The organism is Roseateles sp. FW305-36, assembly GCF_058787015.1.
The window spans coordinates 115,016-172,686 of the sequence record NZ_JBYSZK010000011.1; the positions used below are offsets into that span (position 1 = coordinate 115,016).

47 protein-coding genes and 1 pseudogene (1 of these 48 cut by a window edge) are annotated in these 57,671 nt (G+C 67.1%); 17 read left to right on the forward strand and 31 right to left on the reverse strand.

Going from position 1 to position 57,671, the window contains the following annotated elements; genetic code table 11:
- The 3 genes from hutI to hutC form a co-directional block, all read right to left on the reverse strand.
- Positions 1–490: the start of an imidazolonepropionase gene (gene hutI, locus AC3WOE_RS20295; protein ID WP_492693006.1), read on the reverse strand. The gene continues 707 nt to the left of window position 1, outside the view; 490 of the gene's 1,197 nt are visible here — the first part of the coding sequence; its start codon is at positions 488–490; its stop codon lies off the left edge, out of view.
- Positions 487–1,023, reverse strand: coding sequence for a HutD/Ves family protein (locus AC3WOE_RS20300; RefSeq protein ID WP_492693008.1), 537 nt, complete (start codon positions 1,021–1,023; stop codon positions 487–489). The genes hutI and AC3WOE_RS20300 overlap by 4 nt, the downstream gene beginning before the upstream one ends.
- A gap of 70 nt (positions 1,024–1,093) precedes the next feature.
- On the reverse strand, positions 1,094–1,825 hold the full coding sequence (gene hutC / locus AC3WOE_RS20305; RefSeq protein WP_492693010.1) for a histidine utilization transcriptional repressor HutC: 732 nt from the start codon (positions 1,823–1,825) through the stop codon (positions 1,094–1,096).
- Positions 1,826–1,891: 66 nt separating this feature from the next.
- Here hutC and hutU point away from each other — a divergent pair, with 66 nt between their 5' ends.
- The 5 genes from hutU to AC3WOE_RS20330 all read left to right on the forward strand — a co-directional run bounded on the left by hutU (position 1,892) and on the right by AC3WOE_RS20330 (position 10,414).
- Positions 1,892–3,568: a urocanate hydratase gene (gene hutU / locus AC3WOE_RS20310; protein ID WP_492693012.1), complete on the forward strand. Its 1,677-nt coding sequence runs from the start codon at positions 1,892–1,894 to the stop codon at positions 3,566–3,568.
- Positions 3,569–3,576: 8 nt separating this feature from the next.
- Positions 3,577–5,082 carry a histidine ammonia-lyase gene (gene hutH / locus AC3WOE_RS20315; RefSeq protein WP_492693014.1) on the forward strand — a complete coding sequence of 502 codons (1,506 nt, stop codon included), beginning with the start codon at positions 3,577–3,579 and terminating at the stop codon, positions 5,080–5,082.
- 98 nt (positions 5,083–5,180) lie between these two features.
- Positions 5,181–5,705, forward strand: a complete 525-nt coding sequence (locus tag AC3WOE_RS20320) for an ECF-type sigma factor (RefSeq protein ID WP_492693015.1) — start codon at positions 5,181–5,183, stop codon at positions 5,703–5,705.
- Between the two features lie 8 nt (positions 5,706–5,713).
- A complete protein-coding gene (locus AC3WOE_RS20325; protein WP_492693016.1) occupies positions 5,714–8,557 on the forward strand; it encodes a serine/threonine-protein kinase in 2,844 nt (947 codons plus the stop codon).
- A 93-nt stretch (positions 8,558–8,650) separates the two neighbouring features.
- Positions 8,651–10,414: a PEP-CTERM sorting domain-containing protein gene (locus AC3WOE_RS20330; protein ID WP_492693018.1), complete on the forward strand. Its 1,764-nt coding sequence runs from the start codon at positions 8,651–8,653 to the stop codon at positions 10,412–10,414.
- A 12-nt stretch (positions 10,415–10,426) separates the two neighbouring features.
- On the opposite strand, the gene clsB is transcribed toward AC3WOE_RS20330, so the two are convergent.
- The 10 genes and pseudogenes from clsB to AC3WOE_RS20380 all read right to left on the reverse strand — a co-directional run bounded on the left by clsB (position 10,427) and on the right by AC3WOE_RS20380 (position 20,481).
- Positions 10,427–11,689, reverse strand: coding sequence for a cardiolipin synthase ClsB (clsB, locus tag AC3WOE_RS20335; RefSeq protein WP_492693020.1), 1,263 nt, complete (start codon positions 11,687–11,689; stop codon positions 10,427–10,429).
- Complete coding sequence (locus tag AC3WOE_RS20340) at positions 11,686–12,474, reverse strand: endonuclease/exonuclease/phosphatase family protein (RefSeq protein ID WP_492693021.1); 789 nt, start codon at positions 12,472–12,474, stop codon at positions 11,686–11,688. The genes clsB and AC3WOE_RS20340 overlap by 4 nt, the downstream gene beginning before the upstream one ends.
- Positions 12,471–12,944: a dihydroneopterin triphosphate diphosphatase gene (gene nudB, locus AC3WOE_RS20345; RefSeq protein WP_492693022.1), complete on the reverse strand. Its 474-nt coding sequence runs from the start codon at positions 12,942–12,944 to the stop codon at positions 12,471–12,473. The genes AC3WOE_RS20340 and nudB overlap by 4 nt, the downstream gene beginning before the upstream one ends.
- A gap of 18 nt (positions 12,945–12,962) precedes the next feature.
- Positions 12,963–13,763 (reverse strand): curli production assembly/transport component CsgG, encoded by an 801-nt coding sequence (locus tag AC3WOE_RS20350; protein ID WP_492693024.1) that lies wholly within the window; start codon positions 13,761–13,763, stop codon positions 12,963–12,965.
- Between the two features lie 138 nt (positions 13,764–13,901).
- Positions 13,902–15,695 (reverse strand): aspartate--tRNA ligase, encoded by a 1,794-nt coding sequence (gene aspS, locus AC3WOE_RS20355; protein WP_492693026.1) that lies wholly within the window; start codon positions 15,693–15,695, stop codon positions 13,902–13,904.
- A gap of 99 nt (positions 15,696–15,794) precedes the next feature.
- Complete coding sequence (locus AC3WOE_RS20360; protein ID WP_492693028.1) at positions 15,795–16,469, reverse strand: DUF502 domain-containing protein; 675 nt, start codon at positions 16,467–16,469, stop codon at positions 15,795–15,797.
- Between the two features lie 10 nt (positions 16,470–16,479).
- Positions 16,480–16,782, reverse strand: a complete 303-nt coding sequence (locus AC3WOE_RS20365) for an FmdB family zinc ribbon protein (RefSeq protein WP_492693029.1) — start codon at positions 16,780–16,782, stop codon at positions 16,480–16,482.
- A gap of 61 nt (positions 16,783–16,843) precedes the next feature.
- Positions 16,844–18,307 (reverse strand): high affinity choline transporter 1, encoded by a 1,464-nt coding sequence (locus tag AC3WOE_RS20370; RefSeq protein WP_492693030.1) that lies wholly within the window; start codon positions 18,305–18,307, stop codon positions 16,844–16,846.
- A gap of 183 nt (positions 18,308–18,490) precedes the next feature.
- Positions 18,491–19,948, reverse strand: a pseudogene (gene ubiB / locus AC3WOE_RS20375) (ubiquinone biosynthesis regulatory protein kinase UbiB); the annotation flags it as partial.
- Complete coding sequence (locus AC3WOE_RS20380) at positions 19,945–20,481, reverse strand: hypothetical protein (RefSeq protein ID WP_492693032.1); 537 nt, start codon at positions 20,479–20,481, stop codon at positions 19,945–19,947. The gene AC3WOE_RS20380 and the pseudogene ubiB, both read right to left, overlap by 4 nt.
- Positions 20,482–20,614: 133 nt before the next feature.
- Here AC3WOE_RS20380 and AC3WOE_RS20385 point away from each other — a divergent pair, with 133 nt between their 5' ends.
- From AC3WOE_RS20385 to rfbC, 8 genes are all read left to right on the forward strand, one after another.
- On the forward strand, positions 20,615–22,003 hold the full coding sequence (locus AC3WOE_RS20385) for an undecaprenyl-phosphate glucose phosphotransferase (RefSeq protein WP_492693034.1): 1,389 nt from the start codon (positions 20,615–20,617) through the stop codon (positions 22,001–22,003).
- On the forward strand, positions 21,993–23,243 hold the full coding sequence (locus AC3WOE_RS20390; protein WP_492693035.1) for a hypothetical protein: 1,251 nt from the start codon (positions 21,993–21,995) through the stop codon (positions 23,241–23,243). The genes AC3WOE_RS20385 and AC3WOE_RS20390 overlap by 11 nt, the downstream gene beginning before the upstream one ends.
- The gene (gene galE / locus AC3WOE_RS20395; RefSeq protein WP_492693138.1) at positions 23,240–24,262 is read left to right on the forward strand and encodes a UDP-glucose 4-epimerase GalE; all 1,023 of its coding nucleotides are present in this window, start codon (positions 23,240–23,242) and stop codon (positions 24,260–24,262) included. Before AC3WOE_RS20390 ends, galE begins: the two co-directional genes overlap by 4 nt.
- A 15-nt stretch (positions 24,263–24,277) precedes the next feature.
- Positions 24,278–25,711 carry a mannose-1-phosphate guanylyltransferase/mannose-6-phosphate isomerase gene (locus AC3WOE_RS20400; RefSeq protein ID WP_492693037.1) on the forward strand — a complete coding sequence of 478 codons (1,434 nt, stop codon included), beginning with the start codon at positions 24,278–24,280 and terminating at the stop codon, positions 25,709–25,711.
- 117 nt (positions 25,712–25,828) lie between these two features.
- Positions 25,829–26,887, forward strand: a complete 1,059-nt coding sequence (rfbB, locus tag AC3WOE_RS20405) for a dTDP-glucose 4,6-dehydratase (RefSeq protein ID WP_492693039.1) — start codon at positions 25,829–25,831, stop codon at positions 26,885–26,887.
- On the forward strand, positions 26,884–27,765 hold the full coding sequence (gene rfbD / locus AC3WOE_RS20410; RefSeq protein ID WP_492693041.1) for a dTDP-4-dehydrorhamnose reductase: 882 nt from the start codon (positions 26,884–26,886) through the stop codon (positions 27,763–27,765). Before rfbB ends, rfbD begins: the two co-directional genes overlap by 4 nt.
- 8 nt (positions 27,766–27,773) lie before the next feature.
- Positions 27,774–28,658 carry a glucose-1-phosphate thymidylyltransferase RfbA gene (gene rfbA / locus AC3WOE_RS20415; RefSeq protein WP_492693043.1) on the forward strand — a complete coding sequence of 295 codons (885 nt, stop codon included), beginning with the start codon at positions 27,774–27,776 and terminating at the stop codon, positions 28,656–28,658.
- Between the two features lie 2 nt (positions 28,659–28,660).
- A complete protein-coding gene (rfbC, locus tag AC3WOE_RS20420; protein WP_492693045.1) occupies positions 28,661–29,212 on the forward strand; it encodes a dTDP-4-dehydrorhamnose 3,5-epimerase in 552 nt (183 codons plus the stop codon).
- A gap of 72 nt (positions 29,213–29,284) precedes the next feature.
- Here the strand turns inward: rfbC and AC3WOE_RS20425 are convergent, their stop codons facing one another.
- Together AC3WOE_RS20425 and AC3WOE_RS20430 are read right to left on the reverse strand one after the other, a co-directional pair.
- Entirely contained in the window at positions 29,285–30,610 is a 1,326-nt protein-coding gene (locus AC3WOE_RS20425) for a UDP-glucose dehydrogenase family protein (protein ID WP_492693047.1), read from the reverse strand.
- A gap of 63 nt (positions 30,611–30,673) precedes the next feature.
- A complete protein-coding gene (locus AC3WOE_RS20430) occupies positions 30,674–31,681 on the reverse strand; it encodes an NAD-dependent epimerase (RefSeq protein ID WP_492693049.1) in 1,008 nt (335 codons plus the stop codon).
- A gap of 308 nt (positions 31,682–31,989) precedes the next feature.
- Here AC3WOE_RS20430 and AC3WOE_RS20435 point away from each other — a divergent pair, with 308 nt between their 5' ends.
- The 4 genes from AC3WOE_RS20435 to AC3WOE_RS20450 all read left to right on the forward strand — a co-directional run bounded on the left by AC3WOE_RS20435 (position 31,990) and on the right by AC3WOE_RS20450 (position 38,504).
- Entirely contained in the window at positions 31,990–34,365 is a 2,376-nt protein-coding gene (locus AC3WOE_RS20435; protein ID WP_492693051.1) for a DUF1800 family protein, read from the forward strand.
- Between the two features lie 31 nt (positions 34,366–34,396).
- The gene (locus AC3WOE_RS20440) at positions 34,397–35,815 is read left to right on the forward strand and encodes a DUF1501 domain-containing protein (protein ID WP_492693053.1); all 1,419 of its coding nucleotides are present in this window, start codon (positions 34,397–34,399) and stop codon (positions 35,813–35,815) included.
- A gap of 136 nt (positions 35,816–35,951) precedes the next feature.
- Positions 35,952–36,554 carry a PEP-CTERM sorting domain-containing protein gene (locus AC3WOE_RS20445; RefSeq protein WP_492693055.1) on the forward strand — a complete coding sequence of 201 codons (603 nt, stop codon included), beginning with the start codon at positions 35,952–35,954 and terminating at the stop codon, positions 36,552–36,554.
- Positions 36,555–36,710: 156 nt separating this feature from the next.
- Complete coding sequence (locus tag AC3WOE_RS20450; protein ID WP_492693057.1) at positions 36,711–38,504, forward strand: glycoside hydrolase family 99-like domain-containing protein; 1,794 nt, start codon at positions 36,711–36,713, stop codon at positions 38,502–38,504.
- A 121-nt stretch (positions 38,505–38,625) separates the two neighbouring features.
- On the opposite strand, the gene AC3WOE_RS20455 is transcribed toward AC3WOE_RS20450, so the two are convergent.
- The 16 genes from AC3WOE_RS20455 to AC3WOE_RS20530 form a co-directional block, all read right to left on the reverse strand.
- Positions 38,626–40,647 (reverse strand): acyltransferase family protein, encoded by a 2,022-nt coding sequence (locus tag AC3WOE_RS20455; RefSeq protein WP_492693058.1) that lies wholly within the window; start codon positions 40,645–40,647, stop codon positions 38,626–38,628.
- Between the two features lie 44 nt (positions 40,648–40,691).
- Positions 40,692–41,801 (reverse strand): DUF1972 domain-containing protein, encoded by a 1,110-nt coding sequence (locus AC3WOE_RS20460; RefSeq protein ID WP_492693059.1) that lies wholly within the window; start codon positions 41,799–41,801, stop codon positions 40,692–40,694.
- A 2-nt stretch (positions 41,802–41,803) separates the two neighbouring features.
- Positions 41,804–42,934, reverse strand: a complete 1,131-nt coding sequence (locus AC3WOE_RS20465) for a glycosyltransferase family 4 protein (RefSeq protein WP_492693061.1) — start codon at positions 42,932–42,934, stop codon at positions 41,804–41,806.
- Positions 42,931–44,145 (reverse strand): glycosyltransferase, encoded by a 1,215-nt coding sequence (locus tag AC3WOE_RS20470; protein ID WP_492693063.1) that lies wholly within the window; start codon positions 44,143–44,145, stop codon positions 42,931–42,933. Before AC3WOE_RS20470 ends, AC3WOE_RS20465 begins: the two co-directional genes overlap by 4 nt.
- Before the next feature lie 63 nt (positions 44,146–44,208).
- Positions 44,209–45,207: a glycosyltransferase family 2 protein gene (locus AC3WOE_RS20475; RefSeq protein WP_492693065.1), complete on the reverse strand. Its 999-nt coding sequence runs from the start codon at positions 45,205–45,207 to the stop codon at positions 44,209–44,211.
- The gene (locus AC3WOE_RS20480) at positions 45,204–46,730 is read right to left on the reverse strand and encodes an O-antigen ligase family protein (protein WP_492693066.1); all 1,527 of its coding nucleotides are present in this window, start codon (positions 46,728–46,730) and stop codon (positions 45,204–45,206) included. The genes AC3WOE_RS20475 and AC3WOE_RS20480 overlap by 4 nt, the downstream gene beginning before the upstream one ends.
- An 18-nt stretch (positions 46,731–46,748) precedes the next feature.
- Complete coding sequence (locus AC3WOE_RS20485) at positions 46,749–48,035, reverse strand: lipopolysaccharide biosynthesis protein (RefSeq protein WP_492693067.1); 1,287 nt, start codon at positions 48,033–48,035, stop codon at positions 46,749–46,751.
- A complete protein-coding gene (locus tag AC3WOE_RS20490) occupies positions 48,013–49,242 on the reverse strand; it encodes a polysaccharide pyruvyl transferase family protein (RefSeq protein ID WP_492693068.1) in 1,230 nt (409 codons plus the stop codon). The genes AC3WOE_RS20485 and AC3WOE_RS20490 overlap by 23 nt, the downstream gene beginning before the upstream one ends.
- A complete protein-coding gene (locus AC3WOE_RS20495) occupies positions 49,239–50,468 on the reverse strand; it encodes a Coenzyme F420 hydrogenase/dehydrogenase, beta subunit C-terminal domain (RefSeq protein WP_492693069.1) in 1,230 nt (409 codons plus the stop codon). Before AC3WOE_RS20495 ends, AC3WOE_RS20490 begins: the two co-directional genes overlap by 4 nt.
- A 30-nt stretch (positions 50,469–50,498) precedes the next feature.
- Positions 50,499–51,785, reverse strand: a complete 1,287-nt coding sequence (locus tag AC3WOE_RS20500; protein WP_492693070.1) for an oligosaccharide flippase family protein — start codon at positions 51,783–51,785, stop codon at positions 50,499–50,501.
- Positions 51,786–51,848: 63 nt separating this feature from the next.
- The gene (gene epsI / locus AC3WOE_RS20505) at positions 51,849–52,574 is read right to left on the reverse strand and encodes an exosortase-associated protein EpsI, B-type (protein ID WP_492693072.1); all 726 of its coding nucleotides are present in this window, start codon (positions 52,572–52,574) and stop codon (positions 51,849–51,851) included.
- The gene (xrtB, locus tag AC3WOE_RS20510; RefSeq protein WP_492693074.1) at positions 52,571–53,380 is read right to left on the reverse strand and encodes an exosortase B; all 810 of its coding nucleotides are present in this window, start codon (positions 53,378–53,380) and stop codon (positions 52,571–52,573) included. Before xrtB ends, epsI begins: the two co-directional genes overlap by 4 nt.
- Positions 53,381–53,462: 82 nt before the next feature.
- Positions 53,463–54,338, reverse strand: a complete 876-nt coding sequence (locus tag AC3WOE_RS20515; RefSeq protein WP_492693076.1) for a polysaccharide biosynthesis tyrosine autokinase — start codon at positions 54,336–54,338, stop codon at positions 53,463–53,465.
- 22 nt (positions 54,339–54,360) lie between these two features.
- A complete protein-coding gene (gene epsF, locus AC3WOE_RS20520; RefSeq protein ID WP_492693077.1) occupies positions 54,361–55,785 on the reverse strand; it encodes a chain length determinant protein EpsF in 1,425 nt (474 codons plus the stop codon).
- Between the two features lie 13 nt (positions 55,786–55,798).
- Positions 55,799–56,635 carry a polysaccharide export protein EpsE gene (epsE, locus tag AC3WOE_RS20525; protein ID WP_492693079.1) on the reverse strand — a complete coding sequence of 279 codons (837 nt, stop codon included), beginning with the start codon at positions 56,633–56,635 and terminating at the stop codon, positions 55,799–55,801.
- A gap of 2 nt (positions 56,636–56,637) precedes the next feature.
- A complete protein-coding gene (locus tag AC3WOE_RS20530) occupies positions 56,638–57,624 on the reverse strand; it encodes an EpsD family peptidyl-prolyl cis-trans isomerase (protein ID WP_492693081.1) in 987 nt (328 codons plus the stop codon).
- Positions 57,625–57,671 lie beyond the last annotated feature (47 nt).

Genomic DNA, 57,671 nt, shown 5'->3' on the forward strand with positions numbered 1-57,671 from the left:
GCACGTCGACACCCAGGCTGGCCAGTTGGCGCGCCACGCGCAGCATGCGGGCCTCGGTGCCAGCGTCCAGGCCGTAACCGGACTTGATCTCCAGCGTCGTCACGCCCTCGCGGATGAGGGCCTGGGCGCGCTTGCGGGCGCTGGCCAGCAGCTCGACCTCGCTGGCGGCACGCGTGGCGGCGACCGTCGACTTGATGCCGCCGCCGGCCTTGGCGATGTCGGCATAGCTGGCGCCATGCAGGCGCTGCTCGAACTCGTGGGCGCGGCTGCCGCCGTAGACGAGATGGGTGTGGCAGTCCACCAGGCCCGGCGTGACCAGGGCGCCATGCAGCTCGACGACATCGTCAGCCGCCGGCGCCTCGGCGCTGGGCCCGACCCAGCGCAGCAGCCCGTCCTCGACCAGCAGGGCGCCGTCGTCGATGAGGCCCCAACCGCTCTCGCCCGCCAGCGTCGCGAGCAGCCCGCCGCGCCACAGCCGCGATCGCGTCACTCGCCGCTCCAGGTCAGCCACCAGGCATTGCCCTCGCCGGTGAAGACGCAGCTCTGGGGCACGGGATCCTCGCACCAGGCCAGCGTCAGCGGCGCCATCGGCATGGCGCGGTGGCCATGCTCGAGAAGGCCGCCGCTGACGGTGAACAGGCCGACCCAGGGCGTCTTGGGCAGCAGCACATGATGGGCCGACTCGACCTCCAGGTTGCCGCGCCTCTCCATCACGTTGAAGACGTCGGTGTCGCCCTTGATCAGCTCGGCCTCGGGGGCGAGGCCGCCGTCGAAGCGCAAAGGCTCGTCGCCCACGCTCTGCGGCCAGTCGAACAGGCGCAGGCCCGAGCCGCGGATGACGGCCAGCCAACGGTGCACGCCCGGGAAGGCCGAAAAGGGCCCGTCGCGCTCCACGCGCGCGACGCTGATGCGCAAGGCCCAGTCATGGGCATGCGGCCAGGCCAGCAACTCCCGCGTCGTGCCGCCTGCGTTCTTCCAGGCCTGCGGCTGCACATCGGCCGCGCTGACCCTGCTCCAACTCATGTTCTTTTCCTCGCGCTCAACCCCTGCTTGGGGGCAATCGCGCATTCTCCGCAGCTCTGTGCGGCCCGGCTCATGCCGAGAAGCTCCCTTGCAATTGGTAACGTACACCGGGGTGGGTCAGTTTCACGCTGGTTACGGCCACGCCGCGGCTGTAGGTGATGCGCTTGACGACCAGACAGGGGTCGCGGCGGTTGATGCCGAGCAGCTTGGCCTCGACCTCGCCGGGCAGGGCCGCCTCGATCATGTAGCGCGCCTCCGACAGCGGCGCCACATCCAGCAGATAGTGCGTCGGCGTGATGCGCGTGAAATCCTGCGAAAGATAGTCGGGCGCACTGGCCGGGTTGACGGCGCGCTCCTCGCACTGGATGGCCACGCCGTTCTCCAGATGCACGATGAGGCTGAGGAAGACCGGCGCGCCGCGCTTGATGCCGAGCTCGGCGGCCTGCTGGGGCGTGGCCTTGCCGCGCGTCAATGCATGCACGCGGGCCTCGTGCATCCCGCCACGCTCATTGATTTCCTCGTGCACGTCGCGCACGTTCAGCGTCGACGAGATGCGGTGCAGCTGGGCCACGAAGCTGCCCACGCCCTGCACACGCTCGATCAAGCCCTCCTGCACCAGCTCGCGCAGGGCCCGGTTCACCGTCATGCGGCTGACTTCGAACTGGGCGACAAGGGCGCCTTCGCTGGGCAGCAGATCGCCGGCCACCCAGTGGCTGCTGGCGATGCCTTCGCGCAGATGGTTCTTGACCTTGAGGTATTGGGGTTCGGGACCCGTAGCTGACGTTCGGGGGCTTTTGGGCATGGCGGCATCCTAGTTGACTTGACTTGTATATACAACTAGAGTCCGCCCCACTTTCAGGAGTACCCCATGCCCGCCCTGCCCCGCCCCGTCAAAGCGCCCACCGGCACCCAGCTCAGCTGCAAGAGCTGGCTGACCGAAGCGGCCTACCGCATGCTGCAGAACAACCTCGACCCCGCCGTGGCCGAGAACCCGGACGCCCTGGTCGTCTATGGCGGCATCGGCAAGGCCGCGCGCAACTGGGATGCCTTCGATGCCATCCTCAAGTCGCTGCGCGAGCTGAACGACGACGAGACGCTGTTGATCCAGTCGGGCAAGCCGGTCGGCGTGTTCCGCACGCATGTGGACGCGCCCAGAGTCCTGTTGGCGAATTCCAATCTCGTCCCTGCTTGGGCCAATTGGGAGCACTTTCACGAGCTGGATCGCAAGGGCCTGATGATGTACGGCCAAATGACTGCTGGCAGCTGGATCTACATCGGCAGCCAGGGCATCGTGCAGGGCACCTACGAGACCTTTGCCGAAGCCGCGCGCCAGCACTACGGTGGCGTGGCCAAGGGTCGCTGGGTACTGACCGCCGGCCTCGGCGGAATGGGCGGTGCCCAGCCCCTGGCCGCCACCTTCGCGGGCTTCTGCTCGCTGAACATCGAGTGCCAGCAGTCGCGCATCGACTTCCGCCTCAAGACCCGCTATGTGGACGAGCAGGCCTTCGACCTCGACGACGCGCTGGACCGCATCGCCAAGTACACCGCGGCCGGCGAGGCCAAGTCCATCGCCCTGCTGGGAAATGCGGCCCGCCTGATCCCGCAACTGGCCGAGCGCTGCAGGCAGGGCACGGCCATCAAGCCCGATCTCGTCACCGACCAGACCTCGGCCCACGACCTGATCCACGGCTATCTGCCGGCCGGCTGGAGCGTGGAGCAGTGGAAGGCCGCCGCAAGCGACCCGGCCCAGCATGCCGAGCTGAAGGCTGCCGCCGCCAAGAGCGCGGCCGAGCATGTCAAGGGCATGCTGGCCTTTCAGCAAATGGGCATCCCGACGGTGGACTATGGCAACAACATCCGCCAGGTCGCCAAGGACCAGGGCGTGGCCAATGCCTTCGACTTCCCCGGCTTCGTGCCCGCCTATGTGCGGCCGCTGTTCTGCGAGGGCAAGGGCCCGTTCCGCTGGGTGGCGCTGTCTGGCGACCCCGAAGACATCCGCAAGACCGACGCCAAGCTCAAGGAACTGTTCCCCAAGCATGAGGCCCTGCACCGCTGGCTGGACATGGCCGCCGAGCGCATCGCCTTCCAGGGCCTGCCGGCGCGCATCTGCTGGCTGGGCCTGGGCGAGCGCCACATCGCCGGCCTGGCCTTCAACGAGATGGTCAGGAACGGCGAGCTGAAGGCCCCCATCGTCATCGGCCGCGACCACCTAGACAGCGGCTCGGTCGCCAGCCCGAACCGCGAGACCGAAGGCATGAAGGACGGTTCGGACGCCGTCTCCGACTGGCCGCTGCTGAACGCGCTGCTCAACACCGCCGGCGGCGCCACCTGGGTGTCGCTGCACCACGGCGGCGGCGTCGGCATGGGCTACTCGCAGCACTCGGGCGTCGTCATCGTCTGCGATGGCACGGACGCCGCTGCCCAGCGCATCTCGCGCGTGCTGTGGAACGACCCGGCCACGGGCGTCATGCGCCATGCCGATGCCGGCTACGAGTCGGCCGCCGCCTGCGCCCGCACCCACGAACTGAACCTGCCTTCCCTGTGAAGTCCGCTATGAAACTCATCCCCGGACAACTGACGCTGGACCAACTCGCCGACATCGCCGCCGGCCGCGCCGCGCTGCAGCTCGAAGACTGGAGCGCCGTCGACAAGAGCGCCGCCCTGGTGGCCGCCGCCGCCGCGGGCGATGCCCCGGTCTACGGCGTCAACACCGGCTTCGGCAAGCTGGCCAGCACCCGCATCGCCAAGGACCAGCTCGCCCAGTTGCAGCTCAACCTGATCCGCAGCCACGCCGTGGGCGTCGGCGCGCCGATGTCGCCCGAGGTGATGCGGCTGATGCTGGCCACCAAGGCAGGCAGCCTGGCACGCGGTTTCAGCGGCGTGCGCCGCGAGGTCGTGCAGTCGCTGCTGGATGCGCTGAACGCCGGCTTCATTCCCTACGTGCCCTGCCAGGGCTCGGTCGGTGCCAGTGGTGACCTGGCGCCGCTGGCCCACATGACGCTGGCCCTGATGGGCGAAGGCGAAGCCCTGGTCGCGGGTCAACGCGTGTCGGCCCGCGACGAACTCGCCCGCCTGGAGCTGCAGCCGCTGACCCTGGCCGCCAAGGAAGGCCTGGCCCTCATCAATGGCACCCAGGCCAGCACCGCCCTCGCCCTGCACGCGCTGCTGCGCTTCGAAGGCCTGTTCGCCACGGCCCTGGCCAGCGGTGCGATGACGCTGGATGCTGCCAGAGGTTCCGACGGTCCCTTCGATGCCCGCATCCACGCGGTGCGCGGCCAGCCCGGCCAGATCGAGGTGGCCGGCATCTACCGCGAACTGCTCGCCGGCAGCGCCATCCGCCAGTCACACCGCGAAGGCGACGAACGCGTGCAGGACCCCTACTGCCTGCGCTGCCAGCCCCAGGTCATGGGCGCCTGCCTGGACCAGGCCCGCCATGCCGCCCAGGTGCTGGTACGCGAGGCCAATGCGGTGACCGACAACCCGCTGGTGTTCGAGGACGTGATGGTGTCGGGCGGCAATTTCCACGCCGAGCCGGTGGCCTTCGCAGCCGACAACCTGGCCCTGGCCATCGCCGAGGTCGGCGCCATCGCCGAGCGCCGCATCGCCATGCTGATCGATCCGGGCATCTCGCGCCTGCCGCCCTTCCTGACGGCCGACGCCGGCCTGCACAGCGGCTTCATGATCGCCCACGTGACGGCCGCGGCCCTGGCCAGCGAGAACAAGAGCCTGGCCCACCCGGCCAGCGTCGACAGCCTGCCGACCAGCGCCAACCAGGAAGACCATGTCTCCATGGCCACCTTCGCCGCGCGCCGCCTGCACGCCATGATCGACAACACGGCCCACATCGTCGCCATCGAGATGCTGGCCGCCGCCCAGGGCATCGACTTCCTGCGCCCGCTGCAGAGCTCGACGCCGGTGGAAGCCCTGCACACGCGCCTGCGCGCGGACTGCGCCAGCAGCCCGGCCGACCACTATCTGGCGCCGGACATCGAACGGGCTGCGGCCCTGGTGCAGGCCGGAGAGCTGAAGGCGGCCCACGCGCCGCGCTTCACCCCCTGAGCGATCCGTCCGCCTGAGGACGCCGTGCCGCCCGGCGGGGCGGCTCTGGACGGCGGCCAGCATAGGATGGCCGCCACCGTCCCGCCCGCCCCGCCCGCATGAACGAGAGCCCCGGCCGCATGCAGAGCGACGCCGTCTTCGGCGTCCTCTACCCGCAGTTGCGCCGCATCGCGCGAGGTCAGCTGCGGCGCAACGAGCCCATCACCCTGCTGGACACCACCGGCCTGGTCCACGAGGCCTGGCTGAGGCTGGCAGCCAACCGGGGCCTGCCCCTGGATGACCACGGGCGGTTCCTGGGCTATGCAGCAAGGGTGATGCGCTTCGTCGTGATCGACTTCGTGCGCCAGCGCCATGCGCAGCGACGCGGCGGAGAGCTGGTGCACCTGACGCTGGACACCGGCGTCCAGGCGTCGGCCACCGTCCAGGACGAGCGACTGCTGCAGCTCAACGAGGCCCTGTCGGCGCTGCAGGGCGTGGACGAACAGCTGGTGCAGGTGGTGGAGATGCGCTGCTTCGGCGGCCTCGGCGAAGCCGAGATCGCCCACGCCCTCGGCGTCAGCGACCGCACGGTGCGCCGGCACTGGCAGCGTGCGCGCGCCTTGCTGCACGCCGCGCTGAGCTGAGGCCCGGCATGCCGGTCAAGGCCGATCAACTGCCCCGGCTGGCCGGCCTGCTCGACCGCCTGATGGCCCTCCCTGCGGCGGAGCGCGCCGCCTGGGTCGACGGCCTGCAGGGCGACGACGCGGCCCTCGCACCCGCCTTGCGCGACATGCTGGCTCACCCCGAGCTGCTGGACGAGGATGCCGGCGCATCGCGGGCCGCGTGGAGCCAGCCGCTGCGCGACGCCGCCGCCGCGCTGGCGGGAAGCCTGCACCCGCCCTGGCAGGCAGGCGCCACGCTGGGCCCCTGGCAGTTGCTCAGCCCGCTGGGCGAAGGCGGCATGGGCGTGGTGTGGCTGGCGGAGCGCCGCGACGGCACGCTCAAGCGCCAGGTGGCCCTGAAGCTGCCTCGCCCAGGCTTGCAGCGCTGGCGCGTGGGAGAGCGCTTCGAGCGCGAACGCGACATCCTTGCCCAGCTCAACCACCCGCACATCGCCCGCCTCTTCGATGCCGGCATCAGCGCCGACGGCCAGGCCTGGCTGGCCATGGAGTTGGTTCAGGGGCAGCCCATCACCCAGCATGCCCAGAGCGCCGGGCTCGACGTCGCCGCGAGGCTGGCGCTGTTCGGCCAGGTGCTGTCGGCGGTGCAGCACGCCCACCAGCGTCTGGTGGTGCACCGCGACCTGAAGCCGTCGAACATCCTCGTCGACGCCGCCGGCCAGGTGCGCCTGCTGGATTTCGGCATTGCGCTGCTGCAGGACGAGACCCGCCCCCAGGCCGCGCTGACCGAGCTGGGGCAGCCGCTGCTGACGCCGCAGTACGCTGCCCCCGAGCAGCTGGCGCAGCTGGACGTGAGCACGGCCTGCGACCTGTACTCACTGGGCGTCGTGCTGTGCGAGCTGCTGAGCGGGCACACGCCCTACAAGCCCACCCGGCCGGGCCGCGCGGCCCTGGAGGAGGCGGTGCTGAACGGCGAGCTGCAACGCCTCAGCAGCCTGGCGCCGGCAGCAGACCGCCGCGCGCTGCGCGGTGACCTGGACAACATCGTTTTCAAGGCCATGGCGCGCGACCCCGCGCAGCGCTACGCCAGCGCCGACGCCTTCGCGCAGGACATCCAGCGCCACCTGCATGGCCTGCCCGTGCAGGCCATGCCGCCGAGCTGGCGCTACCGCGGCGGCAAGTTCATCGCCCGCAACCGTGTGGTGGTGGCAGCGGGCGGAGTGGTGGCCCTGGCCTTGCTGACGGGCGCGGGCGCAGCGCTGTGGCAGGCCCGCGCGGCGCGCGAGCAGACCGCCGTCGCTGTCCGCGAGGCGCAACGCGCACAGGCCGTGCAGGGCTTCCTGATCGGCCTCTTCAACGAGGCCGACCCGGCGCGTGCGCAGGGCCGCGAGCTCACCGCCCGCGACCTGATGGCGCGCGCCGAGCACGAGCTCCAGGCCCAGCTGGCCGGCGAGCCCGATTCCATCGCCGCCGTGCGCGCGGCCATGGTCGACATCTACCTCAAGCTGGGCGACGAAAAGAATGCCCTGCCCCTGGCGCAGGCCCAGCTCGACCAGGCGCGGCAGCGCCACGGCGCCGGGAGTGCCGACGCCGGCGCCGCCGGGCTGGTGCTGGGGCGCACGCTCAACCGCTACGGCAGACACGAAGCCGCCCTGGCGACGCTGACCGAGACGCTGGCCGCACTGGCACCACTGACCGCCTCCCCCGGGCCGGCCACGGACACCTGGCTGGCGGCCGGCGTGGAGCGCGCCTCCAGCCTGATCAGCCTGCGCCGCATGGCCGAAAGCCGCGAAGCCCTGCGCCCCCTGTTGCCGCGCCTGGCCCGGCGCTGGGGCGAGCGCAGCTGGGAGCTCATCCAGGCCAAGTCCGAACTGGCGCTCGGCCTGGTGCTCGATGGCCAGGTCGCCGAGGCCGCGCCGCTCTACGCCGAGATCGAGCCGCTGCTGGATCCCCTGCCCGCCGGCCATGAGATCGACGCCACCACGCTGCGTGCCGACATGGGCTACGCCTGGCAGCTGTCCGGGCGCTGGGACGACAGCCGGCGTGCCCTGGAACGTGCCCTGGCCGACTTCGACCGGCTGGAAGGTCGGCGCAATTCCAACTCCATCCGCGTGCAGCGCAGCCTGGCGGTGCTGCTGCAGGACGGTGGCAACGCACCGCTGGCCGCCCGCGTGACCGACGACAACGCCAGGCGTTCGGCCGATCTGTACGGCGCGGACGACGGTGAAGCCGCGCTCGACCAGTCGTTTCGCGTCATTCCGCTGTGCCTGACGGGCCGCGTGGCCGAAGGCCTGGCCGCGGCGCGCGAATCGGTCCGCATCGTCGAAGGCAAGCAGGACTATTCCGCCGCCGACCGGCGCGGCCTGGAGCGCCGGCTCGGCCTGGCCCTGCTCTTCGACGGCCGCTTCGCCGAGGGCCTGAGCCTGCTGCAGCGCCTGGCGCTGGCCGACGAGCGCGACGGCTTCAACGACGGCCGCAAGGCCGCCACCCTCGTCTATCTGGCCGCCGCGCTGCGCCTGCAGGCCCAGCCACAGGCCAGCGCAGAGCGCGCCGCCGAAGCCGCGGCCATCTGGCGCAAGCGCGAGACCCTGACCAGCCAGATCCTGGCGGCGCGTGCCCTGCTGGCCCAGGCGCTGGCGCTGGCGCAAGCCCGGCAGCCGGACGCCGCGCAAGCCAAGCTCGACGAAGGCCTGGCGCTGCTCAAGCCCAGGTTGCCCGCCGGCCACGTGCTGATGCGCTCGGCCGACCTGGTGCGCGCCGCCGTGCTGCAGGCCCAGGGCCAGGCCGCGGCGGCGCAGGCACTGGAGCGCAGCACCCAGGCCAGCCTGCGCGAGGCCGGCTTCGTGCTGCCCGCCACGCTGCCCTGGCTCCCCTAACTTGAAGCCCGGCGCGCTGTCCGCTGGCGGGTCATTCCTGCGAATTCCCCCGTGAGCCCCGCCCTTTGGCGGATTCACCCCCTTGGAGTACGCATGAACCCCCTCTCAGCGATCTGCCTGGCCGCCACCCTGTCGCTCAGCCCGGCGGCCTTTGCCTTCAACCCGCAACCCGACCCGCCGGCCAAGCTGGCCTACGTCTCCTTCGACCTCTACAACTCGGTCGAGACCTTTGCCCATGGCATCAACAACGCGGGCGTGATCACGGGCTACTCCGACGACGGCATCACGCTGGCCCATGGCTACAAACTCGCGGCCGGCGTGTTGACGCAGAACGATGCACCGGGCGCCATCAGGATCACGGAAAACTACGCCATCAACAGCCTCGGCGCGGTCAGCGGCGCCTACTACGACGGGGCCAATCTGCTCGGCTTTCTGCAAAGCGGCAGCACCTTCACGCCGCTCAACCCGGGCGGCCCGCGCAGCGTGGCCTGGGGCATGAACGACACCGGCAAGGTGGTCGGCTCCTACGAGCCCGGCGGCAGCACCGATCGCGGCTTTCTGTGGAGCGGCGGCGGCTTCACCGACCTGATGGTGCCTGGCAGCCTGAGCACCCAGGCACGAGACGTCGACAGCAGCGGACGCGTCGTCGGCTGGTCGGTCGACGCGGCTCGCTTCCAGCACGGTTTTCAGCTCGTGGGCGGCAGCTACACCGCCTTCGACGTGCCCGGCGACGCGTCCTACGGCACGCGCGTCTTCGGCACCAACGACCACGGCTGGCTGGTGGGCGCCTATGGCGATGCCAGCAGCGCGCGAAACGGCTTCGTGTTCAACGGCGCGACCACCTACCGCATCGACATTCCCGGCGCGCTCTGGACCGAGGTCTACGGCATCAACGACCAGCTGACGATGGTGGGCGCCTGGGGCGATGCCAACGGCGTGAACGTGCATGCCTTCACGGCCACGATGAGCACGGTGGCTGCCGTGCCCGAGCCCGATACCTGGGCCCTGATGGCCAGCGGTGGACTGCTGCTCGGCTTGCTGCGCAGGCGCAGGCTCGCGGCCAGCCTGGCGCTGACCGGCGCCCTGGCCGCGTCCACCGCACAGGCCGCTTCCGACCACTGGGTGCGGGCCTGGGTGGACGCACGCGGCAACGGCGTGACGCAGCAGCAGGACACGGGCGCCATCGACGGCCCGGTGGCCAGCGCGGGGCCGGTCGGCTTCGGCGTCGTCGACGCCTTCGGCAGCTTCAGCAGCAACATCACCGGCAACGCCGCCTACGGTCATCTGTGGGGCAGCGCCAATGCAGCCCAGCACAGCCCGAACTTCGTCCGCCAGTCCGACGCCAACGCCGACTACGTCGCCTTCCAGGACCGCCTGACACTGACCTCGGCGACGCTGGCACCCGGCAGCCTGGTCTCGTTCACCGTCACCGAGGTGCTGACCGACAAGCTCAGCTCGGGGCCCACCACCTGCTGCGCGAACGTGGCCGTCAACGGTCACTACGACTTCGGCGTGTCGAACTTCAATTTCGGTGACCAGGCCCAGGCCGGTCAGACGATCGACCACTCGGTGACCCGCCAGGTCCAGCTGCAGTGGGCCATCGGCGCGCCGCACGACGTGGGCGCCATCCTGTTCTACGACGCGGCCTCGTCGCCGGGCATCAACAGCGTGGACGGCAGCAGCCGCGTCGACCAGGCCGACGTGGTGTTCTACCTGAGCCTGCCCGTGGGCGTGTCGGTCAGCTCGGCCAGCGGCGCCGGCTACGCGCAGCCCGTGCCAGAACCGGCCTCGGCCGCGCTGATGGCCCTGGGCGTGGCGCTGCTGCTGGGCCGGCGGCGCCTGGGACGTCAGGCATGACGCCTGGGCGGCTCAGTACCGCCCCGCCGCCCCCGCCACGCGCAGGAAAACGTAGGCGAACCAAGCCACGACGGCCCGATGCAGCATGGCGCGCAGGCCCGTGCCGCCGTGCTCGCCGACGCGCTTGGACACATCGATGGCGGTCTCGATCTCCGCCGCCAACCGCGCCGCGAAGCCGGCATCCTCCACGACGACATTGGCCTCCAGGTTGACCAGCAGCGACAGCGGATCGATGTTGGAACTGCCCACCGTTGCCCACTGGCCGTCGACGACGGCGACCTTGGCGTGCAGGAAGGCCGGCGTGTACTCGTAGATCTCGACGCCATGGCCAAGCAGGTCGGCGTACAGCGCCTCGGCGGCCCAGCCGGCCAGCCGGTAGTCCAGCTTGCCCTGCAGCAGCAGGCGCACCCGCACGCCGCGGTCAGCGGCCCGGCGCAGCGCGTGGCGGATGCGCTGGCCGGGGTAGAAGTAGGGGCAGATGATGTCGACGCTGGCCCGCGCCTCGCGGATGGCGTCGGCATAGGCATGCTCGATGGTGCGGCGGCGGCGCAGGTTGTCGCGCAGCACGAAGGCGGCACTGACGGGCAGCAGCCGCGACGGCGGCTCGGCCAGGCGCTGCGGGCCGCGCCAGAGCTGGGTCAGCCACAGGCCGAAGCGGCGACGCAGCGGCACATAGTCCAGCAGCGCGTCGTCGAACTCCCGGCCCAGCCAGGCGCGCGACCAGATCGAGCGCACGCTTTGCGCGACGAGATCCACCAGGCCGCCCCTGACACCGACGGCGAAGTCAAGCCGCGGCAGCTCGCTGACGCCATGGTGGATGTCGATGCGGTCGTCGATGACGTTGATGCCGCCTACGAAGGCCAGCTCGCCGTCGGCGACGAACAGCTTCTGATGCAGGCGGCGCAGTTGGCCGGGCTGGAACCAGCGCCACCAGCGGTCCATGGGACGGAACACGGCAAAGGCCACGCCGCTGCCCGTGAAGCGCTCGCGCAGCGTGCGGATGCTGGCGTTGCTGCCGAAGCCATCCACGACGACGCGCACGCGCACGCCGCGGCGATCCGCCGCGATCAACGCGTCGGCCAGGGCGAGCGAGGTCTCGTCGTGGTGAAAGATATAGGTCGCCAGCCAGATCTCGCTGCTGGCATGGCGGATGGCGGCGAGCATGCGCGGAAAAAGCTCGTCGCCGCCGCGCAGCAGCTCGACCTCGTTGCCGCCGACGAAGCCGGGGTCGACGGCATGGTGACGCCGGCGCCGCCGCGACCCAAGACGTCTCATTCGAGGGTCAGCTCGACGAGCAGCGGCAGGTGGTCGGACATGCGCGCCCAGCTGGGGCCGCGCGGCACCTGCACGCCCGTACAGCGCAGGCCACGCATGTAGACGCGGTCCAGCGCGAAGACGGGCAGCCGCGACGGGAAGGTGGGCGCTCGCGCTCGGCCATGCGGCGGCGTGGCCCGATGCAGGCCATGGGTGCGCATCAGCGGATCCAGGCGCTCGCCCCAGTCGTTGTAGTCGCCGGCCACGAGAACGGGCTCGCCGGCGGGAACATGGTCGCGCACGAAGGTGGCCAGGCGATCGACCTGGCGCACGCGGCTGGAATGGATCAGCCCAAAGTGGGCGACGACGACGTGGACGCGGGTGCCTTGCCAGTGGATGGGCACATGCAGCAGGCCACGCTGCTCGAGGGCGTGGTCGGACACGTCGTGATGGCCGATGTCGCCCATCGGCCAGCGCGACAGCAGTGCATTGCCATGCTCGCCGAATTTGGTCGTCGCGTTGGTGCGGTAGGCCACTTCATAGCCTTCGGGCGCCAAGAACTCGGCCTGGCCCTTCTCCGGCCAGCCGAACCAGGTGCGATCGAAATAGGCCGCCTCGCGGTGGTGGAAGAGGCGCACTTCCTGCAGGCAGACGAGGTCGGCATCCATGGCCGCGACGCCCATCTGCAGGTTGTGGATCTCCAGGCGCTTGGCCGGCCCCAGGCCGCGCACGCCCTTGTGGATGTTGTAGGTCGCCACCCGCAGCACGGCGCCGGGCGGATGGGGTGTGGGGCGGACGGGGCTCATGTCGTCGTGGCTGGACTGAAGCGCGGCAACTGCAACACGGCTTCGGCGTTGGACGGCGAGAAGCAGCGGTCGGCCGCTTCATGCCAGGGCAACCAGACCCAAGATAAATGCTCGCGCGGCGCCAGCGTCGGCGTCATTGCCGACGGGATTTGTAGGCCGAAGACGTGTTCGGTGTTGCGCGTCACGCCGGGTGCGTAGCGATGCCGCCAGTGCGGGTAGATCTCGTAAACGTTGGCGAGATGCCAGTCGCGCAATTCCCCACCCAGCGCCTGGATGTCGAAGCCGGTTTCCTCCAGCACCTCGCGGCGCGCCGTCTCGGCCGGCGCCTCGTCGGGGCTGTCCTTGGAGCCGGTCACGCTCTGCCAGTAGCCGGGATGGTCGGCGCGCTCGATCAGCAGCACCTGCAGATCGGGCGTATGGATGACGACGAGGACCGACTCGGGGATCTTGAAGGGCTTGGCCAACTGCATGGCCAAAGCATAGCGAGGTCAGCCGCCTTGCTGCTTGCGTTTGGCCACCTCGGGCGGCAGCTCCTTGGCCTGCAGTTCGCGCACCTGGGCGACGAGCTGGTTGTGGGCATCCAGGAAGGCCGCGGCGATGACCTTGCCTTCGTTGGAATTGCTCCAGCCCGCGCCCGCGGCACCGCCCAGCTTGCCCAGCACGGCACCGCCCACGCCGAGGTCGGCCACCTCGACCGAACCGGTGGACGCGGCGACCTGCTCGGTGGTCTCGTTGTCGGTCAGCAGCAGGGCCGCCTGGGCCTGCTTGAGCTTGACCTGCTCGGCCGCGCCGACCAGCTTGTTCAGATAGGGAATGGCCTGCAGGATGCCGCCGATCTGGCGGCCGGCGTCCTGCTCGCTGAAGGTGAGGCTCGGAGTCAGGCTGTACTGGGCCTCGTAGCCCTTGCCCTTGCTGACCGTGTTGCCCTGCTGGCGCAGGATGCCGGCTTCCTTCAGCTCCTGCTCGCGCACGGTGGCCTTGAGGCCGGCGGCGCGGTCGACGACGCGAAAGCAGCCGCTCTGCTGCGCCAGCAGGCGCACCAGGGGCACAGGGCTGGAGGGCAGCTGGTAGCTGCTGGAATAGGCATAGCCGTTGGGGTTCTCGACCAGGGCGAGCGTCGCCACCGGCGCATCGCATTTGACGAGCTCGCGGCTGGCGTGATGGGCGCCCGCGGGACCGGCCGAGCCGCTGATGACGGAGCCGCCCTCTCCCAGCGTCGTGGACGACTTGCCGCAGGCGGCCAGCAGCAGCACGACCGTGGTGGACAGAAGGGAGCGGACGGGGTTCATGCGGGTCACCTCAATGGACAGACGCGAGAGTCTGCCCCCGCCAACGCGCCCTCATGCCCCAGGGACGGGGGACATTCCCCCTGAGCAGGGGCGTAAAAAAGCCCCGCCGCAGCGGGGCTGGTCTGCCGGGCAGGACGCTTACTGAGCCGCCGGCGTGGCGTTGCGCAGGCGGATGTGCAGTTCGCGCAGCTGCTTCTCGTCGACCAGCGACGGCGCGCCGGTCAGCAGGCACTGGGCGCGCTGGGTCTTGGGGAAGGCGATGACGTCGCGGATGGACTCGGCCTTGGTCATCATCGTGACGATGCGGTCCAGGCCGAAGGCCAGGCCCCCGTGCGGGGGCGCGCCATATTGCAGGGCGTCCAGCAGGAAGCCGAACTTGATGCGCTGGTCTTCCTCGCTGATGTTCAGCGCGGCGAAGACCTTGGCCTGCACTTCGGCGCGATGGATACGCACCGAGCCGCCGCCCAGTTCCCAGCCGTTGAGCACCATGTCGTAGGCCTTGGCAATGCACTTGCCCGGGTCCGACGTCATCAGGTCCTCATGGCCGTCCTTGGGCGCCGTGAAGGGATGGTGAACAGCCGCCCAGCGGTTGTTCTCCTCGTCGTGCTCGAACATCGGGAAGTCGACCACCCACAGCGGGGCCCACTTGTCCTCGAACAGGCCATTGGTCTTGCCGAACTCGCTGTGGCCGACCTTCAGGCGCAGCGCGCCGATGGCATCGTTGACGACCTTGGCCTTGTCGGCGCCGAAGAAGATCAGGTCACCGTCCTGGGCGCCGGTGCGCTTGAGGACTTCGGCAACGGCTTCGTCGTGCAGGTTCTTGACGATGGGCGACTGCAGGCCTTCGCGGCCCTTGGCCACTTCATTGACCTTGATCCAGGCCAGGCCCTTGGCACCGTAGATCTTGACGAACTCGGTGTAGGCGTCGATCTCGCCACGGCTCATGGCGGCACCGCCCGGCACGCGCAGTGCGACGACGCGACCGCCCGGCGTGGTGGCGGGGCCGGAGAAGACCTTGAAGTCCACCGTCGTCATGGCGTCGGTCAGCTCGGTGAACTCGAGCTTGACGCGCAGGTCGGGCTTGTCGGAGCCGTAGCGGTGCATGGCGTCCGCGTACTTCATGACCGGGTAGTCGCCGAGTTCCACATTCAGGTTCTTGCGGAAGACGTGGCGGATCATGCCCTCGAACATCGAGCGGATCTCTTCCTCGGTCAGGAAGCTGGTCTCGATATCGATCTGCGTGAACTCGGGCTGGCGGTCAGCGCGCAGGTCCTCGTCACGGAAGCACTTGGTGATCTGGTAGTAGCGGTCGAAGCCCGACACCATCAGCAGCTGCTTGAACAGCTGGGGCGACTGCGGCAGCGCGAAGAAGTGGCCATCATGCACCCGGCTGGGGACGAGGTAGTCGCGCGCGCCTTCCGGCGTGCTCTTGGTGAGCATCGGGGTCTCGATGTCGACGAAGCCATGCTCGTCCAGGAACTTGCGGACTTCCATCGCGACGCGGTAGCGCAGCATCAGGTTGTTCTGCATGTACGGGCGGCGCAGGTCCAGCACGCGGTGCGTGAGGCGGGTCGTCTCGCTGAGGTTTTCCTCGTCGATCTGGAAGGGGATGGGCACCGACGGGTTCAGCACCTCGATCTCGTGGCAGAGCACTTCGATCTTGCCGCTGACGAGGTTGGCGTTCTCGGTGCCGGCCGGGCGCGCACGCACCTTGCCGACGATCTTGAGGCAGAACTCGCTGCGAACGTCTTCCGCAATCTTGAAGCTGTCGGCGCGGTCGGGGTCGCAGACGACCTGGACCAGGCCTTCGCGGTCACGCAGGTCGATGAAGATGACGCCGCCGTGGTCGCGGCGACGATGGGCCCAGCCCATCAGGGTCACGGTCTGGTCGAGCAGCTTTTCGCTGACTTGGCCGGCATAGCAGGTACGCATGGAATTTCTCCGGGATTCTTTTTCAGGGTGTTCTTGAGGAGGCGCTGATGAGCTCGCTTGGCTCTCAGGATTGAACGCCGGCCGGGGCGTCCAACCCGGCTAATTTCGGCCCGGCTGATTCAGGACGTCGGCCGCGGGAGCATCCGGGTGCGGCAGCGGCGCCACCGTGCCCATCGAGATGATGTATTTCAGCGCCTCGTCCACCGTCATGTGCAGCGGCTTGATGTCGGCGCGCGGCATGATGAGGAAGAAGCCCGACGTGGGATTGGGCGTTGTCGGCACATAGAGGCTGACGTGCTCCTGCTCCAGGTGGCAGGCCACCTCGCCGCTGGGCGTGCCGGTGACGAAGGCGATGGTCCAGGAGCCGGCGCGCGGGTATTGCACCAGCACGGCCTCGCGGAAGGCGTTGCCGCTGCTGGAGAACAGCGTGTCCGAGACCTGCTTGACCGAGCTGTAGATGCTCTTGACGATGGGGATGTGGGACATCAGCCGGTCCCACTGCGTCAGCAGCCACTGGCCGAAGATGTTGGCGACCAGGACGCCCGTGGTCAGCAGGCCGCCGGCCAGGATGACGAGGCCCAGGCCGGGCACATGACGCAGCTCCAGCACCGCTTCCTTCAGCGAGGCTGGCAGCACCAGGGCCAGGGCGGCCAGCATGGAGCCGAAGACGCCATTGACGACGTCCAGCACCTGGGCCAGCACCCAGATGGTGATGGCCAGCGGCAGCCAGACCAGCAGGCCGGCGACCAGGTATTTGCGGAGTGAGGCGCCCACGATGTCCCGTTCAGTGGCAGGCGCAGGAGCCGCCGCAGGGGGTGGAGGACGACGAGGCGCCGGACGCTTCGGTCTTGGGCGACTCGGACTTGGCCGGCTCGGCGGCCGGCGTCGCCGGTGCGGCGGTGGAGCCGCCACGGAAGTCGGTCTGGTACCAGCCCGAGCCCTTCAGCTGGAAGCCGGCGGCAGTGATCTGCTTGGAAAAGCTCTCTGCCGCGCAGGCCGGGCAGGTGGTCAGCGGCGCGTCGGACAGCTTTTGCAGCACGTCCTTGGCGTGGCCACAGGCGCTGCAGCGGTAGGCGTAGATGGGCATGGCGGGCTCTCGTGAGTCTCGGGAGGCGAAAAGCCTGCCATTTTAGCGGAGCGGCTCGAACTCAGCCGTGGGGCGGCAGATGGTGGCTGACATGCTCGCGGCGGTCGGTCAGCAACTGCGGCATCAGCGAGCCGACCACCATGCCCACCAGGGCCGCCAGCAGACCGGCCAGCTGGCCCGGGAAAACCTCGCCCCAGGTCGTCACCTGCGGGAAGAAGGCGACCCAGACGGCGATGCCGGCAAAGATGGAGAACACGGCGCCCTGGGTGGTCGAGCGGCTCCAGTACAGGCCGAAGACCAGGGGCACGAAGGCGGCCACCAGGGTCACCTGGTAGGCGGCGCTGACGAGGTCGTAGATGGAGGTGCCCTGCAGCGCGATGGCATAGGCCAGCACGGCGAAGGCGAAGATGACCAGGGTCACGCGCATGGCGACGAGAGACTGCTTGTCGCTCATGCCAGGGCGGATCTGCTTCAGGATGTTCTCGACGAAGCTGGTCGTCGGCGCCAGCAGCGTGGCCGACGAGGTGCTCTTGATGGCCGACAGCAGCGCGCCGAAGAACAGGATCTGCATCAGCAGCGGCATATGGCCCATGACGAAGCTGGGCAGCACGCGCTGGTAGTCGTTCTGGGCCAGCTCCAGCGCCTTGTCGCCCATCACGCTGACGGCGGCCAGCACGATGAACATGGGCACGAAGGCAAAGGCGATGTAGCTGAAGCCACCGATCATGGCGCCGCGCTGGGCCGTCTTGGAATCCTTGGCCGACATGACGCGCTGGAACACGTCCTGCTGGGGGATGGAGCCCAGCATCATGGTCAGGCCCGAGCCGAGGAACATAGCCATCTGGGTGAAGCTGGGTTCCGGCAGGAAGCGGCCCAGGTCACGGGTCTTGGCCAGGTCCAGGACCTTGCCGACACCGCCAGCGAGGTCGGAGGCGAACACCGCGATGACGCTCAGGCCGATGACCAGCACGATCATCTGGATGAAGTCGGTCCAGGCCACGGCCAGGAAGCCGCCGATGACGACATAGACCAGCACGGCCAGCAGGCCGACGATCATGCCGGTCTGCGGGCTCATGGCGCCGTCGGTCAGGATGTTGAAGACCAGGCCCAGGGCCGTGACTTGCGCCGCCACCCAGCCCAGATAGCTAAGGATGATGGCCAGCGAGCAGAACACCTCGACGCCCTTGCCGAAGCGCTGGCGGTAGAAGTCGCCGATGGTCAGCAGGTTCATGCGGTACAGGCGCGCGGCGAAGAAGGCACCCACCAGCACCAGGCAGAAGCCGGCGCCGAAGGGGTCTTCGACGACGGCACCCAGGCCGCCCTGCACGAACTTGGCGGGCAGGCCCATCACCGTCTCGGCGCCGAACCAGGTCGCGAAGGTCGTCGTGACCACCATGATCAGCGGCAGGCTGCGGCCGGCGACGGCGAAGTCCGAGGTGTTCTTGACCCGCGTACCCGCCCAGACGCCGATGCCCAGGGTGCCGAGCAGATAGAGCACGACGAAGACGATGAGCGTGGTGTTCATGAACGTGGGGCGCGGAAGGACGGAAAAGCGGCGCGGATTATGAAGGCGGCGCCGCGCTTCCGCCCTAGGGAAAGGAACTTAGAACGGCGGGGCCAGAAAGCGCACCGTCAGCCAGGCCACCGCCACGCCGATGGCAAAGCCGGCCGCACCCCAGAGCAGGCCGGACAGCAGCCGGTTGGTGCGGCGCAGTTCGCGCACCAGGGCATGCAGGTCGGCGGCCTCGCTCTTCTGGGCCTGGTTCTTCAGGGCGTCGTGCAGCAGGCGCGGCAGCTCGGGGACGAGCTGGGCGAAGCGCGGCGCCTCCTTCTGCAACTGCTTGGCGAGGGCCGGCCAGCCGACCTGCTCGTTCATCCAGCGCTCCAGGAAGGGCTTGGCCGTGGCCCAGAGGTCGAGCTCGGGGTCGAGCTGGCGGCCCAGGCCTTCGACGTTGAGCAGGGTCTTCTGCAGCAGCACCAGCTGGGGCTGGATCTCGACGTTGAAGCGGCGCGAGGTCTGGAACAGCCTCAACAGCACCTGGCCCAGCGAAATGTCCTTCAGCGGCCGGTCGAAATGAGGCTCGCAGACGGCGCGAACGGCGCTCTCCAGCGCATCGACGCGGGTCTCGGGCGGCACCCAGCCGGAAGCGATATGCAGCTCGGCGACGCGCTTGTAGTCGCGCTGGAAGAAGGCGATGAAGTTCTGCGCGAGGTAGTCCTTGTCCACCTCGGTCAGCGTGCCCATGATGCCGAAGTCCAGGGCCACATAGCGGCCGAAGGTCTCGGGCGCCAGGCTCACCTGGATATTGCCCGGGTGCATGTCGGCGTGGAAGAAGCCGTCGCGGAACACCTGGGTGAAGAAGATGGTGACGCCGTCGCGGGCCAGCTTGGGGATGTCGATGCCCGCGGCTTCCAGCGCCGGGCGGTGCGAGATCGGCACGCCCTTCATGCGCTCCATGACGATGACTTCGGAGCGGCACAGGTCCCAGTGCATCTCGGGCACCAGGATGAGGTCCAGCCCTTCCATGTTGCGGCGCAGTTGCGCGGCATTGGCGGCCTCGCGCACCAGGTCCAGCTCGTCGTGCAGATAGGTGTCGAACTCGGCGACGACCTCGCGCGGCTTCAGGCGCCGGCCGTCCGCGGAGACACGCTCGATCCACGCGGCCAGTTGGCGCATCAGCGACAGGTCGTCGTCGATGATGTCCAGCATGCCCGGGCGCAGCACCTTGACGGCGACCTCGCGGCCGTCCTTCAGCGTGGCGAAATGGACCTGGGCGATGCTGGCGCTGGCGACCGGCTCGGCATCGAAGCTGGCGAACAGTTCCTCCAGCGGCCGGCCAAAGGCGCGCTCCACCATCTCGCGCGACAGGGCCGCCGGGAAGGGCGGCACGCGGTCCTGCAGCTTGGCCAGCTCCAGTGCCACGTCCTCGGGCAACAGGTCGCGCCGCGTGGACAGCACCTGGCCCAGCTTGACGAAGATCGGCCCCAGATGCTCCAGGGCCAGGCGCAGGCGCACGCCGCGCGGCTCCTGCCAGCTGCGACCCAGGCGGGTCAGCCGGCGCAGCAGCTGGAAGCGCCGCCGGCGCAGGCCCGACAAGGCCAGGTCATCGAGACCGAAGCGCCAGACCGTCCACAGGATGACCAGCAGCCGGGAAACAAACCTCATGCGCCGCCCGCGGGAGCCATGCGCGCGGCCACGCCCGACAAGGTGCGCCGCAGCGTGCGGCCGAACTGGGCGAGCTGGCGGGCGGGCAGCGGCCCGACGACACCGGCCAGGTCATCCTCGATGTCCCAGCGCAGGTTGTCCATCAGCCAATGCATCTCGCCGGCAAAGGCGGCGTCGCCCTGCACGCTGACGGTGGGCGACTCGCCGGTCAGGGCGCCCAGGGCCAGCCTGGCGGGGTTGGAGGCATCGATCTCGATGCGCAGGCCACCCGCGCCCTGGGGCGGTGCATCCAGCCGCTCGAAAAGACCCGCCGGTGTGACACCAAGTATCAAGTCAGGCGCCGCCGGCAACAGGCCGGGCCAGCCCGCCAGGTGGACGACGAGGCCTCTGCCGGCCAGCGGCTTGAGGCGCTGGGCCGCGATGGGCTCCCGGGACACCACATGGTTGATCAACAAAACGAGGCGGTCCTGCAGGGCCGGCATCAGCAAAGGCGTGAGCGACGGCAGGGGCGGCATGGGCCAGGAAGCAGACATACACAAGATTGTAGGCAGCGGACCATGAACAAGGGACGCAGGCGGTTCGACTGTCAAATTTGTTGATAGAGAATCCCTGATCGTTTTCCAGCCCCGGGCAAACCCGCACCCGAGGATCACCGCACCCGCCACGATGTTTGAGGACCGCAGCTACAAAAGGACGTTCTACAGCGCACCGCAGTCGGTCGAATCCCTGATCGCCGCCTTCCTCGAGCCCGGCCTCATCGTTCTGACCTTCCTGGTCGTGAACGGCCATTTCGACGAGCCGGTGCTGCGTCCGACCCTCACGCTGTGCCTGCTCGTCTTCGCCCTCACCTTCCCGGGCCGCAACCGCTTCAGCGACCACCCGGCCAGCGCCCTGGTGGACGTGCTGTCCTCCTGGCTGGTGCTGCTCGGCATCCTGCTGCTGTGCGGTTATGCGACCAACAGCCTGCACTATTTCGAGGACGAGGTGCTGCTGTGGTGGGCCGTCATCACCCCCATCGCCCAGATCGCCGCCATCGAGACCGGCCGCCGCATCCAGCAGTGGCGGGCGCGGGACCCGGGTGCGCGACGCACGGCCGTGGTCGTCGGCGCCGGCCCGCTGGGCCACAAGGTGGCACGGGCGCTGCGCGACTCCCAGGGCGTCATCTGCCTGGGCTATTTCGACGACCGCGCCCCCGAGCGCCTCCACCCCGAGGCCGGCGCCGCCATCCTCGGCACCCTGCCCCAGCTCAGCGAGTTCGTGCGCGACAAGGGTGTGCGCGAGGTCTACATCACCCTGCCCCTGGGCTCGCAGCCACGCATCGTCGAGCTGCTGGAGCAGGTGCAGGGCACGACGGCCTCGCTCTTCTTCGTGCCCGACGTCTTCGGCATCAGCATCATCCAGGGCCGGCTGCAGGACATCTCCGGCGTGCCGGTCGTCGGCATCTGCGAGACGCCCTTCACCGGCACCAACCAGCTGATCAAGCGCGTCAGCGACATCGTGCTGGCGACGCTGATCCTGATCCTGATCTCGCCCATCCTGCTGGCGATCGCCATCGGCGTGAAGCTGAGCTCGCCAGGGCCCGTCATCTTCAAGCAGAAGCGCAACGGCCTGGATGGCGAGGAGATCGTCGTCTACAAGTTCCGCTCGATGCGGGCGCTGGACAACGGCGCCGTGGTCAAGCAGGCCACCAAGGGCGATCCGCGCATCACGCGCTTCGGCGCCTTCATCCGCCGCACCTCGCTGGACGAGCTGCCGCAATTCATCAACGTGCTGCAGGGCCGCATGAGCATCGTGGGACCGCGCCCGCACGCCGTCGCCCACAACGAGGAATACCGCAAGCTCATCAAAGCGTACATGGTTCGCCACAAGGTCAAGCCGGGCATCACCGGCTGGGCCCAGGTCAACGGCCTGCGGGGCGAAACCGACACCATCGACAAGATGGTGGCACGCGTCGAATACGATCTGGAATATCTGCGCAACTGGTCGCTGGCCCTCGATCTGCAGATCATCCTGCGCACCGTGAGGCTGGTGGTGTTTGATCGACATGCCTATTAAGCCTGCTCGCCACTACCGCCGCTGCACGCGTCTGGCGCCCCTGGTCCTCGGCCTGCTGATGGTGCAGGCCGCGCAAGCCCAGACCGACGACACGACGCCTTTTTACGTGGGCGGGTCGCTGGGCATGTCCCGCGTCTCCAACGTCTACCGGCAATCCAGCGCCACCAACGACGACACGGTCATCAGCGCCGGGCTGCTGGGCGGCATCGACACCAAGCTCGGCCGCCAGCATCTGACGCTGGACGGCTCGCTGCAGAACAACCGCTATTCGACCAACAGCGAACTCAACAACCGGTCCTATTCACTCAAGAGCGCCCTCAACTGGCAGACGGTGGGCGACCTGTCGGGCGTGCTGAGCGCCAAGTCGGACCGCTCCCTGGCCGACTTCAACATCGGCAGCGGCGTCGATCCCATCCTGAAGAAGAACATCCAGCGGGAAGATGAGTACCAAGCGACCGTGCGCCTGGGCGTTGCGACGCGCTACACCCTGGAAGCGGGTTGGTCTCACCACAGCCGGGACTTCAGCGCCGCGGAATACGACCGCTTCGACTTCAAACAGGACACCAGCTCACTTGGCATCTATGCCACGCCGGCCGGCAACGTCAAGCTGGGCCTTGTTGGACGCCACACCAAGGGCCAGAACCCACGCTATCCCATCGGCTTGGCCTTTGACCCCGAGACCGCAACCATCGTGGTCGTGTCTGCGCCCAACGACTACAGCCGCAACGACATCGACTTCACGACGAACTGGGACACGGGCGGCCGCAGCACGCTGAACACACGCGTCAGCCGCAGCAAGACCAAGAACAGCCTCGACGACCGCCTGCGCGACTTCAGCGGCACGACTGGCGCCGTCGGCTGGAACTGGCAGCCGACGGCCAAGCTGCAGCTCAACCTGCAGTACGCCCGCGACACGGGACAGGAAAGCGTGATTCGCACCGCCGACCTGAACCGGGTCTACACCACCTGGCAGCTGGGCAGCAGCTATGCCCTGACCAGCAAGATCAGCCTGAATGCCAAGGCCAGCAGGAATCGGGCGACGCGCGCCAGCACGGCAGGCGCCGCCGTGGCAGACGCCCTCGATGATTTCAAGACCTACGGCCTGGGCATGCGCTGGGCGATTTCGCGCGGCTTCAGCCTGGGCTGCCAGTACGACCACGCCAGCCGCAACAGCAGCATCGCGCAATACGTCTACAGCGCCAGCAGCTACGGCTGCACCGGCCAAGCCATCCTCTACTGATGACCACCGTTCTGCTCACCGGCGCGACCGGCTACATCGCCTCACACACCTGGCTGGCCCTGCAGCAGGCGGGCTACCGGGTTGTCGGCGTCGACAATTTCTCCAACAGCTCGCCCGTCGTCTTGGAACGGCTGGCTGAACTTGCCAGCGCCCCCATCGAGTTCGAACGCGGCGACGTCTGCGATTCGGCCGCCATGGACGAGATCTTCAGCAATTACAGGCCTGCCGCGGTCGTGCATTTCGCTGCCTACAAGGCCGTGGGCGAATCAGTCAGCCAGCCGCTGGCCTACTACCGCAACAACCTCGGCGGCCTCGTCAACACCTGCGAGGTCATGAAGCGCCACGGCTGCACCCGCATGGTGTTCAGCTCCAGCGCCACGGTCTACGGCGCACCGGAAAAGCTGCCGCTGCGTGAGGACGCCCCGACCTCGTCGACCAATCCGTATGGCGCCACCAAGCTGATGGGCGAGCAGATCCTGCGCGACCTCGGCGTGGCGGATCCGGCCTGGCAGACCGCCTGCCTGCGCTACTTCAATCCGGTCGGCGCCCACGAGAGCGGTCGCATCGGCGAGGACCCGCGCGGCACGCCCAACAACCTGATGCCCTATGTCGCCCAGGTCGCCGTCGGCCGGCGCGACAAGCTGTCGGTGTTCGGCAACGACTATGCGACCCCTGATGGCACCGGGGTGCGCGACTACATCCATGTCACCGACCTCGCCGAGGGCCACGTCGCCGCGCTGCGCTGGCTGATGGCCAACCCAGGCTCACTGACCGTCAATCTCGGCACCGGCCAGGGCTACAGCGTGCTCGATCTGGTGCGCGCCTACGAGGCCGCCAGCGGCCGCAGCGTGCCCTACGAAATCGTGCCGCGCCGCCCCGGCGACGTGGCGGCCTGCTGGGCCGATCCAGAGCTGGCACGGAACACGCTTGGCTGGGAGGCCAGACTCGACCTCGCCCGCATGTGTGAAGACAGTTGGCGCTGGCAACACCACAACCCCCACGGATTCAAAACCGCCTGACACGGCCACACAACAATGATCCAGGTCCAACCCGTCATCATGGCCGGCGGCTCCGGCACCCGGCTTTGGCCGCTGTCGCGCGCCGGCTACCCCAAGCAATTCCTCGTGCTGTCGGGCAATGAGAGCCTGTTCCAGCTGGCCGCGCGCCGGCTGGCCGCGCTGGCCTCGCCCGAGTTCCAACTGGCGGGGCCCTGCATCGTCGGCAACGAGGAACACCGCTTCCTGGTGCTGGACCAGCTGCGCGAAACCAGGCTGGAACCCAGCAGCGTGCTCCTCGAACCGCTGGGCCGCAACACGGCCCCGGCCCTGACGCTGGCCGCCCTGGCCGCCCTCGAAGGCGGAGCCGACCCCGTCCTCGTCGTGACGCCGGCCGACCAGACCGTCACCAACCCCGCCGCCTTCACGGCCGCGCTCCAGGATGCCGTGCGCATCGCTGCCGAGGGCGCCATCGCCATCCTCGGCATCACGCCGGACCGCCCCGAGACGGGCTACGGCTATATCCGCACGGCAGCCGATTCAACCGGCCTCGCGGTCGCGCAGTTCGTCGAGAAACCGAATCTCGAGACGGCCCAGCGCTATCTGGCCGAAGGTGACTACTACTGGAACAGCGGCATGTTCGTGCTGCGCGCCAGCGTCTGGATGAAGGCCCTGGAGCGCTTCCGCCCCGACATCGCCGCCGCCACGCGCGCCGCCTGGAACGTGCGCAAGACCGACGCCAAGTTCGTGCGTCCGGGCAAGGCCGAGTTCGCCACCGTGCCCAGCGAATCCGTCGACTACGCCGTCATGGAACGCTGCCCCGGCACCGACATCCCCCTGCGCATGGTCGCCCTGGATGCCGGCTGGAACGACCTGGGCGCCTGGGAAGCGGTCTGGCAGGTGGCCGACAAGGATGCCGACGGCAATGCCTTCGTCGGTGACGCCTTGATCGCCGACAGCAAGAACACCCTGGTGCACGCCACCAGCCGCCTCGTCGGCGTCGTCGGCCTGACCGACATCGTCGTCGTCGAGACGGCCGATGCCGTGCTGGTGAGCGACCGTGCGCGCAGCCAGGAGGTCAAGCAGATCGTGAACCGCCTGGGTGCCGAGCAGCGCGGCGAGCATGCCCTGCACCGCAAGGTGCACCGCCCCTGGGGCTGGTACGACAGCATCGACTCGGGCGAGCGCTTCCAGGTCAAGCGCATCATGGTCAAGCCGGGCGCGTCCTTGAGCCTGCAGATGCACCACCACCGCGCGGAGCACTGGATCGTCGTCAGCGGCACGGCCGAGATCGTCAACGGCGACAAGACCATCCTGCTGACCGAGAACCAGTCCACCTACATCCCGCTGGGCCAGACCCACCGCCTGGCCAATCCCGGCAAGGTGCCGCTGGAAATCATCGAGGTGCAGTCCGGCTCCTACCTGGGCGAAGACGACATCGTCCGTTTCGAAGACACCTACGGAAGGACATGAGACCACCCCCTACCGGCTTCGCCGGCCCCCTCAAAGGGGGCGCACCCGATGGCCTGGCAAAGCCAGTTCCATGGGTGCAGCTTGGCAAGACACTAGCCCGCCATCACAGGAATTGAGATGACCATCCTTGTTACCGGCGGCGCCGGCTTCATCGGCAGCAACTTCGTGCTCGACTGGCTGCGCCAATCCGACGAACCCGTCGTCAATCTTGATGCCTTGACCTACGCCGGCAACCTCGAGAACCTGGCCTCGCTGGACGGGGACGCCCGGCACATCTTCGTCAAGGGCGACATCTGCGACCGTACCCTGGTCGATCAACTGCTGGCCACGCACCAGCCCCGCGCCGTCGTCCACTTCGCCGCCGAGAGCCATGTGGACCGCTCCATCCACGGTCCCGGCGCCTTCATGAAGACCAATGTCGAAGGCAGCTTCACGCTGCTGGAAGCCGCGCGTGCCTACTGGGGCGGGCTGGAAGGCGAGACCAAGGCCGCCTTCCGCTTCCACCATGTGTCGACCGACGAGGTCTACGGCTCGCTCAAGCCCAGCGACCCGCCCTTCGCCGAAACCAATCCCTACGAGCCCAACAGCCCCTACTCGGCCAGCAAGGCCGCCAGCGACCACCTCGTGCGCGCCTGGCACCACACCTATGGCCTCCCGGTCGTCACGACCAACTGCTCGAACAACTACGGGCCCTATCACTTCCCGGAGAAGCTGATCCCGCTGATGATCGTCAACGCCTTGGCGGGCAAGCCCCTGCCCGTCTATGGCGACGGCCAGCAGATCCGCGACTGGCTCTATGTGACCGACCACTGCAGCGGCATCCGCGCCGTGCTGGCCGGCGGCAAGCTCGGCGAGACCTACAACATCGGCGGCTGGAACGAGAAGGCCAACATCGACATCGTCAAGACGGTGTGTGCCCTGCTCGACGAACTCAAGCCCTCGGCGGACGGCCCCTACGCGCGCCTCATCACCTATGTGAAGGACCGCCCCGGCCACGACCGCCGCTACGCCATCGACGCCCGCAAGATCGAGCGCGAGCTGGGCTGGCGCCCGGCCGAAACCTTCGAGACCGGCATCCGCAAGACGGTGCAGTGGTACCTCGATCATCCGGATTGGGTGGCACGCGTGCAGAGCGGTGCCTACAAGGACTGGGTGTCCAAGCAGTACACGGCATGAAGATCCTGCTCCTCGGCAAAGGCGGCCAGGTCGGCTGGGAACTGCAGCGCTCGCTCGCCGTGGCCGGCGAAGTGGTGGCGATGGACCACGACGACGGCGCCGACTTCACCCAGCCTGAAGCCCTGCTGGCCCAGGTGCGCACCATCGCCCCCCAGGTCATCGTCAATGCCGCGGCCCATACCGCCGTCGACAAGGCCGAGAGCGAACCCGAACTGGCCCGCCAGATCAACGCCGCTACGCCGGCTCTGCTGGCCATCGAGGCCAAGCGCATGGGCGCCCTGCTGGTGCACTACTCGACCGACTATGTCTTCGACGGCAGCGGCAGCCATGCCCGTGACGAGGAAGCCTCCATCGGCCCGCTGAGCGTCTACGGCACGACCAAGGCCGAGGGCGAGGACGCCATCCGCGCCAGCGGCTGCCAGCACCTCATCCTGCGCACCAGCTGGGTCTATGGCGCCCGCGGTGGCAACTTCGCCAAGACCATGCTGCGCCTGGCAGCCGAGCGCGAGCAGCTCAAGGTCATCGCCGACCAGATCGGCGCGCCTACCGGGGCCGACCTGCTGGCCGACCTGACCGTGCACATGATGCGAGCCGCGCGGGTCAACCCGGCGTTGACCGGCACCTATCACGCGGTGGCCGGCGGCGAGACCAGTTGGCATGACTACGCGCGCTTCGTCATCGAATTCGCACGTCGCCACGGTAGCCTCATCAAGGTCGGGTCGGATCAGGTGCTGGCCATTCCGACCAGTGACTATCCGACGCCCGCCAGGCGCCCGCTGAACTCGCGCCTGGCCACCGCCAAGCTGCAGCAGCGCTTCGGTTTGCGCCTGCCGCACTGGCAGCAGGGCGTCGAACGCATGCTGAACGAAATTCTCTGAGGTCTTCCATGAAAAACCGCAAGGGCATCATCCTCGCCGGAGGCTCCGGCACGCGGCTGCACCCGGCGACGCTGGCCGTCAGCAAGCAGTTGCTGCCGGTCTACGACAAGCCGATGGTCTATTACCCGCTGAGCACGCTGATGCTGGCGGGCATCCGCGACATCCTGCTGATCAGCACGCCCCAGGACACGCCCCGCTTCGAGGCGCTGCTGGGCGACGGCTCGCGCTGGGGCCTGAACATCAGCTATTGCGTCCAGCCCAGCCCCGACGGCCTGGCCCAGGCCTTCATCCTCGGCCGCGACTTCGTCGGCGGTGCGCCCAGCGCGCTGGTGCTGGGCGACAACATCTTCTACGGCCACGACTTCGCCGGCCTGCTCAGCAACGCCACCCACCGCGATGCCGGCGCCAGCGTCTTCGCGTATCACGTGACCGACCCCGAACGCTACGGCGTCGTCGAGTTCGACCGCGACCTGCGGGCCCTGTCCATCGAAGAGAAGCCCAAGGTGCCCAAGAGCAATTACGCGGTCACGGGCCTGTACTTCTATGACGAACAGGTCTGCGACATCGCTGCGAGCATCAAGCCCAGCGCACGAGGCGAGCTCGAGATCACCGACGTCAACGCCCACTACCTGAACCGCGGCCAGCTCAGCGTCGAGATCATGGGCCGCGGCTATGCCTGGCTCGACACCGGCACCCACGACAGCCTGATGGAAGCGGGCCAGTTCATCGCCACGCTGGAAAAGCGCCAGGGCCTGAAGGTCGCCTGCCCCGAGGAAATCGCCTTTCGCTCGGGCTGGATCACCGCATCGGAACTCGAGGCCCTGGCCCGACCGCTGGCCAAGAACGGCTATGGGCAGTACATGCTCAAGCTGTTGTCCGACCTGACCGCCTGACCATGCAAGTGACACCCACCGCCCTCCCCGAGGTCCTGCTCATCGAGCCCAAGGTCTTCGGCGACGCCCGCGGCTTCTTCATGGAAAGCTGGAACGAAGAGCGCTTCAACAAGGCCCTGGGCCATGAAGTGCGTTTCGTGCAGGACAACCACTCCCGCTCCTCGCGCGGCGTGCTGCGCGGCCTGCATTACCAACTCGACCCCCACGCCCAGGGCAAGCTGGTGCGCTGCGTGTCAGGCGCCGTGTTCGACGTGGCCGTCGACATGCGCCGCTCCAGCCCCAATTTCGGTCGCTGGGTGGGCTACGAACTGTCCGCGGAGAACCAGCGCCAGGTCTGGATCCCGCCTGGCTTCGCCCATGGCTTTCTCGTCGTCAGCGAGACCGCGGACTTCCTCTACAAGACCAGTGGCCGCTACGCGCCCGAGCACGAGGGCGCCGTGCGCTGGAACGATCCGACCATCGGTGTTGCGTGGCCCTTGCAAGGCATCACACCCCAGCTGTCGGCCAAGGATGTGGACGCGCCGCTGCTGGCGCAGGCCAAGGCCTTCGACTGAAGGCTGGGCCGCCACCTCGTCAATAAAGAAAGCCCTCCGACGGAGGGCTTTCCTGCTTCAGGTGCGCCGAGATCAGCCGCGACCGATGCCGCGATAGTCGATGCCCAGCGTCTTCATCAGCTTGGGGTCGTAGAGATTGCGGCCGTCCAGAATGACCGGCGCCTTCAGCGCCGACTTGATGGCGTCGAAGTCCGGCGTGCGGAACTCCTTCCACTCCGTCACGATCAGCAGCGCATCCGCTCCCTGCAAGGCGGCTTCGGCGCGCTCCACCAGCGTCACGTCGTCGCGCGGACCGATCACGCGCGCCGTCTCCGGCATCGACACGGGGTCGTACGCCGCCACGGTTGCACCACGCCTGGTCAGCTCGTCGATGATGACCAGGGACGGTGCCTCGCGCATGTCATCGGTGTTGGGCTTGAAGGCCAGGCCCCAGATGGCGAAGCGGCGGCCCTTGAGGTCGTTGCCGAAGCGGGCGACGACCTTGTCGACCAGCACGCGCTTCTGGCGCTCGTTGGCCTCTTCCACGGCCGTCAGCACCTTCAGCGGGAGCCCCAAGTCCGCGGCGGTCTTCACCAGCGCCTTGACGTCCTTGGGGAAGCAGGAGCCACCATAGCCGGCGCCGGCATAGAGGAACTGGTAGCCGATGCGCGGGTCGGAGCCGATGCCGCGCCGCACCAGCTCGATGTCGGCACCCACGCGCTCGGCCAGCAAGGCCAGCTCGTTCATGAAGCTGATGCGCGTGGCCAGCATCGCGTTGGCGGCGTACTTGGTGAACTCGGCGCTCTTCACGTCCATGACCAGCATGCGGTCCTGGGTGCGGTTGAAGGGCGCGTACAGCGCGCGCATCAGCAGCGTGGCCTGCTCGTCGTCGGAGCCCACGATGATGCGGTCTGGCTTCATGAAATCGTCGACCGCCGCGCCTTCCTTCAGGAATTCGGGATTGGAGACGACGGCATAGCCCATGCTCGACAGGCCGCGCTTGTCCAGCTCTTCCTTGACCGCCGCGCGCACCTTGTCGGCCGTGCCGACCGGCACCGTGCTCTTGTCGACGATGACCTTGTAGTCGGTCATGCGCTGGCCGATGGAGCGGGCCGCGGCGACGACGTATTGCAGGTCGGCCGAGCCGTCTTCGTCCGGCGGCGTGCCCACGCCGATGAAGAGCATCGTGCCGTGGTTCACGGCCATGTCCACATCGGTCGTGAACTGCAGGCGGCCGGCCGCCACATTGCGGCGCACCACCTCCAGCAAACCCGGCTCATGGATGGGGATCTCGCCGTCGTTGAGGACACGGATCTTCTCGGGGTTCACGTCCAGGCAAACCACGTGGTTGCCCATCTCGGCCAGGCAGGCGCCGGTGACCAGGCCGACATAGCCGGTGCCGATGGCGGTGACTTTCATTCCTTGTCCTTGTTCAGATGCGGTTCACGACTTTGTAATGCAGTTGCATGACAGGCTCGTGGATCAGACCTTGTAATAGCCCCGATACCAGGCGACGAACCGCTGGACGCCCTCGGGCACAGGCATGGCCGGGCGGAAATCCGTCCAGGCCGCCAGTTCCTCGACATCGGCATGCGTGGCCGGCACGTCGCCATCCTGCAGCGGCATGAAGTTCTTGACCGCCTCGCGGCCGACAGCCTGCTCGATGGCCTCGATGAAGCTCATCAACTGGATGGGCGCATGGTTGCCGATGTTGAAGACGCGATACGGGGCGCTGGAGCGCGCCGGATCGGCCTTGGCGGGGTCGTAGGCAGGGTCGGCTGTCGCAGTGCGATCCAGCACCCGGACGACACCCTCGGCGATGTCGTCGACATAGGTGAAGTCGCGAATCATCTTGCCGTGGTTGAACACGTTGATGGGGCGACCTTCGATGATGGCCTTGGTGAACAGGAACAGCGCCATGTCGGGCCGGCCCCAGGGCCCGTACACCGTGAAGAAGCGCAGGCCCGTCGTCGGCAACCCAAAAAGGTGCGAATAGGTGTGCGCCATCAGTTCGTTGGCCTTCTTCGTCGCGGCGTAGAGGCTGATGGGGTGGTCGACGCTGTGATGCTCCGAGAACGGCATCAGCGTGTTGCCGCCATAGACGCTGGAGCTAGACGCATAGGCCAGGTGCTGCACACCGTTGTGCCGGCAGCCTTCCAGGATGTTGGTGAAGCCGACGATGTTGCTGTCGATGTAGGCGTGAGGGTTCTCGATGGAATAGCGCACGCCGGCCTGGGCGGCCAGATGCACCACGCGATCGAAGCGCTGCTCGGCGAACAGCTTGGCCATGCCGGCGCGGTCCGCCACGTCCAACTGCACAAAGCTGAAGCCGGGCTTGGGCGTGAGACGCGCCAGCCGGTCATGCTTGAGCTGGGGGCTGTAGTAGTCGTTGAGGTTGTCGATGCCCACGACCTGGTCACCTCGCGCCAGCAGGATCTGGCTGACATGCATGCCGATGAAGCCGGCTGCGCCGGTGACGAGTACCTTCAAGATCGAGTCCTCAGCTGAGTGTGTGGATTTCTTGCGAACCCGGCATTGTCCAACAGCCGCCACCGTCGCCGAAGACCGCATCTGAGCGTCGCGACGAAACCTGGATGGGGGACGGACGCCGCCGCAGCCCTGTTGTGCAATCCGACCGGCTTGGATTCCTAATGCAAGGGTCGCGTGGTTCGCATCACGCTTGCTACTTTTGCTTTCAAGGCACAACCCCGCAATCAAGGGGACCGGCTCGCGACAATTCGAAGCACACGCCGGCGGTCGGCCAGGCGTGGTTGTCCACCCCCTTCGGCCGCATCGCCATGCAACTCCTGAACTACGTCTCGCGCCCGCTTTCTTCGGCTATCGCAGCCCTGCTCGTCGCTGCTTCCTTGACGGCCTGCGGCGGTGGGGACGGCGGTGGCGAGTCATCTCATTCCGCCGCTGCATCGGCGGCCAGCACCCCCTCCACGCCCGGCGCCACGACGGCGGGCAGTACCGAGGCTCCGGCCGAGGCGATGCTCGCCGCCCAGGCCGAAACCGCAGCGGCAGCCGATGCCCAGGCTGCGGCGGCAGCACTCCAGGCCGAAGTCGCCGCCCAGACTGCTGTTGCCGCGCCCAGCCCCGAGGTTGCTGTGACGGCGGCCGCCACCGAGCCCATGGCCAAGGCCCTGGCCGCGAATGCTGAAGCCGCGCCGACGCTGACCGTCCGTGCCCGCGCCGACATCGCCGGCGGCGTCGGTGCCCAGATGACCGTCATCGTGGACGACGTCACCATCGGCAGCGTCGAAGTGACGGCCACCAGCTTCACCAACTACCCGTTCAGTGCTCCCAACCTGAAGCCGCGCTCCAAGGTCGAGGTCGTCTTCACTAACGACGGCAACGTCAACGGCGTCGATCGCAATCTCTACCTGTCCTATCTGAGCGACGGCACGACGGTGCTGGAGTTGAACTCCGCAAACGCCATCGTGGACCGCGGCATTGGCCGCGCCGCCTTCGACAGCCAGGACGTCCTGCCCTGGTCCGGTTGCGTCTGCTGGTTTGGTGCCATGCGCATGGTCTGGCCGACCGTCACGCCCGATGCCCAATGGGCCCAGAAGGCAGACGCCGTGCGCTTCCTGGAGCAGGCCACCTTCGGCCCCACGCCGACCGAAGTCAACAACCTGCTGACCACCACGCCCGCCGACTGGATCACGGCCCAGATGGCCCTGCCCTACACGCCCAACTTCCTCAACTACGTCTGGGGCAAGTATGCGCAAGGTGACGCCTATCGCCCCAGGGGCAGCAACTACAACCCCGGCTGGATCGCCCAGACCTTCTGGGAACGCGCCGCCAATGCCAACGACCAGCTGCGCCAGCGCACCGCCTTCGCGCTGCACCAGATCTTCATGGTCTCGCAGGCCGACAGCAACCAGTACTACCAGGCCCGTGCCTACGCCAACTACGTGGACCTCCTCCACAAGCATGCTTTCGGCAACTTCAGGAATCTCCTGGAGGACATGGCGCTGAGCCCCTCGATGGGCATCTACCTGTCCCATATCCGCAACCGCAAGGAAGACCCCGCCACCGGCCGCATGCCCGACGAGAACTTCGCCCGCGAAGTGATGCAGCTCTTCACCATCGGCCTGTACGAACTGAACACCGACGGCACGCTCAAGCTCGACGGCAACGGCAATCCCATCGAGACCTATACCAATGCCGACATCCTGGCCATGGCCAAGGTGTTCACCGGCTGGAGCTGGGCCTACCCCGACTCCCAGATGAACGAGCAGAACTTCCTGTGGGCCTCACCGAGCACGACCCAGAGCAACGATCCGGGCTACGACGTGCTGCCGATGAAGGCCTACGCCGACTACCACTCCATGGTCGAGAAGAAGCTCTTCACCGGCAAAGCATGGACCACCACGCTGCCGGCCGGTAGCAGCGCGCAGGCTGACCTGAAGGGGGCGCTGGACACCCTGTTCAAGCACCCCAACGTCGGCCCCTTCATCGGCCGCCAGCTCATCCAGCACCTGGTCAGCAGCAACCCGAGCCCCGCCTACGTGGGCCGCATCGCCGCCGTCTTCAACAACAACGGCCAGGGCGTGCGCGGCGACCTCGGCGCCGTCGTGCGCGCCATCCTGCTGGACAGCGAAGCGCGCGGCGTTCCCGCAGCGGGCGCCGGCAAGCTGCGCGAGCCCGTGCTGCGTGTCACGCACTGGATGCGCGCCATGGGCGCCAAATCCGCCAGCGGCGAATACACGCTGCAGTGGTTGCTGGACGACCAAGGCGAGCGCGCCCTGTCGGCGCCCTCGGTGTTCGGCTACTACCGCCCTGGTTACGTCCCTGCGAACACCGCCTTCAGCGCCCGCGGCGCCACCGCGCCCGAGTTCCAGATCATCAACGAATCCACCGTTGCATCCTGGATCAACATGGCCGAAGCCATGGCCGGCTCGGGCCTGGGATGGAACGTCAATGTCAACGACGTCGTCGCCACCTACGCCACCCAGGTCTCGCTGGCCAACAGCACCAACCTCGCCATGCTGCCCGACCAGCTCAACCTGATGCTGCTCGGCGGCCGGATGACACCGGCCCTGCGCCAGCAGATCGTCGACATCATGAGCCAGATCAACCCCGCCGCCGCCGACGGCACGCTGTCCAGAGCTCGCGCCGCAGTGTTCCTGACGCTCGCGTCACCCGAATACCTGTTCCAGCCGTAACCCCAGCAGCAGCCACGGACACCCGATCACCATGAACGCATCTCGCCGCGCCTTCCTCTCCGCAGCTTCCGGCCTGGCCGCCGCTGGACTGGGCCGCCACGCCGCCCCGCTGGCCCTCAACCTCGCCGGCCTTGGCGCCCTGGCATCCAGCCAGGCCCAGGCCGCCACCACCGACGGCTACAAGGCCCTCGTCTGCCTGTTCATGCAAGGCGGCAACGACAGCCACAACTGGGTCGTGCCCATGGACGCCGACAGCTACAACAGCTACGCCAGCGTCCGCGGCAGCCTGGCAGTGCCTTTCAACAAGCTGCTGCCCCTCAGCACGCCGGGCCAGGGCGCCGGCCGCGAGTTCGGCATGCCGCAAGAGCTGGCACCGCTGCGTCAGCGCTACGAGTCGGGGCAATGCGCCGTCGTGGCCAACGTCGGGACCTTGCTGCGCCCCACCACCAAGGCCGACTACCAGGCTGGCATCGGCCTGCCGTCCAAGCTCTTCTCCCACAACGACCAGGCTTCCATGTGGCAGTCCATGCAGGTGGAAGGCGCACCCACGGGTTGGGGGGGGCGCATGGGCGACGTGCTGATGTCGGCCAACCAGCAGCCCGTCTTCACCGCCGTTGGTGCCAACGGCAACGCCGTCTTTCTGTCTGGCTCCAAGGTCACTCCCTACTACCTCGGCCCCACCGGCCCCATCCAGATCGGCGCGGCCCAGACCGGCTGGCATGCTGGCAGCACCGCCGTGCCCGGCGCCTTGCGCAGCATGCTGGCCACCTCGTCCAGCCCCAACGACTTCCAGGCCGAGTACCTCAAGGTCGCCCAGCGCTCCTTGAACACCTCGGGCACCTTGCAAGCCGCCATCAACGGCACCAACCTGCCCGCCCTGTCCACCGCAGCCATCGGCCTGCCCGGCGGCGGCTCATTGACCCTGGCCAACGAATCCGTTGCCCGACAACTTCGCGTCGTCGCGCAGATGATCGCGGCAGGCGCCGGCATGGGCATGAAGCGGCAGATCTTCATGGTCAGCCTCACAGGCTTCGATTGCCACGCCTTCGAGATGCGCGACCAACCCCTGCAGATGGCACGCGTGGCCCAGTCCGTCGGCTGGTTCATGGACACCCTGCAAGCCCTGGGCATGCTCGACAAGGTCACCCTGTTCACCGCCAGCGATTTCGGCCGTACCCTTGTCAGCAACGGTGACGGCTGCGACCACGGCTGGGGCAGCCACCACCTGGTGGCCGGCGGCGGCGTCAAGGGCAAGCAGATCCTGGGCGACTTCCCGGTGACGGCACTCGGCACGGCCAGCGACGTGGGCTCCGGCCGCCTGCTGCCCGGCATGGGCGTGACCCAGCTCGCCAGCAGCCTTTCCGGCTGGATGGGTCTGAGCGCCGCTGAACAGCAGGTTGTGCTGCCCAATGTCGGCAGCTTCGGAGCAGGCCCTGCACTGTTCGGCTGAATGCGCTCGACTTGCCGCTTAGGGATGGACGAAGCCCCGAGGGAGCCCGTCCACTGAATCCGCCTGGCCTTTTCGCCGGGAGCAAGGATTCGCCATGCAGGTCTCTTCACACCGCCTCAGGTCGTCGCTTCGGGCCTTGCGCCCCATACATGTTGCCGCCGCTCTGGGCCTGGCCGCCAGTCAACCGGCCCAGGCCATGGTCTTCTGGGACGAGGTTACCTTTTACCTGACCTATGCCAGCTACAGCCCGGGCGACACGGTCAGCACCACCTTCTACTTCGGCACCAAGCCGGCGATCGACCTCAGCAGCTTCGAATTCACGCTCAGCTGGGACAACGCCTTGGCCACACCCGTGGCCGCTGGCCCGGGTTCAGTGGCCGATTGGGTTGCCACGCTGGGCACCCAGGGCAACGTGAGCTATGGCAACGTCGGCTCGCAGGTCATCAAGGGCGCCTGGACCACCGACCCTTCAGGTGGACCCGCCAATCTGTACTCCACCAGCTACAGCCAGCTGGCTCGAACGAGCTTTGCTTTCGAAACCAGCGCGGCCCTGAACGTGCCTTTCGTCGTCTCGATCGAGCTCACCAACCTCAAGGACGCCACCGGCGATGTCGTGGACCTCGGGTCCGGCTTCATCAACCGGGCCACCATGACGCCGGTACCAGAGCCCAGCACGTGGCTGAGCCTCGCTTTCGGCGTGGCTTTGCTCGGCCGGCTGCGACGCTCCATACTCCATTGAAATCGAGTACTTTTCTTGTGCTGATCGGTGGCGCCAGGCGGTCCCGCTTCTCGGGTCGCATCTCGCGACATCTGGCACATCTGCCGTAACAAGCTCGCCCCACAATCGCCGTTTCGGTTGCGGCATCGCAGTTCACGCGCACCCTCGGAGATCTTTGTGAAAGTCACCCCCTTGCCGACTTGCGAGTCCTTCATCAATACCCTGGCCGGTCTCGCCGCCTCGTGCGTGCTGATGGCAGGCTGCGGCGGCGGCAACGGGGCCAGCACCTCGGGCACGCAATCCGTCACGCCAAGCACTCCGAGCACGCGTGTGGCTTCCGCCGGCGGCGAGGCCGCCAGCAATCCGGCCAGCGCACCACTTCCCAGCTTTGCCGACGAAGCCGCCTCCGCAGCCAGCGCGGTGCTGGCCACTGCTCAGGTTGCCGAGTCCGCGAAAACCGGCGGCAGCGCAGCGAGTACCGCCGTGGCGATCAACACCCCGGCGAAACCTTTGGCCACCAGCACGGCAAGCGGCAGCACCTCTGCCGGCACTGTGACCTCCACGAACGCGACGCCCCGTGTGGCTGCGGCCGCCCCCGCCACCGCCGTGATGGCCGCCGCAGAAAACACCAGCGCCCCGGCCGACTCCGTCACCATGCACACGATGGCAGCGACTGGTGCCGAAGCTGCCGCCGCACCCGTCGCCTGCGACCTGGATCTCACGCGCAGCTTCGGCACCGCCTGCTTTGCCGCGGTGACCACCAAACTGGGCGACGGCGCGATCGCCACCTTCCCCAATGCCAAGCCCGGCTATCGCGGCAGCACCCAGGCCCGGTGCAAGGCCGGGGCCGTCACCTGGAGCAACGAGACCTGCACGGCCGCCACGCTGCTGACCGGCATGGCGGCGGCGGCCAAAGCACCTGCCAACCTGGCCGCCAACGTCGCGGCAGCTCCTGCGCCCAACTACCAGATAGGCGTCTACTACTTTGGTGGTTGGAAGAACAACCAACTGGGTGCATCTTCCGCCACCCCTTGGGAGGCCATCAAGCGCTTCCCCGATCGCGAGCCTTTGCTGGGCCGCTACGCCGAAGACGGCACGGGCGTCATGAGCCAGCAGCTGAAGTGGATGCGCCAGTACGGCATCGACTTTGTCGTTTTCAACTGGTACTGGAGCCGCGACAACACACCCATCCTGGAACAGGCTGTGAAGGCCTATATGGCCGTTCCCGACAAACCCGCCGTGAAGTTCGCCGTGCAGTGGTCCAACCATGACGACTACAACTACACCCAGGCGCAGCTCGACGCGATGTTCCGCTACTGGGTCAACAACTACTTCAAGCGTGCCGACTACCAGCTCTACAACGGCAAGCCCGTCGTCTACATCTTCCTGGCCCCGACCTGGGCCCGCAACGCGGCTGCCATTGGCATGACCAGCGCCCAGCTCATCGCAAGATTGAACAATGTCGCCAAGGCTGCCGGCTTGCCGGGGGTCAGCGTCATCGGCGGCCTGTGGGGGGGCGACAAGACCCAGGACTACAGCGCCTCGACCGGCTTCGCGGCCTTCACGATGTACAACTACCAGAGCCCGGCCAACATCGCCCTCCAGCCTTTGCGCAGCGGCAATTACTCGCGCAGCTATGCCGAACTGCACCAGGCCTACGCCAACCAGTGGGACTGGATGATCAAGAACACCAGCGCCAACTTCATCGTGCCGATGTCCTCGGGTTGGGACAAGCGGCCCTGGGGCGGCAGCCCTGACCCCCTGCATGACGACAGTCGCGGCCTTCCGGCCGAGTTCGCGGTGCATCTGCAGGCCGCCAAGGCCTTCATGGACAGCAACGCCACTCGCACCCAACGCACGGGCATCGTCTGCTGCTGGAACGAGTTTGGCGAGGGCTCCTTTGTCGAGCCCACCAAGGTGGATCAGTTCAACTACCTTCAGCTGATCGGGACCACTTTCGGAGCCAACTAAAGCCGACGCGTGAAAGGGGATGCTCGGGCTTCAACTCTCGCACCTTGCAACCCACTTCACCGACGCGACAGCTGGCCTACTGCTGTTGAATCGGGTCGGGCAGATCGCCATCGACAAAGTACTACCGGAGTGATCTCATCGTTTGGGCAAACGACGTCGTCAATCGCTGATTAGCCCATCCGCTGATGTGGTCGCCATCAAAAAACAGAGGACGTCCATTGCCGGTCTCATAGGCTGAGCAGACCGCGCTAGGGCACAGCACCGGCATCGGGTCCCAAATCCTGGCGGCGGGCAGCTGTTGAACTACTTGGGACATTCGCTGCAGAACTGCCGAGCGTCGCACTTCGAGTTCAGTACGCGATATCTCGAAGCCCTGCTGGCAAATCGGATTCGTATGGTTGAAGGTGTCGGAGCAGCGGAACGGTGGCGACTTAAAAACCGGCTTGGGCGCTTCAAAAACGACATGCACGCCACCCGCCGCGAGCGGCGCCAGTTGTGCCACTGCTTCATCAACGACGCCGACTGAGTCACTATCGAGTTGGCTCACCGTTGCAGTTCGCTCAGGTCCCCATTGGTCGGTATAGCGCGCTACCCGCAGACCGGGCAGAAATAGAACATCGCCGGCCTTGGCCGTGCGCTTGACTTCTTCAAGCACGCTACGAATGAACTGCGGACAACCCGCCGGCGAGTCAGATAAAGGAGCGCGCAACGGAAATACGCCGCAGCCAGGCTTGGTGAACAGCCGCACCGAAGTGCCCTGCTCGCGCGCATAGCTGTCGAGCATCGCCAAATACGCCCCGGCGTGCGAGTCCCCGGCGACATATAGGCTCGACGCGTTCGATTGGCATCCTTGCGGGTGTATATCGATCACGCTGCCTCCGGCAAGGCTGGACATTGCGCGCGTCGAAGTGCAGCCAGCCCGCGCCACAGGCGGCACACCATCCCACCGCCAGACGAGAGGGTCTCGGCTGACGCTCAGCGAGATGCTTGAGCGCTGGAGGGCAACCCCAACGGCCAAGAACACCCCGACGCCAAGCCCCAACGAAGCCGCCGTCAGCACCTGCCATCGTGCCGCGCCCCTGACGATCGTCGAACGACGCAGAGGCTGCTCAATCCAGCGGTAAGAAGCTGCCGCCAGCGCGAAAGCGAGAGCAGCTGCGACCAAGCGCTCAGGCACCGACTCCATTCCGAGTGTCCACCGACCAAAAACGATGATGGGCCAATGCCACAAATACAGCGAATAGGACACTTTGCCGACCGCGACCATTGGTCTCACTCCAAGGCCTCGGCCAACCCATGACATGGGAGTAGCGACGACCAACGCAATCAGCAACACGCTCGCCAGAACAGGAACAACTGCCCAAGGCCAGGGGAAGCTTTGGCTGTCAGTCCAGATCAGAGAGGCCACAAGCCCTAAGGCGGCGAGCAGGGACAAGGGAAAGCGAAATGCTGCTGGTGTCTGAGCCAGCAACGGGCGCCATTTGTTTCGCGAGAAAAACAATGCCACGCCGGCGCCAAGCTCCCAAAAGCGAGAGGCCAAGGAATAGAAGGCGATAGGACCGTTGGTCGCCCAGAGGATCGCGACTCCCAATGAGCAGGCGGCGGCCGCCATCAGAGCAAATGCTGCAGCCCGTCTGCGTCCCCGCAACCAAAGGAAATACAGAAATGGGAACAGCACATAGAACTGTTCCTCGACACCCAGCGACCACGTGTGCGTGAAGGGATTGAGCTCCGTCCTGGGTGACCAATAGTCATTGCTGGAGGATGCCAAGACGATGTTGCTGAATCCCAGGAAAGCAGCCAAGCCGGTTTTGGTATTCGCCTCAGTCAAGCGACCATCCGGCGCCACTGGAACGATCATCGCCATCACGAACATCGTCACGAGCAAACAAGCAATCAGTGCAGGCGCGATGCGGACGAGGCGCCTCACGTAAAACGCTGCAACGAAGCTTCGGAAACTTGTCGATGGCAGGTCGACAGCGGCCGACGCCACGACGAAGCCGGAAATCACAAAAAAGATGTCTACGCCGACAAAACCGGACGGCAACCAACCGTTCAGATGAAACATCAGCACGGACAGCACGGCGACAGCACGCAACCCGTCGATACCCGCAAAGTACTCGGCGTGCGGCTTAGCACTCATCACTTGACTCCATTCATGAACTGCACGTCCAACGCTGCGCTGGCTCAGCGTTTCGCAACGCTCACCAACAGCTGTTCGTACTGGCTCAGGATCGCGCTCCAGGTCAGTCCGTTCTCAAAGCGTTGCACGCTGGCCTGGCGCATCGCTGCCAAAGCCCCCGGATCCGCCAGCACGGTGTCCAACACTGCGGAGAATTCATCCGCATTGCTGAAATAGCGCGCGCCCTCCCCCGCCACCCAGCGGTTGAACCGGTTGTCGTGGGCGATGACGGCATTGCCGGCGCCCAGCGCCTCGACCAGGGACGGGTTGGTGCCACCCACCTGATGCCCGTGCACATAGGCCGCGCTGTGGAAGCGCAAGGCCTGCACGACCGGCTTGTCGTAGATGGCGCCCAGGAAGCGCACCTCCGGCCCCGCCGCGGCCTTGACGGCGCGGTGGTAGGCATTGGCCTCGTTGTAGTTGCCGAGCACCGCCAGCTGCATGCCACGCGGCCGTTTGGAAAAGCCGCTGACAACTTCCAGGATGGAGTTCTCGGGCTCCGCGCGCGCCACCAGCGTCAGATAGCGCCCTGGCTCCAGGCCCAGGGCGCGCACCGCATCGTCGGGCATGGCAGAGACGCGGTCTGCGCCATACGCGATGGTGGTGATCTTGTCGGGCCGCACCCGCGAGCTGAGGTGGACCTTGATCTCGGGGTGATCGGCCACGAGGTGGTTGCCCAGCCAGCAACCCGCCCAGTCATTGAGCCAGAACCAGGTCTTGGCGACCGGCCCCCATTTGGCGCGGGACCACTCGATGCCGTCCATGTTGATGACATTGGGCACGCCCTTCAGGCGCAGCAGGGCGCAGAAGATGGCGGTGTTGTAGCCCAGGGTCAGGCAGAGGTCGCGGTGGCGGCTGGCGTGCGCGGTGGCGTGCCAGTCGAACACGATGGTGCTCTTGGGGCCATCGCCCTGCACGGGAATGTGCAAGCGCTCGACGCCTTGCCATTTGTCCTCGAAGACCGGGCCCACGCCTTCGTCCTGGCAGTAGACGACGACCCGCCAGCCGCGCGCCACCAGATACAGCGCCAGCTGCTCGGCAAAGGTTTCAAAGCCACCGTGGGCGGCGGGCACGCCACGCGTGCCGAGGATGCGAAGGGTACGGGGTTCAGACACGGTCAGGCTTTTTCAAAGTAGGTTCGGTAGGCGGCCGCCAGCACCTCGGCGGAGCGGCGCCAGGTAAAGGCGTCGGCGCGCTCGAGCCCGCGCTGCACGAGCCGTGCGCGCAGGGCCGGGTCGGCCAGCAGCTTTTCGATGGCGGCCTGCAGCGCTCGGGCGTCATTCGGCTCGATGAGCAGGCCGGCGTCGCCCACCACCTCAGGAATGGCGGTCGAGTCGGAGGTGATCACGGGCGCGCCGCTGGCCAGCGCCTCCAGCGGCGGCATGCCGAAGCCCTCGGCGAAGGACGGGTAGACGAAGATCTGCGCGTGCCGGTACAGCGCCGGCAGTTCGCCGTCCCCCACGTCGCTGAACAGATGCACCTGCCGACCCGCGGGCATCTGCGCGAGTTCGGTCTCGAAGTCGCCGTAGCCGAAATCACGCTGGCCGACGATGACCAGGGGCGGCGGCGTGCCCGGCAGCAGGCGGTAGGCGCGCAACAGGGCCGCGTGGTTCTTGCGCGGCTCAATGCGGCCCACGGTCAGCAGATAGCCGCCCGGCGTCAGGCCGCGCGCCCGCACCAGGTCGACGCCCGCCTCGCCGGGGAAGAAGATCTGGCGATCCACGGCGTTGTGCAGCACGCCGATGTTGGCCGCGCGCGCGCCGTAGCGCCGCGCGATCTCGGTACGCGAATACTCGCTGACGGTGCACAGCAGGTCGGCCTTGCGCGCCGACCAACGCATCAGCGTGCGCGAGCGCAGCACGAACAGCCGGCCGAAGAACTGCGGGAAGGGCTCGAAGAGGACGTCGTGGATGGTGACCGCATTGCCGCGCGCGGGCTGCAGCGGGATCACGTACTGCGTGTGCACCAGGTCCAGCGCCAGCTCGCGGCGCAGGCGTGGCAGCTGCAGGCCAAGGCGCACGAAGGGGTTGGCGTGAGGCATGCGCACCCGCTCGACATTCGGCCCCGAGAACCCGGGCAGTCGGCCCAGCGCCTCGGTCTGCTCGAGCAGGAAGACAAAGTCGTACTCGGGGCAGAGCCGGGTCAGCTCCCCGAAGATGCCGATCAGGTGGCTGCGCGAGCCTTGGAACTTGCCGTCGAAGACGTGGAAGTCCACACCTATGCGCCGGCGCCGGTTCGATTGCGTCAAGAGGGACCTCCCACGGTCAGGCCCGCCGAAGCCTGCACCGCTTGTTGCATCGCAGCCAGCAGGGCTGCGTCGGAAAACAGGGCACGAGCCGCCTGGCGCGCCTCGGGCGCTGCAGGCCCCTCGCCCAAGCCGCGCTCGATGGCGGCAACAAACGCTTCGGGTGTGTCGGCCACGGCAAAACAGCGGCGGGCTGCGTCGGGCAGGCCCTTGACGCCCACCGAGGTGCTGACCAGCGCGGCCCGCGAGAACAGCATTTCCACGCTCTTCAGGTTGACGCCGCTGCCGGCCAGCATGGGGTTCACGAGGACGCGCGCCTGGCCAATCACTTCGGCCATGTCGGCCGGGTTCTCGATCAACGTGATGCGGGCATCCGCGGCCAGTAGCTCGCGCACCGCATCGGTCGGGCGCGAGCCGGCCACGGCAATGCGCAGCCCCGCCTGCAGCTTGGGCAGCACACCCTTCACCCACCAGCCCAGGGCCTCGACGTTGTTGGGCGTGTTGAGGTTGCCGAAATAGAGCAGGTCATAGGCCGGCGCCAGCGGCGCCCGCGCCAGGCGCGCGGCGAAGGCGGCGTCCACCAGCGTCGGCACGCAGCCAACGTGGCCGAAACCCTGGGCACGCCAGAACTCGGCATCCTCGAGCGATATGTCCATCACGCGCGCGGCGCGCGCCACCGTGGCGCGCTCGAAGCGCTCCAGCCCCAGGCAGTTGGCGGCCAGGCCCAGGCGCCGCACCCAGCGCCGCTCGCGGGCACGCTGGTCGGCCATGTAGCGATGTTCGAGGTTGTGCGAGCGGTAGACCATGGGCACCCGCAGCGAGCTGGCCAGTTGCCAGGCCACCGCTCCGCCGTAGAGGCCGTCCAGCAGCACGACATCGGGCGCAAACCCGCTCGCCCAGGCCCGCAGGCCTGCGTGGCGCGACGTGACCCAGCGCGACGCGACATGGCTGGGCCAGCGCCACAGTTGCAGCAGCCGCTGTGCGATTTCAGGCAGCGAGCGCGTGATGGGCAACAGCTTCACCTCACGGCACACCGCATGCAATTCGGCCCAGACGGCAGGCGTGGGAGCAGCCACACGGCCCGCGTCCATCCAGCACACCAGCGCGATCTCATGGCCGGCACGGTGCAGCGCCTGCAGCCGGCGCCACACATCCACCCGGCCACCGCTGGTGGCAGGCAGGGGCACGTCATTGGCGATGCACAGTATTCGCATGGTTAGGGTCAATCGATGCCGGCCACGCCGGCTTGCGCCTGCAGGCGCAAGGGCCATGCCTATTCAGGACCGTACGGGCGCTGGGGGGCGGGGTAGTTGCAGGAGCCCGCGCAGCGCGGCGGTCATCTGGGGCCAGCGGCGGCGCACCGCGAAGCGCGCCACATCCAGCAGGCTGAAGTACACGACACTGGCCAGGAAGGGCCGATGAAAACGCCAGCAGAAGCGCAGCCGGTTGCGAAACAGGAAGTACAGCGACAGCGTCGAGCCGCCACTGGCCGTCGTGCCGATGGAGGCACCTTCCTTGTGCAGCACGACACTCGCCGGTGCGTAGCCCAGGCGAAACCGGCCACCGCCCCGCGTGGCCCAATCGATCTCTTCGAAATAGAGGAAGTAGTCCTCCCGCATCAGCCCGACTTGCTCGACGAACTCGCGGCTGGCCAGCATCGCAGCGCCGACGACATAGGACAGGTCGGGCTCCACGGCGCGGCCGTCGGCAGGTACCTCGCCTACCGGCAGGAACGCGCCGATATGGCGGGAGCGGCCACTCCAGCGCGAGTAGCGCGCGCCACCCAGTGCCTGCACTTTGTCTGGCTCATCGAAGTAAACCAGTGTGGACCCGCACAGGCCGATGCCCGGGTCGGCCTGCATGCGTGCCAGCGCCTGGCCCAAGGCGTCGGGCTTCACGACCGTATCGTTGTTCAACACCCAGACATGGGTGCACGCTGGATCGGCCAGCGCCAGGCGGATGCCAGGGTTGTTGCCTCCGGCAAAGCCAAGATTGGCGCCGTTGTCGACCAGCACCATCCACGCTCCACGAAGCCTATCGATGGCGCCAGGCGCGGCGGCTTCGGCGCCCGTCAATTGGACAAAGCCGTCGCTCGCCAGATGTTGGCGGGCCCAGGCCGCGATCTCGGCCATGGAGGTGTCACGGGAGGCGTTGTCGCACACCACCACCCGCTGGGGTCGCGGGTTGCTGGCCAGCAGGCTGTCCAGGCAGGGAATGGTGTCGCGCCAGCCGTTCCAGTTCAGCAGAACAACGGTGGCGCCCGCAGCCGGGCTCACCACGCGACTTCCTTTCTCATCGAAGCCAGAGTGGCAAACAACAGCAACCACATCAGGGTCAGTCCGCTCGGGATGGATAGCCCGGCAAAGGTAGCGAACACGGCCAGCACGGCCGCAGTCGAGAACGCGATTCGCGAGCCCCGTTCGCTGTTGTCCGCCAAGGCGGCTCGGATGGCAGCATGGGAAAAGAACCCCATGGCCAGCAGCAAAAGCAGGATGCCTACATAGCCGGAATCCACCGCAACGGTCAGGATATAGCTGTCGATGGTGGGCGCGCCTTCTCCGCCGATAACCCCAGCCTTCATGACCGCCATGCCCTGCCCATAGCCGAGGATTGGATTTTCAGCGAGTGCACTGAAGCCCTGCTGATACATGAATGCGCGCGTCGAAGTGCTACTGGCTTCAACTGCATTTCTGCCCGCAACCAGTTGCTGGATGACGATATACGCCACAAACGCGCCGAAAACGAAAATTGGCATCGCTGCTATCGACACCACGCGCCCTACGCCCTTGCTTACCATGCCACGCAACCATGCCATGGCAATAAGAAAAACCACGGCAATCGCAATACTCACTAGGCCGGCACGCGATCCAGACTTCGCGATAGCGACGACACCGATGGGAATCAACAGAAAACTGATGAATCTCCAGAATTTCGATCTTTCGTGCAGAAATCCGTAGATGCACAGCGGCATCGCTGCCGCAACAAACTGGGAGAAGACGATGGGATGCTCAAACAACGACTGCGCTCGATAGGCACCGGCCCGCACTTTTTCTGCAGAAATTGTCTTAATAGCGTCCGCTACGCCACGAGTGTCTGCGCCAGACGCGTATTTGACAAACGGATTCTTCTGAGCAAAAGCTTCAACCAATCCAACTATGCACACCACAAAGCCCGCAAAGATGATGGTGCGAAACAATATTCTGCCGCCGCCATCGATCGACAACAGCACTGCCCCAATCAAAATGAACGAATTCAGGTAAAGCGCTTCCCGGATCAACTCAAACACCGATTCCGCTGGGTAATCACCAGCCAGACAAGCAATGAACCGCCAAACAAACCAGGTCAGCAACAACCAGCCAAATGGCTTCACCTCAAATAGCAACCCAGCCACTCGTCTGCTGGTCAACGGCGAATATATTATCCAGAAAGAAGATAACATCAGGCCAAAAACGGCGGACAAAGTGTAGGGATTTACGTAAGGACCGCCTAATGAGAAGAAAATATAGCGCGGCCACAGGACCGACAAAAGCACTGCAGCACAGAGGGTGAATTTACTTAATGTCCCCGGCCCCGCAACCCGCTCCGAGCGAAGCATCCACGCCAGCATCAAGAAAACAACCAGCAGAATCAGTGCAGCGAGGCGGATCACGAAACCAGCGGGCATCACCGCTATCAGCATACCGATGAATATCAGGCCGACAAATAGCAGCATCGTCCGGAAAATTTTTGAAAATCTTCCGGCCAGACTGGGAATACGGAGCGCTCGCCAATTCATGCGGGCGGTACTTTGGGTGTTCATGGGCTCAATACCTTGGGCTCAATTTCCGCGATCGGAAGAAAACTGCTGTTTTGACCAGATGGCGGCGTAGATAGCGATTGTGATGCCAAGTCCCAGGCAACTGCACCATTGCCAGCCCTGCAATCCCCAATGTTGAAGTGCCCAGGGCCCGAGGGCGAGCACCAGAACCAATTGCAGGGAAACAAACCATACCTTGACGTGCTGCAACCCCGCCGCGACGACGATGACGCCCCCGGCGGTTTCGAGATAGCGCAGCAACAGCATCAAGCCGAACACCGGCAGCAAGGCCTTCAGTGCCTCGTATTGCGCGCCGTAGAGAGAGTCGACGATGTGGTTGGCACCCAGGCCGAGCAAGGCAGCGCCCATCGCGCCCATCAAGCCGAAGGCGCCGAGGGTTTGCAGCACCCCCTTGGTCGGGCCGGCGGGCCGGTGCTGCCGGGTCAGGCTGGGCAAGGCATATTGGGCCAGCACCGGAGCCAGCCTCGCGCCGCCCTCGACCAGCTTCATGCCGGCTTGATACAGCCCGACCTCGACAACGCCGAGGCTGTAGTGGATGAACATGCTGTCCAGCTGCACGAACGCGGTCAGTTGGAACAGCTCCAGGGCATACGCCCAGGTGCGGCGCACCAGCGCGGGGACGCTCGACAGCGGCGCCGGCTCCACCGGTGTCTCGAAACGGCGGCTCTGCCACCAGGTCCAGATTGCGCCGAGCAGGCGCGAGGCGCAGAACAAGCCCGCCGCGGCCGCGGCATTGGGGTGGGGCAAGAGGGCCGTGAGGCCCATCAGCCCCAGATGCACCGTCGAGATGGTCACCGCCGTCTTGGCCTCGGCCTGGTAGTGGCCACCGGGCCGGAAGCCCAGATTGAACAGCTCGGCGAACCCGTCGCTCAGTTGCGCGAGCAGCAGCAAGGTGAAGGGCAGGCGCAGATCGTCCGAGATGAAGTGAGTCATCAGCGCCCCAGCCCCGAGAACCAGCACGCAGAAGACCAGCTTGGTGGTGACCGCCGCCCCCATGGTCGACGCGTAGCGATGCCGGTCGATGCCGATCTCGCGCAGCACAAAGGTACCCAGGCCGAAGTTGGCCGGCACGGCAAACAACGTGGCCAAGGCCAGGCAGTAGGCGAATTGCCCGAAGGCCTCACGCCCGAGAACACGGGCGAGCAGGATGAGCACCACCATCCCGGCCACCAGCCGCAGGCCGAAGCTGAGCAGCAGCCACGAGACGTCTAGCGCGCGGCGGAAATACTTCTTTCGGGCGGGAGTCTCTGGCACGTCGTCGTCATCAACGTCGAGGTCGGCTTCCATCACGCGCTTCTTGGAGCAGGTCCTGCAGACCTTGTTCGTAGACTTCGAGACGCTGCAGCGCGACGTCCCGGGCGGCGCGCGCCTGTGCTGCCAATGTTTCTCGCTGCTCGAAACCGCGCATGATGACGTCGACCACCTCGGTCTCGTTCATGGCGCGGCCGTCCGCCAGCCAGTCGTAGCCGACGGTTTGAAGCAGTCCATTGAACTTCCGGCTGTAGGCCAGCGGCACCACCGCGACCCCGGCAGAAAGCGCAGCAATGCAGGCGTGCATGCGCGCTCCAGTAACAAAATCCATGCCTGCAATGTAGGTCTTCACCTCGGACGGGCGTGTGAAAGCAGGCGCAACAACCGCGTCCGGAAACTCTGCAGCAAGCTTGTGCGCAGCCAGCACGTCGTCCTCCACCGGGATGTGGGGTTCGATGACGTGGCTGATGAGGTGCACTTCGACCTCGGGCCGTTGCGCCAGGATCTTCATCAACGCCCGCATCGTGGCGGCGTAGTCGATGCGCAGCCCGAACTGGTTGTTGCCCGTGTAGCCGCCGTTCCAGAGAAGGCCCGAGACGTTGATGCCGAACTTGACCTTGCCGCCCGTGCGCGGCGGCTGTGCCTGGTAGGGCAGGCGGAAGGCGACGTCGATGGTCTCGCTGACGTTGCCGCGCAGGCCCAGCTGGTGCAGGTATTGGGTCGAGAGCTGGTCTCGCGAGAAGACACGCCTGCAGCGCTGCATGACTCGCCGCGCCAGCAGCCGGGCGATCGAGCCGTCGAAGGGGCCAAGCGTCTGAGGCGACAGCACCAGGGGCCGGCCCAGGCCGACGACCTTGCTCTTGCTGCGCCAATAGAACAGGAAACGCTTGAGCCCGTAGATGTCGGCGAAGCTGTCGCCCTCGCCGATGTCGAGCACCAGGTCGCAGGACCGCACCGCTTCGGCGAACTCGCTGCGGAAGATGCGGATGCGCCGCACCTGCAGGTCGTGTCCCGCCTCGCGCAGCTCCTGCGCCAGGCCGGGCTCGGTGGTGTCGCTGGTGCCCAGGATGAGGAATCGCACCTTGATGCCCAGCCGATCGGCCACGCCGCGCACGATGGCGATGTTGGATTCGGTCAGCGCGCCGACGCCCAGATTGCCGGAACCGAGCGAATGCCACATCAGGCCGACGGTGACGAGCCGCGCAGGGGCGGCGGGTGACAGGGACATGCTCTTCTCGTTCACAGGGATTCACCTTTGGCGCGGCGCAAGGTGCCCCACGCGTTTCTCAGAAATTCGACCTTGGGGGCCCGCAGTGCGTTGCGCAGCAGGGCCAGGCGCCGGTAATGCGGCGCATGCCGGCGCGCAAGCCAGGTGGCGATGACGCGACCGAGCACCATCTGCTTGCGATGGACCTGGTAGGGCTGCATGCGCGCGACGTCGTCGACGGGCAGTGCTTCGGCGGCCAGCACGCCTGCCGCCATGGCCTGGGTGACCAGGCGTTCGCCCAGGGGCGTGCGGCTCAGGATGAGGCTGCGGCCATCACGCTCGGCAAAGTCGGGGTAGCCGTCCTTGCCGTACCAGGCGTCGGCACAGACGATGTCGGCGAACTCGCCGGTGCCATCGGGGCAGATCTTGCAGCGGAACTGCAGATGCTTGTTCAGCACCGTGCCCCAGGAGCTGTTGTAGTCGGTCTCGAAGACCTGGCCGTCGTGCTGTACCGCACGCGCCATGCCGGGCCAACCGTCGCCGCGGTAGCGGAAGCTCCTGAGCTGGCTGCGGTCGGCGCCGAGCTTGGCAAGGAGCTCGTGCGTGCCCTTCAGGCTGGGAATGCCGGCGCACATGAAGGAGATCATGGCGACGACGAGCTGGCCGACGCGCGGGTCATGCCGGCCGTACTGGCGCAGCGCGGCCACGTCGCAGGGCTTGCCGACGAAGGCGAAGCGCTGGCCACGCTCGAGCAGCTGGCGCAGGCCGGCCAAAGGCGCCGAAGGTGCGTAGCGCGAGCCGGCGGCCGCGATCACGTCGGCGCGGGTGGTGCTGATCTGCAGGTCGTTGCGCAGGGGATCGTCGCGGCTGACCGCGATCTGGGCGATGAAGTCCACCTGCCCGGTTTCGAGCAACCAGGCTGCCACGGCGGACACGCCGCCGCCGGAGGAGCCCTGGCGACGGATCTCGGTGTCCAGCGAATGGCCGGCTCGCACGCCCACGAGCGGGCCCCACAAGGGGTGATAGGTGGGCGAGGCCGCACCTTCGGCGGGCGCATGCTCGATGCGGGCGCCGGGGCAGGCGTCGGCCAGGATGCGCGCCTGGGCGGTGTCGAGAGGGGCGCGCTGCTGCGGACGCAGATAGCCGTCGCGGCTCATATGCATCTGGATGACACCCGGCGCGGCCACGGCTTCGCAGAGGCCGCAGCCGGCACACAGGCCGTTCTGCACGACGTCGGGGATCAGCGAACCGTCAGCGGACATGGAATGCATCAAACGTGGTTCAGGCCGCGGTCAGCGCGGCACTTGGAGAAAAGGCAAGAAGCCGGCCAGGGCCAACAGGGCGAGGGCGGGCTGGCGCCAGCCTGCGCCGGAGAGTTGCCGACCCCGCCAGACATAGGCTGCCGCGAGCAGCGCATTGCCCGCAGTGAGGCAGAGCAGCCAGCCGACGAGACCCAGGCGAGGCACGAGCACGAGGCTGAGCGAACCGATGAGGGCCCAGTGCACCGCGTTCATCGCGGCGCGGTAGCGCTGGGCGCCCGCCGAGGTCAGCAGCACGCCCCAGGACGAGGCGAAGAAGCGCACGAAAAAGAGCAGGCCGAACCAGGGCAGGACGTCGACCAGCACGAGGTATTGAGTGCCAAATAGCAGGCGCACCAGGGGTTCGGCCAGGCCGCACAGCGCCAGGCCGAAGACGAGGCCGAAACCGACGAAGGCCCATTGCACGCGCGAGGATTCGCGCCGCAGGCTGCGGCCGTCGTCCTTCGCTTCGGCGGCTGCGGCGGCGCGCGGCAGGAAGACGTTGGCCAGCACGCCGGCTGCCTGAGCGCCGCCGTTGAAGAGGCGCATGCCGGCCTGATAGACGCCGACGGCCGCGGTGCCGACGAAGTGGTTGAGGACGACGCTGTCGATCTGGCCGAGCAAGCTCTGGAGGGCAAAGTCGACCGCATAGGACCGGGTGGCGCAAAGGCGGGCCCAGGCCTGCGCGGGCGCGGCCGGCCTGAGCGCGGCGAAGTAGCGGCGCTGGGCCAGCCAGGTCACGAGCAGCACGGCCAAGCGCGACAACAGGAAGGCGGCCGCGGCCATCAGCGCAGAGGCTTGCCACCACAGCAGCCCCGTGACGATGCCGAACTGCAGCAGCACGGCCAGCGAGGCAATGCGCGTCTCGTACGCGAAGCGGTTGGTGGCCCGGAAGCCGACGTTGAGGAATTCGGTGAGCGCGTCGGCCAGCTGAGCGCCCAGCAGCAGCAGGAAGACGGCACGGACGCCGCTGTCGAGCAACGGCAACGCGGCAACAGCGATGGCCAGGATGAACAGCGTCAGCAGCAGCTTGGCCGACAACACCTCGGCCATGACCTGGCTGGCGCGTTCAGGGGCCGCACCGATCTCGCGCAGCAGGAACGGCGTCAGTCCATAGTTGGCCACCAGCGCCAGCAGGGTGGCCACCGACAACCAGAGCATGACGACGCCGAACTGGGCCGGGCCGAGCACGCGCGCCATGACGACGAAGGTCAGCATGCCAAAGCCGAGGCGCATGGCGGTGCTGGTCCCCATCAGGGCTAGGTTGCGGACGATAGACATGCAAGAACACCGCAGCGGCCTCGGCCGGGTTGCGCGGGACAAAAAGACGAAACGAAAGGCGGCTCAGTCGATGCGGTCGACGCCCGCGATCCGGCCACGAATTGCGCCAGACACGGCGGTCAGCAAAGCACTGGCGAATTGATCCTGAAGCGCAAACGCTGCCGCCGTATCGCGATCGATGGAGGACACGCGGAACAGCAGGCCGTCAGGGATGAGATCGCGAAAGCCGTACCGCATCTCGGCGAACTTCTTGTCGGTGCCGCCACGCACGGCGGTCTCGCCAATGACGGTCCAGTAGGTGACAGGCTCATAGCGCTGCCCTCCCAGCACGGTCTCCAGGCGACGCGCCGGGATGGTGAGGCCGCCCAGGCGAAGATCGACCTTGCGGTTGCTGACCAGTTGGAACCCCTGCGCCGGGTAGCAGATCTCCGGGTAGTGGAGTTGCAGGCCGTCGCGCTGGTCATTGCCGTAGGCGATGGACAGCATGACCCGTTGACCGTTGCGGTTGACGTAGGTGCGGGACAGGATCTGGCTGTAGAGCTGCTTGAGCAGTTCTTCCTGCTGCGGGTTGACGACGCCCCCGACGACGGCGGTGTCGAGTTGCCAGTCACCGAATTGCTTGGGGATCTGCGCCTCGAGTTTGAGCTCGCCATGCAGGGTGGCCATGCGCTGCGTCGGCGTGAGTCTCCAGGCCGCCAGTGCGGCAGCGCCCATCAGCAGCGTGGCCAAGGCCGCGCGGCGGTTCTGGCGCTGGACCGGATTGCTGGTCGAGCCGATGGTTTCGCTCATGCCTGCTCCGGGCGGCCCACGCGACGGGCGCCGAAACGCAGCAGGCCGTCGGTGGCGATGATGAGCATGAGGGCGCTCAGGAACAGCACCATGCCCGCGAAGCCATGCAGGAAGCCCTGGCCTGCTGCATCACCGAAGTAGTAGGTGATGAGCGTCAGCACGCAGACGCGGATGACGTTGGCCGCGAAGCTGATGGGCACGATGAGGACGGCCAGCGTGATGTTGCGGAACAGCGAGGAGTGCCGCACCAGGTTCATGTAGAGCAGGCCCAGCGCTTCCAGCGTGAACAGGGTATGCAGGCCGGCACAGGCATCGGCCACCAGCAGCTGGTAGGGGCCGATCTGCAGGATCACGCCGCTGCGGCTGATCGGGTAGCCGACTGCGTGGAGAAGGTTCTCGGCCACGTAGGAGACGGCCATCTTCATGGGCTGCGTCAGTGCGTCGACGACGGCACCGGGCAGCGGGATCATGAAGAGCATGAAGAAGATGGCGAAGGCAATGAGACGCAAGTGCGCCGGCCCGCGCAGCAACAGCATGAGGCCGCACACCACGAGGATCGAAGACCCCACTTCGAAGATCCAGATGCCCTGCGAACGGCCCACGGCATAGACCAGACCCGCGAAGGCGAGCAGCGGCCAGGCCAGCAAGGGCTGGGGGCTGGACAGGCGGGTGTCCATGATCTCGGGCCAGCGCCGGTAGATCAGCCAGATGCTGATGCCCAGCACGATGGGCCCGTGCCCCTGGGAATCGGAAGCCCAGATCGAGCCGAACAGGCTGACCAGGGTGGGCACGTAGAGAACGAGCAAGCCCGCCCCTGCCACGAGCCAGGGCACCAGCGCCCCTCGGCTTTCCCGCTCCGGAACCATCGAAGCCTTCAAAGCAAGCAATTCAATGCTCGTTCATCACCACGCCGGCCAGCTCCGTGGGCGTGTTGCCGAGCGCGCCGACAAGATCCTTCAGAGCTGCCACCCGGGTGATGCCCTTGCGGGCAACGGCGAGCGCGGCGCCGCAACGGGCGGCGATGACGGCGTAGTCCGCACCGTGGACGGCGGCCGGTGTGTCGACGATGACGTGGTCGAACTTGGTGACCAGCTCGCGCATCAGCAAGGCAAAGGCGGGACGCTCGACGAGTTCCGTCGGGTTCGGCGGCAGCGTGCCGACGGGCATGACGAACAGGCTGGGCAGGTCGCGGATCGGGCGGATCACGTTGGACTCGGCACGCCCGGACAGGATGCCGGACAGGCCCGAGCCGTGGGTCAGCCCGAAGATCTCATGCTGACGGGGGCTGCGCATGTCGCCATCCACCAGCAGCGTGCGGCCGCCGAGCTGGCTGAAGGCGATCGCCAGGTTGGCTGCGAAGAAGGTCTTGCCATCGCCGTCGTTGGCGCTGATCACCGCGATCGCCCTGCGCGGAGCATCTGCGGAGTACAGCTTCATGTTGATCTGGCTGCGCAACACGCGGAAGGCCTCGGCCTGATCGCTGAAGGGCTTGGCAGCCAGCACCAGTTCGTCACTGGGCGCGGGGCCGCCGCCGGCGGCGTAGGGATAGTGGAACTGCTGGCTCAACGCCCAGAGCACGTCCTCCCCCTTGGCCAGGCCGAGAGAGACCGCGGCCTCGCCAAAACGCATGCCATGGCTCTTCTGATGGGCCAGGATGCGCTCGACCTGCTCGGTGGTGAGGTTGTTGGCCTCGGCAATGATGTCGCCGATGGCGCGGTCATGCAGTGCCGTGGGACGGACGTCTTCGGCGGAATGGCTGCTCATGTTGTGTTGCATGATCGATTCGTCAGGCGGCATTGGGAGGGGACGAGCTCAGCAGCCGGTGGCGCTGGGCGCCGTCAGCCAAAGCACCGGAAGAACGCTTGCTCTTTTGGCCCGGCAACACGCCGATCACGTGCAGGCCCAACAGTTCACGGACGTCATCGATCTCACGCACGCGACGGTCACGCAGTTCGGCTGCCATGACGACGCCGACGGCCAGCAAGCCGCCGACGAAGATGCCCAGGGCCACGTTGAGCGGGATCTTGGGGAAGGACGGCTCGATGGGGGGCGCCGCGGAGGTCAGCAGGCTGGCGTTGCTGGACGTGGCCTGGCTCTCGATGCTGGTGACCGACTGGCGCTGCGTGATGTTGTCGTAGTTGCGCTGGGCGTTCTCGATGTCGCGAATGATCACGGCGCCTTCGTCGCGCACCTGCTTGAGCTTGAGCACGCGGGAGCGCTGGGCCTCGACTTCGGCGCGCAGTTGCGCTTCGCGCTGGCGGCTGATGTTGTTGCTGACGGTGACGCCGGCCGTGAGGCGCTTGACCTCCGCATCGATGCGCTGACGCAGTTCAGCGATATTCGCCTTCAACTCGACGACCTGCGGGTTGCTGTCACCCAGACGTGCGCTGATTTCCTGCAGACGAGCCTCGGCGCGCGACTGATCGGCACGAAGCGCTGCAATCACCGGGTGGCTGGTGATCTCTTGCAGCTTGTCACCGGAGCCAGCGGTGGCCTGAGCCTGGCGGCTGCTGGTTTCGGCAGACAGCGACTGGATCAGGACGAGCTGGCTGGACAGCTCGTTCAGGCGCTGGTTTTCGACGTCCAGGCGCTCGTCGGTCATGATGAGGCCATGTTCGTTCTGGAAGGCGCTGAGCTTGTTCTGCGCCTTCTCGAGCGCCTCGCGGGACTCCTTGGCGCGGACATCGAAGAAGCTGCTGTACTGCTTGGCCGGATCGACGCGCAGTTCAACCGAGGTCTCGATGTAGGCCTGCACAAAGGCATTGGCCAGGGCAGCCGCGAAGCGCGGATCGGGCGCGCGGTAGAACACGTTGATGACGCTGCTCTCGCGACCCGGCTTGACGTCAAGGTCCTTTTGCAGCCGGTCGACGAGCCAGCTTTCGATGTCGCCCTCGCCATTCTTGTCGTCGCGCCACTGCTCGCGCACCTGAGGCACCTCGGTGAGCTTCAGGGCGCGAACCACGCGACGGGCCACCCGGTCGCTCTGGATGATGTCGATCTGCGTGGCGATGACGCCAGGCGTCATCAGGGACTGGTAGGCGATCGCCGACAACGGATCGGGCTTCACATCCACGACGACGCTGGACATCGCTGTGTAGCGCTTGGGCAGCACGAAGCTCAGCACGACGGCGGGAATCAGCACGCCCAGCAAGACGGCGATGAACAGCCGCTTGCGTGCGACCAGGATGGACAGGAATTGGCGAAATGTCATGCAGGGTCCCCGGTCAGAACAGGCTTTCCTTGACGTACACGACGTCGCCATCTTTCAGGCTGTCGTCCATCGAGGGTTGTGCGATCTGCACCTTGCCGTCAGCCGACTTGCGATGAACGCGGATGCCGCGCTCGGTGCCGCGCTGGGTCAGGCCGCCGCCGGCCGCCAGGGCCTGCATCACGGTCATGCCCCGCTCCAGCCGCATCGGGCCCGGGCGTTGCACTTCGCCGTAGATATAGGCCAGCGGCGCGCGGTCGACCCACAGCACGTCGCCGTTCTGGATCACCACGTCGTTGGGACGGCCTTGTTCGGCGCTCGGGCCGAAGACGCTGGGCAGGTCGATTTCCATGCGGAAGGGCTTGCCGCCGCGCGTACCGCTGAGAACGAGGATATCTGCGCCCGTCGTGGCGACGCCGCCGGCGTTGGCCAGCAGGTCGGTCATGCGCATGTCGGTCGTCTCGATGGGATAGCGGCCCGGGCGGTTGACCTGGCCGAGCACGCTGGCCTGGTTGCCCTTGATCTGCAGCAGCACCAGGGTGACCTGGGGCGACTTCACGAAGTTGCCGTTCTTCAGGCCATCGGCAATCAGCTTCTCGGCGGCGCTGACGCCCAGGCCACCGATGCGCACGCTGCCCAGCAGCGGGAAGCTGACGACGCCCGTTTCGGAGACGCGCGTCTCCAGGGTCAGGTCGGGATTCTGGTAGACGACGATGCGAACCACGTCACCCGCACCGAGGCGGTATTCGGGCGACGCGGCGGCGGCGGCCGTCGCGGAAACGCCGGCCTGGGCGTGTGCACCCAAGGCAGCAAGGCTCAGCGCGGCGGCGAGGAACAGTTCAGAGATTCGCATCTTCATTTCAGGCCCATGCCCTTGGAAATGGAAGCAGGATCCAGGCCACTGGCGGCCGGAGCGGGCGCCGCGGCGGGCGCAGCGGTGTTGTCGGAGGCCGCAGGCAGCGGCTGCAGTGCCGGCGTACCGGCTGCGGCCGGCGCCGCCTCAGCGTACTTGCCGACATATTCGATCTTGGAGCTGTCACGCAGCGCCTTGATGTCCTTCTGCACGGCCTCGGCCTTGCGCTGGTTCTGCAGGAAGGCTTCGATGGCCGGGCGGGCGCGAGCTTCGTCGACAGGCTGGCTGCGCGAGCTGACGAGGAAGAGGACGGTCAGGCCGTTGGGGCCGGGGCTGACCATCGAGTCACCGTCCTTCATCTTGGAGATGGCTTCGACACCGGCCAGCGGCAGTTGCTCGGCGGCACGCACGGCCTGGTTGCCGGCGAAGCGGATGTCGGCCGACTTCAGGTAGTCCGCAAACTCGTTCAGGTTCTTGGCGGCCGCCAGCTTGGCGCGGATGGCCTCGAACTGCTCGGGCTTGGCCTCGATCTGCAGCTCCTGCAGGCTGTAGATGCGGCGGTCCTTGAACAGGGCCGGCTTCTCGTTGTAGTACTTGGAGACCTCGTCGCTGCTGGGCTTGGCGACGCTTTCGCCGATGCGCTCGGCATAGGCGCGGGCGATGATCTCGCGCTTGGCGAACTCGATCTGCTGCACGACGCGCGAGTCACGGTCGAGCTTTTGCTCCTGCGCCTTCTGCACCGCCAGCTCCTGGTCGATCAGTCGCTCCAGCACCTGGCGGCTGGCAGCCTCGGCCTGGTCGGCGCGCAGGCCCGGCTGGCGCTGCAGCGCGAAGTTGATCTGGTGGACGGTGATCTCTTCCTTGTTGACCTTGGCCGCCGTCTGCGACGCCTTGTCGCCCTTGTCACCCCCGCAGGCGGTCAGCAACGCAGCCGCCGCAACGACCGCCAAGACCAGGTGGACACGGTGCTTTTTCTGTTGGTTTGCCATCTGAAGAAGGTCCTTGTTATGCAGAGGAAGGGCACCCGCCCCAGGGA

Coding starts and splice junctions, on each gene's coding strand:
- nudB (WP_492693022.1), bottom strand. CDS start 12,944: ATGCAGTTGGCCAAGCCCTTCAAGATCCCCGAGTCGGTCCTCGTCGTC.
- AC3WOE_RS20390 (WP_492693035.1), top strand. CDS start 21,993: ATGCCTATTAAGCCTGCTCGCCACTACCGCCGCTGCACGCGTCTGGCG.
- AC3WOE_RS20440 (WP_492693053.1), top strand. CDS start 34,397: ATGAACGCATCTCGCCGCGCCTTCCTCTCCGCAGCTTCCGGCCTGGCC.
- clsB (WP_492693020.1), bottom strand. CDS start 11,689: ATGAGACGTCTTGGGTCGCGGCGGCGCCGGCGTCACCATGCCGTCGAC.
- hutU (WP_492693012.1), top strand. CDS start 1,892: ATGCCCGCCCTGCCCCGCCCCGTCAAAGCGCCCACCGGCACCCAGCTC.
- AC3WOE_RS20425 (WP_492693047.1), bottom strand. CDS start 30,610: ATGAAAGTCACCGCCATCGGCACCGGCTATGTCGGCCTGGTCACCGGC.
- AC3WOE_RS20330 (WP_492693018.1), top strand. CDS start 8,651: ATGAACCCCCTCTCAGCGATCTGCCTGGCCGCCACCCTGTCGCTCAGC.
- epsF (WP_492693077.1), bottom strand. CDS start 55,785: ATGACATTTCGCCAATTCCTGTCCATCCTGGTCGCACGCAAGCGGCTG.
- AC3WOE_RS20325 (WP_492693016.1), top strand. CDS start 5,714: ATGCCGGTCAAGGCCGATCAACTGCCCCGGCTGGCCGGCCTGCTCGAC.
- AC3WOE_RS20350 (WP_492693024.1), bottom strand. CDS start 13,763: ATGAACCCCGTCCGCTCCCTTCTGTCCACCACGGTCGTGCTGCTGCTG.
- epsE (WP_492693079.1), bottom strand. CDS start 56,635: ATGCGAATCTCTGAACTGTTCCTCGCCGCCGCGCTGAGCCTTGCTGCC.
- AC3WOE_RS20365 (WP_492693029.1), bottom strand. CDS start 16,782: ATGCCCATCTACGCCTACCGCTGCAGCGCCTGTGGCCACGCCAAGGAC.
- AC3WOE_RS20435 (WP_492693051.1), top strand. CDS start 31,990: ATGCAACTCCTGAACTACGTCTCGCGCCCGCTTTCTTCGGCTATCGCA.
- AC3WOE_RS20470 (WP_492693063.1), bottom strand. CDS start 44,145: ATGCGAATACTGTGCATCGCCAATGACGTGCCCCTGCCTGCCACCAGC.
- rfbB (WP_492693039.1), top strand. CDS start 25,829: ATGACCATCCTTGTTACCGGCGGCGCCGGCTTCATCGGCAGCAACTTC.
- AC3WOE_RS20400 (WP_492693037.1), top strand. CDS start 24,278: ATGATCCAGGTCCAACCCGTCATCATGGCCGGCGGCTCCGGCACCCGG.
- rfbC (WP_492693045.1), top strand. CDS start 28,661: ATGCAAGTGACACCCACCGCCCTCCCCGAGGTCCTGCTCATCGAGCCC.
- AC3WOE_RS20455 (WP_492693058.1), bottom strand. CDS start 40,647: ATGAGTGCTAAGCCGCACGCCGAGTACTTTGCGGGTATCGACGGGTTG.
- AC3WOE_RS20300 (WP_492693008.1), bottom strand. CDS start 1,023: ATGAGTTGGAGCAGGGTCAGCGCGGCCGATGTGCAGCCGCAGGCCTGG.
- AC3WOE_RS20530 (WP_492693081.1), bottom strand. CDS start 57,624: ATGGCAAACCAACAGAAAAAGCACCGTGTCCACCTGGTCTTGGCGGTC.
- rfbA (WP_492693043.1), top strand. CDS start 27,774: ATGAAAAACCGCAAGGGCATCATCCTCGCCGGAGGCTCCGGCACGCGG.
- rfbD (WP_492693041.1), top strand. CDS start 26,884: ATGAAGATCCTGCTCCTCGGCAAAGGCGGCCAGGTCGGCTGGGAACTG.
- AC3WOE_RS20385 (WP_492693034.1), top strand. CDS start 20,615: ATGTTTGAGGACCGCAGCTACAAAAGGACGTTCTACAGCGCACCGCAG.
- epsI (WP_492693072.1), bottom strand. CDS start 52,574: ATGAGCGAAACCATCGGCTCGACCAGCAATCCGGTCCAGCGCCAGAAC.
- AC3WOE_RS20495 (WP_492693069.1), bottom strand. CDS start 50,468: ATGTCCGCTGACGGTTCGCTGATCCCCGACGTCGTGCAGAACGGCCTG.
- AC3WOE_RS20515 (WP_492693076.1), bottom strand. CDS start 54,338: ATGAGCAGCCATTCCGCCGAAGACGTCCGTCCCACGGCACTGCATGAC.
- AC3WOE_RS20340 (WP_492693021.1), bottom strand. CDS start 12,474: ATGAGCCCCGTCCGCCCCACACCCCATCCGCCCGGCGCCGTGCTGCGG.
- AC3WOE_RS20500 (WP_492693070.1), bottom strand. CDS start 51,785: ATGTCTATCGTCCGCAACCTAGCCCTGATGGGGACCAGCACCGCCATG.
- AC3WOE_RS20480 (WP_492693066.1), bottom strand. CDS start 46,730: ATGAACACCCAAAGTACCGCCCGCATGAATTGGCGAGCGCTCCGTATT.
- AC3WOE_RS20370 (WP_492693030.1), bottom strand. CDS start 18,307: ATGAACACCACGCTCATCGTCTTCGTCGTGCTCTATCTGCTCGGCACC.
- AC3WOE_RS20485 (WP_492693067.1), bottom strand. CDS start 48,035: ATGGAAGCCGACCTCGACGTTGATGACGACGACGTGCCAGAGACTCCC.
- aspS (WP_492693026.1), bottom strand. CDS start 15,695: ATGCGTACCTGCTATGCCGGCCAAGTCAGCGAAAAGCTGCTCGACCAG.
- hutC (WP_492693010.1), bottom strand. CDS start 1,825: ATGCCCAAAAGCCCCCGAACGTCAGCTACGGGTCCCGAACCCCAATAC.
- AC3WOE_RS20320 (WP_492693015.1), top strand. CDS start 5,181: ATGAACGAGAGCCCCGGCCGCATGCAGAGCGACGCCGTCTTCGGCGTC.
- hutH (WP_492693014.1), top strand. CDS start 3,577: ATGAAACTCATCCCCGGACAACTGACGCTGGACCAACTCGCCGACATC.
- AC3WOE_RS20380 (WP_492693032.1), bottom strand. CDS start 20,481: ATGTCTGCTTCCTGGCCCATGCCGCCCCTGCCGTCGCTCACGCCTTTG.